This is a genomic window from Pelomonas sp. Root405, assembly GCF_001425165.1.
Lineage (GTDB): Bacteria > Pseudomonadota > Gammaproteobacteria > Burkholderiales > Burkholderiaceae_C > Pelomonas.
Window position 1 is genome coordinate 1,402,825 of sequence record NZ_LMDU01000001.1, and the last position, 53,959, is coordinate 1,456,783.

General features: G+C 69.3%; 55 protein-coding genes, 2 tRNA genes and 1 riboswitch (2 of these 58 running past the window's edge). Of the genes, 27 read left to right on the top strand and 30 right to left on the bottom strand.

Translation table 11 applies throughout. From position 1 onward, the window contains the following. From ASC81_RS06365 to ASC81_RS06410, 10 genes are all read left to right on the top strand, one after another. Window positions 1-1,053, top strand: the 3' portion of a protein-coding gene (locus tag ASC81_RS06365; protein WP_056263872.1) for a hypothetical protein. It extends 1,152 nt beyond the left edge of the window; the window shows 1,053 of its 2,205 coding nt (coding positions 1,153-2,205); the start codon falls outside the window, past its left edge; it ends in the stop codon at window positions 1,051-1,053. Between the two features lie 99 nt (window positions 1,054-1,152). Continuing rightward, entirely contained in the window at window positions 1,153-1,773 is a 621-nt protein-coding gene (locus ASC81_RS06370; protein ID WP_056263874.1) for an RNA polymerase sigma factor, read from the top strand. Further along, window positions 1,773-2,393 carry a zf-HC2 domain-containing protein gene (locus ASC81_RS06375; RefSeq protein ID WP_082536288.1) on the top strand — a complete coding sequence of 207 codons (621 nt, stop codon included), beginning with the start codon at window positions 1,773-1,775 and terminating at the stop codon, window positions 2,391-2,393. Before ASC81_RS06370 ends, ASC81_RS06375 begins: the two co-directional genes overlap by 1 nt. Next, the gene (locus tag ASC81_RS06380; RefSeq protein WP_056263879.1) at window positions 2,390-3,598 is read left to right on the top strand and encodes a S8 family serine peptidase; all 1,209 of its coding nucleotides are present in this window, start codon (window positions 2,390-2,392) and stop codon (window positions 3,596-3,598) included. The genes ASC81_RS06375 and ASC81_RS06380 overlap by 4 nt, the downstream gene beginning before the upstream one ends. A gap of 32 nt (window positions 3,599-3,630) precedes the next feature. Further along, window positions 3,631-4,317 carry a TorF family putative porin gene (locus ASC81_RS06385; RefSeq protein WP_162253754.1) on the top strand — a complete coding sequence of 229 codons (687 nt, stop codon included), beginning with the start codon at window positions 3,631-3,633 and terminating at the stop codon, window positions 4,315-4,317. 103 nt (window positions 4,318-4,420) lie between these two features. Further along, window positions 4,421-4,870 (top strand): hypothetical protein, encoded by a 450-nt coding sequence (locus tag ASC81_RS06390; protein ID WP_156391800.1) that lies wholly within the window; start codon window positions 4,421-4,423, stop codon window positions 4,868-4,870. Further along, window positions 4,867-5,949, top strand: a complete 1,083-nt coding sequence (locus ASC81_RS06395; protein ID WP_056263885.1) for a hypothetical protein — start codon at window positions 4,867-4,869, stop codon at window positions 5,947-5,949. The genes ASC81_RS06390 and ASC81_RS06395 overlap by 4 nt, the downstream gene beginning before the upstream one ends. Before the next feature lie 283 nt (window positions 5,950-6,232). Beyond that, window positions 6,233-6,544 (top strand): hypothetical protein, encoded by a 312-nt coding sequence (locus ASC81_RS06400; RefSeq protein ID WP_056263889.1) that lies wholly within the window; start codon window positions 6,233-6,235, stop codon window positions 6,542-6,544. A gap of 29 nt (window positions 6,545-6,573) precedes the next feature. Continuing rightward, window positions 6,574-7,080 carry a hypothetical protein gene (locus ASC81_RS06405; RefSeq protein WP_156391802.1) on the top strand — a complete coding sequence of 169 codons (507 nt, stop codon included), beginning with the start codon at window positions 6,574-6,576 and terminating at the stop codon, window positions 7,078-7,080. Between the two features lie 104 nt (window positions 7,081-7,184). Then, a complete protein-coding gene (locus ASC81_RS06410) occupies window positions 7,185-7,973 on the top strand; it encodes an ankyrin repeat domain-containing protein (protein WP_056263894.1) in 789 nt (262 codons plus the stop codon). A gap of 2 nt (window positions 7,974-7,975) precedes the next feature. Here ASC81_RS06410 and ASC81_RS06415 read toward each other — a convergent pair whose 3' ends face one another. Continuing rightward, window positions 7,976-8,989, bottom strand: coding sequence for a hypothetical protein (locus tag ASC81_RS06415; protein WP_056263896.1), 1,014 nt, complete (start codon window positions 8,987-8,989; stop codon window positions 7,976-7,978). A gap of 179 nt (window positions 8,990-9,168) precedes the next feature. Between ASC81_RS06415 and ASC81_RS06420 the strand changes: the two genes are divergently transcribed. Beyond that, window positions 9,169-10,305, top strand: a complete 1,137-nt coding sequence (locus ASC81_RS06420; protein ID WP_056263899.1) for a hypothetical protein — start codon at window positions 9,169-9,171, stop codon at window positions 10,303-10,305. Between the two features lie 16 nt (window positions 10,306-10,321). Here the strand turns inward: ASC81_RS06420 and ASC81_RS06425 are convergent, their stop codons facing one another. From ASC81_RS06425 to ASC81_RS06515, 19 genes are all read right to left on the bottom strand, one after another. Beyond that, window positions 10,322-11,041 (bottom strand): hypothetical protein, encoded by a 720-nt coding sequence (locus ASC81_RS06425; RefSeq protein ID WP_056263902.1) that lies wholly within the window; start codon window positions 11,039-11,041, stop codon window positions 10,322-10,324. A gap of 22 nt (window positions 11,042-11,063) precedes the next feature. After that, complete coding sequence (locus ASC81_RS06430) at window positions 11,064-12,248, bottom strand: WG repeat-containing protein (protein ID WP_056263905.1); 1,185 nt, start codon at window positions 12,246-12,248, stop codon at window positions 11,064-11,066. Beyond that, window positions 12,248-12,733, bottom strand: coding sequence for a hypothetical protein (locus ASC81_RS06435; protein WP_056263908.1), 486 nt, complete (start codon window positions 12,731-12,733; stop codon window positions 12,248-12,250). The genes ASC81_RS06430 and ASC81_RS06435 overlap by 1 nt, the downstream gene beginning before the upstream one ends. 97 nt (window positions 12,734-12,830) lie before the next feature. Continuing rightward, window positions 12,831-14,258: a hypothetical protein gene (locus ASC81_RS06440; protein ID WP_056263911.1), complete on the bottom strand. Its 1,428-nt coding sequence runs from the start codon at window positions 14,256-14,258 to the stop codon at window positions 12,831-12,833. 136 nt (window positions 14,259-14,394) lie between these two features. Further along, window positions 14,395-14,736: a zinc ribbon domain-containing protein YjdM gene (locus ASC81_RS06445; RefSeq protein ID WP_056263912.1), complete on the bottom strand. Its 342-nt coding sequence runs from the start codon at window positions 14,734-14,736 to the stop codon at window positions 14,395-14,397. A 68-nt stretch (window positions 14,737-14,804) separates the two neighbouring features. Next, window positions 14,805-14,880, bottom strand: a tRNA-Asn gene (locus tag ASC81_RS06450). 62 nt (window positions 14,881-14,942) lie between these two features. Further along, window positions 14,943-15,018: transfer RNA gene (locus tag ASC81_RS06455), tRNA-Asn, on the bottom strand. Window positions 15,019-15,054: 36 nt separating this feature from the next. After that, complete coding sequence (locus ASC81_RS06460) at window positions 15,055-17,187, bottom strand: TonB-dependent siderophore receptor (protein ID WP_056264382.1); 2,133 nt, start codon at window positions 17,185-17,187, stop codon at window positions 15,055-15,057. A 67-nt stretch (window positions 17,188-17,254) separates the two neighbouring features. After that, a riboswitch (TPP riboswitch) is annotated at window positions 17,255-17,356 on the bottom strand. Between the two features lie 85 nt (window positions 17,357-17,441). After that, entirely contained in the window at window positions 17,442-18,527 is a 1,086-nt protein-coding gene (locus ASC81_RS06465; RefSeq protein WP_056263914.1) for an NAD(P)/FAD-dependent oxidoreductase, read from the bottom strand. Between the two features lie 16 nt (window positions 18,528-18,543). After that, window positions 18,544-18,867: a ferredoxin FdxA gene (gene fdxA, locus ASC81_RS06470; protein ID WP_056194839.1), complete on the bottom strand. Its 324-nt coding sequence runs from the start codon at window positions 18,865-18,867 to the stop codon at window positions 18,544-18,546. After that, window positions 18,864-19,655: a uroporphyrinogen-III C-methyltransferase gene (gene cobA / locus ASC81_RS06475; RefSeq protein ID WP_082536290.1), complete on the bottom strand. Its 792-nt coding sequence runs from the start codon at window positions 19,653-19,655 to the stop codon at window positions 18,864-18,866. The genes fdxA and cobA overlap by 4 nt, the downstream gene beginning before the upstream one ends. Next, window positions 19,655-20,941, bottom strand: coding sequence for a sulfate adenylyltransferase subunit 1 (locus ASC81_RS06480; protein WP_056263917.1), 1,287 nt, complete (start codon window positions 20,939-20,941; stop codon window positions 19,655-19,657). Before ASC81_RS06480 ends, cobA begins: the two co-directional genes overlap by 1 nt. Beyond that, window positions 20,941-21,906 carry a sulfate adenylyltransferase subunit CysD gene (gene cysD / locus ASC81_RS06485; RefSeq protein ID WP_056263918.1) on the bottom strand — a complete coding sequence of 322 codons (966 nt, stop codon included), beginning with the start codon at window positions 21,904-21,906 and terminating at the stop codon, window positions 20,941-20,943. The genes ASC81_RS06480 and cysD overlap by 1 nt, the downstream gene beginning before the upstream one ends. Beyond that, on the bottom strand, window positions 21,903-22,658 hold the full coding sequence (locus ASC81_RS06490) for a phosphoadenylyl-sulfate reductase (protein WP_235533574.1): 756 nt from the start codon (window positions 22,656-22,658) through the stop codon (window positions 21,903-21,905). The genes cysD and ASC81_RS06490 overlap by 4 nt, the downstream gene beginning before the upstream one ends. Then, window positions 22,655-23,149: a DUF934 domain-containing protein gene (locus ASC81_RS06495; protein ID WP_056263920.1), complete on the bottom strand. Its 495-nt coding sequence runs from the start codon at window positions 23,147-23,149 to the stop codon at window positions 22,655-22,657. Before ASC81_RS06495 ends, ASC81_RS06490 begins: the two co-directional genes overlap by 4 nt. Next, the gene (locus ASC81_RS06500) at window positions 23,146-24,867 is read right to left on the bottom strand and encodes a nitrite/sulfite reductase (protein ID WP_056263922.1); all 1,722 of its coding nucleotides are present in this window, start codon (window positions 24,865-24,867) and stop codon (window positions 23,146-23,148) included. The genes ASC81_RS06495 and ASC81_RS06500 overlap by 4 nt, the downstream gene beginning before the upstream one ends. Window positions 24,868-24,877: 10 nt before the next feature. Further along, complete coding sequence (locus ASC81_RS06505) at window positions 24,878-25,645, bottom strand: sulfite exporter TauE/SafE family protein (protein ID WP_082536332.1); 768 nt, start codon at window positions 25,643-25,645, stop codon at window positions 24,878-24,880. A gap of 124 nt (window positions 25,646-25,769) precedes the next feature. Next, the gene (ybiB, locus tag ASC81_RS06510; RefSeq protein ID WP_056263924.1) at window positions 25,770-26,693 is read right to left on the bottom strand and encodes a DNA-binding protein YbiB; all 924 of its coding nucleotides are present in this window, start codon (window positions 26,691-26,693) and stop codon (window positions 25,770-25,772) included. Between the two features lie 61 nt (window positions 26,694-26,754). Beyond that, window positions 26,755-27,312, bottom strand: coding sequence for an outer membrane beta-barrel protein (locus ASC81_RS06515; RefSeq protein WP_056263926.1), 558 nt, complete (start codon window positions 27,310-27,312; stop codon window positions 26,755-26,757). A 236-nt stretch (window positions 27,313-27,548) separates the two neighbouring features. Here ASC81_RS06515 and ASC81_RS06520 point away from each other — a divergent pair, with 236 nt between their 5' ends. Continuing rightward, entirely contained in the window at window positions 27,549-30,479 is a 2,931-nt protein-coding gene (locus ASC81_RS06520) for an HD domain-containing phosphohydrolase (protein ID WP_056263928.1), read from the top strand. Between the two features lie 2 nt (window positions 30,480-30,481). Here ASC81_RS06520 and ASC81_RS06525 read toward each other — a convergent pair whose 3' ends face one another. Beyond that, window positions 30,482-31,519 (bottom strand): ornithine cyclodeaminase, encoded by a 1,038-nt coding sequence (locus ASC81_RS06525; RefSeq protein ID WP_056263930.1) that lies wholly within the window; start codon window positions 31,517-31,519, stop codon window positions 30,482-30,484. 125 nt (window positions 31,520-31,644) lie between these two features. On the opposite strand from ASC81_RS06525, the gene ASC81_RS06530 reads away from it, so the two are divergent. From ASC81_RS06530 to ASC81_RS06540, 3 genes are read left to right on the top strand one after another with little or no spacing between them, the layout of a single operon-like run. Next, a complete protein-coding gene (locus ASC81_RS06530; RefSeq protein ID WP_056263932.1) occupies window positions 31,645-32,070 on the top strand; it encodes an Lrp/AsnC family transcriptional regulator in 426 nt (141 codons plus the stop codon). 48 nt (window positions 32,071-32,118) lie between these two features. After that, window positions 32,119-33,045 carry a patatin-like phospholipase family protein gene (locus ASC81_RS06535; protein ID WP_082536292.1) on the top strand — a complete coding sequence of 309 codons (927 nt, stop codon included), beginning with the start codon at window positions 32,119-32,121 and terminating at the stop codon, window positions 33,043-33,045. Further along, the gene (locus tag ASC81_RS06540; protein ID WP_056263934.1) at window positions 33,045-33,665 is read left to right on the top strand and encodes an LON peptidase substrate-binding domain-containing protein; all 621 of its coding nucleotides are present in this window, start codon (window positions 33,045-33,047) and stop codon (window positions 33,663-33,665) included. The genes ASC81_RS06535 and ASC81_RS06540 overlap by 1 nt, the downstream gene beginning before the upstream one ends. A 154-nt stretch (window positions 33,666-33,819) precedes the next feature. Here the strand turns inward: ASC81_RS06540 and ASC81_RS06545 are convergent, their stop codons facing one another. Next, window positions 33,820-34,644 (bottom strand): alpha/beta hydrolase, encoded by an 825-nt coding sequence (locus tag ASC81_RS06545; protein ID WP_056263936.1) that lies wholly within the window; start codon window positions 34,642-34,644, stop codon window positions 33,820-33,822. After that, a complete protein-coding gene (locus tag ASC81_RS06550; protein ID WP_056263938.1) occupies window positions 34,641-35,564 on the bottom strand; it encodes a YihY/virulence factor BrkB family protein in 924 nt (307 codons plus the stop codon). The genes ASC81_RS06545 and ASC81_RS06550 overlap by 4 nt, the downstream gene beginning before the upstream one ends. 153 nt (window positions 35,565-35,717) lie before the next feature. Between ASC81_RS06550 and ASC81_RS06555 the strand changes: the two genes are divergently transcribed. Together ASC81_RS06555 and ASC81_RS06560 are read left to right on the top strand one after the other, a co-directional pair. After that, a complete protein-coding gene (locus ASC81_RS06555; RefSeq protein ID WP_056263940.1) occupies window positions 35,718-36,179 on the top strand; it encodes an Rrf2 family transcriptional regulator in 462 nt (153 codons plus the stop codon). Then, a complete protein-coding gene (locus tag ASC81_RS06560) occupies window positions 36,169-37,050 on the top strand; it encodes an NAD(P)/FAD-dependent oxidoreductase (RefSeq protein WP_056263943.1) in 882 nt (293 codons plus the stop codon). The genes ASC81_RS06555 and ASC81_RS06560 overlap by 11 nt, the downstream gene beginning before the upstream one ends. 63 nt (window positions 37,051-37,113) lie before the next feature. Here ASC81_RS06560 and ASC81_RS06565 read toward each other — a convergent pair whose 3' ends face one another. Further along, window positions 37,114-37,671 (bottom strand): phasin family protein, encoded by a 558-nt coding sequence (locus ASC81_RS06565; protein ID WP_056263944.1) that lies wholly within the window; start codon window positions 37,669-37,671, stop codon window positions 37,114-37,116. A 164-nt stretch (window positions 37,672-37,835) separates the two neighbouring features. Between ASC81_RS06565 and ASC81_RS06570 the strand changes: the two genes are divergently transcribed. Continuing rightward, entirely contained in the window at window positions 37,836-38,756 is a 921-nt protein-coding gene (locus tag ASC81_RS06570; RefSeq protein ID WP_056263948.1) for a histone deacetylase, read from the top strand. Here the strand turns inward: ASC81_RS06570 and ASC81_RS28155 are convergent. Together ASC81_RS28155 and ASC81_RS06580 are read right to left on the bottom strand one after the other, a co-directional pair. Continuing rightward, window positions 38,753-40,288: a methyl-accepting chemotaxis protein gene (locus ASC81_RS28155; RefSeq protein WP_056263949.1), complete on the bottom strand. Its 1,536-nt coding sequence runs from the start codon at window positions 40,286-40,288 to the stop codon at window positions 38,753-38,755. The two genes, ASC81_RS06570 and ASC81_RS28155, sit on opposite strands and share 4 nt — an antisense overlap. A gap of 64 nt (window positions 40,289-40,352) precedes the next feature. Then, the gene (locus tag ASC81_RS06580; protein ID WP_082536293.1) at window positions 40,353-40,823 is read right to left on the bottom strand and encodes a cache domain-containing protein; all 471 of its coding nucleotides are present in this window, start codon (window positions 40,821-40,823) and stop codon (window positions 40,353-40,355) included. Between the two features lie 136 nt (window positions 40,824-40,959). Between ASC81_RS06580 and ASC81_RS06585 the strand changes: the two genes are divergently transcribed. Genes ASC81_RS06585 through ASC81_RS06615 form a run of 7 tightly spaced genes read left to right on the top strand, consistent with a single transcriptional unit; the run spans window position 40,960 to window position 47,806 of the window. After that, window positions 40,960-41,400 (top strand): thioesterase family protein, encoded by a 441-nt coding sequence (locus ASC81_RS06585; protein ID WP_056263950.1) that lies wholly within the window; start codon window positions 40,960-40,962, stop codon window positions 41,398-41,400. Next, a complete protein-coding gene (locus tag ASC81_RS06590; RefSeq protein ID WP_056263951.1) occupies window positions 41,397-42,122 on the top strand; it encodes a nitroreductase in 726 nt (241 codons plus the stop codon). The genes ASC81_RS06585 and ASC81_RS06590 overlap by 4 nt, the downstream gene beginning before the upstream one ends. Beyond that, the gene (locus ASC81_RS06595; RefSeq protein WP_056263952.1) at window positions 42,122-43,447 is read left to right on the top strand and encodes a sodium:proton antiporter; all 1,326 of its coding nucleotides are present in this window, start codon (window positions 42,122-42,124) and stop codon (window positions 43,445-43,447) included. Before ASC81_RS06590 ends, ASC81_RS06595 begins: the two co-directional genes overlap by 1 nt. Then, window positions 43,435-44,424 carry a D-glycerate dehydrogenase gene (locus tag ASC81_RS06600; RefSeq protein WP_056263954.1) on the top strand — a complete coding sequence of 330 codons (990 nt, stop codon included), beginning with the start codon at window positions 43,435-43,437 and terminating at the stop codon, window positions 44,422-44,424. Before ASC81_RS06595 ends, ASC81_RS06600 begins: the two co-directional genes overlap by 13 nt. Beyond that, window positions 44,421-45,212 (top strand): hypothetical protein, encoded by a 792-nt coding sequence (locus ASC81_RS06605; RefSeq protein WP_056263957.1) that lies wholly within the window; start codon window positions 44,421-44,423, stop codon window positions 45,210-45,212. The genes ASC81_RS06600 and ASC81_RS06605 overlap by 4 nt, the downstream gene beginning before the upstream one ends. A gap of 36 nt (window positions 45,213-45,248) precedes the next feature. After that, the gene (locus ASC81_RS06610; protein WP_056263960.1) at window positions 45,249-46,628 is read left to right on the top strand and encodes a DNA recombination protein RmuC; all 1,380 of its coding nucleotides are present in this window, start codon (window positions 45,249-45,251) and stop codon (window positions 46,626-46,628) included. Beyond that, entirely contained in the window at window positions 46,625-47,806 is a 1,182-nt protein-coding gene (locus tag ASC81_RS06615) for an MFS transporter (RefSeq protein ID WP_082536294.1), read from the top strand. Before ASC81_RS06610 ends, ASC81_RS06615 begins: the two co-directional genes overlap by 4 nt. Before the next feature lie 6 nt (window positions 47,807-47,812). Here the strand turns inward: ASC81_RS06615 and ASC81_RS06620 are convergent, their stop codons facing one another. The 4 genes from ASC81_RS06620 to ASC81_RS06635 are packed head-to-tail and all read right to left on the bottom strand — an operon-like array spanning window position 47,813 to window position 51,026. Then, window positions 47,813-48,577 (bottom strand): LytTR family DNA-binding domain-containing protein, encoded by a 765-nt coding sequence (locus ASC81_RS06620; RefSeq protein WP_056263962.1) that lies wholly within the window; start codon window positions 48,575-48,577, stop codon window positions 47,813-47,815. Next, on the bottom strand, window positions 48,574-49,602 hold the full coding sequence (locus ASC81_RS06625) for a sensor histidine kinase (protein WP_056263964.1): 1,029 nt from the start codon (window positions 49,600-49,602) through the stop codon (window positions 48,574-48,576). Before ASC81_RS06625 ends, ASC81_RS06620 begins: the two co-directional genes overlap by 4 nt. A 16-nt stretch (window positions 49,603-49,618) precedes the next feature. Then, entirely contained in the window at window positions 49,619-50,308 is a 690-nt protein-coding gene (locus ASC81_RS06630; protein WP_056263965.1) for a hypothetical protein, read from the bottom strand. Between the two features lie 49 nt (window positions 50,309-50,357). Beyond that, window positions 50,358-51,026, bottom strand: coding sequence for a hypothetical protein (locus ASC81_RS06635; RefSeq protein WP_056263967.1), 669 nt, complete (start codon window positions 51,024-51,026; stop codon window positions 50,358-50,360). 303 nt (window positions 51,027-51,329) lie between these two features. Here ASC81_RS06635 and ASC81_RS06640 point away from each other — a divergent pair, with 303 nt between their 5' ends. Both ASC81_RS06640 and ASC81_RS06645 read left to right on the top strand, forming a co-directional pair. Then, on the top strand, window positions 51,330-51,941 hold the full coding sequence (locus ASC81_RS06640) for a FecR domain-containing protein (RefSeq protein WP_056263970.1): 612 nt from the start codon (window positions 51,330-51,332) through the stop codon (window positions 51,939-51,941). Next, a protein-coding gene (locus ASC81_RS06645) for an EAL domain-containing protein (protein ID WP_162245864.1) crosses the window boundary here: on the top strand, window positions 51,938-53,959 show its 5' portion. 927 nt of this gene lie beyond the right edge of the window; only the first 2,022 of its 2,949 coding nucleotides appear in the window; it begins with the start codon at window positions 51,938-51,940; its stop codon lies off the right edge, out of view. The genes ASC81_RS06640 and ASC81_RS06645 overlap by 4 nt, the downstream gene beginning before the upstream one ends.

The window sequence follows — 53,959 nt, forward strand, 5'->3', positions numbered from 1 at the left end:
GTCGGCCTGGTCGAGGACTGGCGCAGCGGCCAGAGCCGCTACTGGGGCAAGGTCGGGCACTACAACATCGGCTATGCGGCCTGCTTCGCGCTGCAGACCGACAAGGCCCGGGCGGTGTTCAAGGCCAACGCGACGGCCATCGGCGTGCGCGACGAGGACATCGTTGCCGGCCGCCTGCCGCTGGCCACGCAGACGTCGAAGTTCATCGCGTTGGCCGACGTGCCCGACCTGGTGTGGCGCCGCAGCCGCGGCAAAGACAAGGCCAACCATTTCGCCGACATGGATGAGACGGGCACCGGCGCCTTCCAGGGCAAGACGCTGATGCAGCTGTGGCGCCAGCGGCCGTCATCGCGCGACCCGCAGGTGTGGAACGCCTTCTACAGCAGCATCGACCCCGACCGCAAACCGGCGCACCGCGGGGCGCTGCCGTTCCGGGTGGCGCAGCTCTACCGCGTGATGGTGCAGGCCGTAGCGGACCGCGAGCTGGACGCCTATGTCTGCGCGGCCGGCGTGCTGGCCCACTACATCGGCGACGCCTGCCAGCCGCTGCATGTGTCTCACCTGCACCACGGCGAGGCCGACGACCCGGACGATGACGAGGTGCATGCCGTCTACGAGACCGACATGCTGGACCAGGCCGCCGACGAGGTGGTGGTGGGCGTCAAGCAGCGCGTGGCCGACCTGGCCGGCCGGCCGCTGGTCAACGGGCCGCTGGGCGCGGCGGATGCCGTCGTGCAGCTGATGCGCCGCACCATGAAGGCGCTGCCGCCCGCGGAGGTGCTGGAGGTCTTCAACCGCGTGCGCGGCCGGGGCCAGGCGGCGGCGTTGTGGGCCGAACTCGGCCCGCGCACGATGGACCGCATGGCCGATGGCGCCGTCACGCTGGCGACCGTCTGGCAGTCGGCCTGGTCGGCGGGCGGGGGTGACGAGCACATGACGCTGGCGGCCTGCAAGAAGCCCGTGCCCACCCGGCAGCTCAAGAAGCTCTATGACACCAAGAGCTTTGCCGAGTCGCGCTGGCTGCACGAAATGACGCTGGCGGACCTGAGCTGACGGCCGGCTGTCAGCTGACGGGCCACCTCGCTACGATCGCTTTGAACCTCCGGGCGTCGGGCCGGAACTCACCCCGCAAGAGAAACGGAAGTGGCGGGCATGTTGAATTGGCTCAAGGTCAGCAAGAAGCGCGATGAGCGCGCGCCGGCACCCGGGCGTGGGCCGGCCGCCGAGGCGCTGGAACTGGCGTTGCTGGACGGCATCCGGCGCGGCCGGCGGGCGGAGTTCGATGCCCTCTACCGCCTCTACCACCCGCGGCTGTCGCGTTTTCTGGCGCACATGATGCGGCAGTCCAACGCCCTCGACGAGGTGCTGAACGACACCATGCTGGTCGTCTGGCAGCGCGCCGACAGCTTCGACGGGCGCAGCAAGCTGTCGACGTGGATCTTCGGCATCGCCTACCGAAAGGCGCTGAAGGCGCTGAGCCGACAGGACCTGGCCGTGGACGCCGACGCGGTCGACGAGCCGGCAGACACCGGCCCCGGGCCGGAACAGCGGCTGGGCTTGGCTCAGCTGCGCGGGCGGCTGCGCGGCGCGATGGCCGAGCTGTCGCCGGAGCACCGGGCGGTCGTGGAACTCTGCTATTTCCATGACATGGCCTATGCCGAAATCGCCGAGGTCGTCGGCTGCCCGGCCGAGACCGTGAAGACTCGGATGTTTTATGCGCGGCGCCGCCTGCGCGTGTTGCTCGACGATCTCGCCGGGCACGGAGAACTGTGATGAGTGTGGTTGTACCGATGGAACATGACGAACACGCGGCCGTGCAGGCCTTGCTGCCCTGGTACGCGCGCGGGCAGCTGGGCGACGCCGAGATGGGCGAGGTGCAGCGCCATCTGCTGCAATGCGCCGCCTGCCGCAACGAGCTCGCGGCCGAGCAGCCCATGCAGACGCTGATGCAGGCGGCCGGCGGCCAGGCCCACGGCGGTGATGTGGAGGCCGGCCTGGCCAGGATGCATGCGCTGATGGAACCGGCCCGCCCGAGGGCTGCCGCAGCGCCGCGTTGGGTACCCTGGGCTTTGGGCCTGCAAGGCGCGGCGGTTGCGGTGCTGCTGGGGCTGCTGCTGATGCCCCGCCAGGACGAGCCGGACTACCAGGGCCTGTCTGCCGCAGCGGCAGCCGGCGCAACGCCGGTGGTGGCAGACGCCCTCGTCATGTTCAAGCCCGGCGCCAGCGAGCAGGCCGTTCGCGAGCTGCTGCAGGCCCACAGGGCAGGCGTCGTCGCCGGGCCGACCGAGACCGGCGCCTGGCTGCTGCGTGTCGATGCCCGGGGCTTGGCCGCGCTGCGCACCGCGTCCATCGTCGCCATGGCGGAGCCGTTGCAGCCGGGGCCGGCGCGATGAAGCTCTGGTTGCGCCTGCTGGCCTTGCTGCTCTGCTGCATGGCCAGCCCGGCCCAGGCGCAGGCCGAGGAAGCCCAGCGCCAGGTCCTCGTCATGCTGCAGCTGCCCAAGGCCCACTACCGGCCCGATGGCAGCTATGCCGGCACCTATGGCGAAGGCGTGGGCCGCCAGTCGCGCCAGCAGACCGCCCAGGCGCTGGCCCAGGCCTACAAGCTGGAGATGCGCAGCGAATGGGCCATGCCGCTGGCCGGCGTGGACTGCTTCGTCATGCGCCTGCCCGAGGGCGATGCGCGCACGTCGGCCGATGCGGCCCGCGCCGTGGCCGAGGACAGGCGCGTTGCCTGGGCCCAGCCGGTCGGCCTCTACCGGGCCGAGGCCAGCCAGCAGGAGCCGCTCTACCTGGCCCAGCCGGCGGCGCGCCAATGGCAGCTGGCTGAGCTGCACAAGCTGGCTACCGGCCGCGGCGTGCGCGTGGCCGTGGTCGACAGCGGCGTCGAGGCTCGGCATCCCGATCTGGCCGGACAGGTCGTCTTCAATGAGAACTTCGTCGACGACAAGCTGCCGCCGGCCGAAGGCCATGGCACGGCGATCGCCGGCGTCATCGCTGCACGGGCCGACAACGGCGCCGGCATTGCCGGCGTCGCCCCCGAGGCACGGCTGCTGGCGCTGCGCGCCTGCTGGCAGGCCCCGCAGGAGCAGACGCTGTGCACCGGCCTGAGCCTGGCCAAGGCGCTGTATGCCGCCATCCAGCAGGGTGCCCACATCATCAACATGAGCCTCGGCGGACCGGACGACCGCCTGCTGGCCCTGCTGCTGGACCAGGCGCAGGCACGCGGGGCGATGGTCGTCGCGGCGCTGCCGCGCAGCGGCGGGCCCGACCAGTTCCCGGCCAGCCACCCCGGCGTGCTCGTCGTCGGCAGCGCACTGCCGCTGCCCGTGGGGGCCGTGCTGGCGCCGGGGCGTGACGTGCCGAGCACGGCGGTGGGAGGCGGCTGGGCGGTCGTGTCGGGCTCGTCCTTCGCGGCTGCGCATGCCGCAGGGCTGCTGGCCCTGGTGCGCGAGCTGGACGGTCGGCGCGGCACGCTGGCAATGAAGACGGCCCTCGTCACCGCGGCGCAGGGCCGCATCGACAGCTGCGCCACGCTGGCCCGCCATGCCGGCACGCGCGGTGTGGCCTGCACCGGACTGGGGCAAACTGCCGATTGATGCCTCCCCCCGCGCGCCCGGCCGGATTGAAGATGCTGACCGCCGCCGCGCTGCTGGCGGGCGCGGGCGCGGCGTGTGCCGACGTGGGCGGCACGCTGTCCTTCCAGACGGATGCGCGGGCGCGCGGCGTGTCCTACGGCGGCAACCGCCCTGGTGTGCAGCTCGGCTTGGCCTGGGACGGCAGCGCCGGCTGGTATGCCGGCGCGCAGCTGGCACGCGCGCGCTTCGACGCTGAACGCAACGGCGGCTGGCTGCAGGCCTATGGAGGCCGTGTGGTGGAACTGACGCCTGGCCTGGACGGCGAGGCCGGCGTCATCGTGCAGGCCTTCGAGAACGTGTCGCGTTACGACTTCCAGGAGGTCTATGCCGGCCTGCTCGGCGACGGCTGGAACCTTCGCCTGTACCTGTCGCCCGACTACTACGGCAGCGGGCAGCGCAGCGCCTATGCCGAGATCGATCTGCGCTGGCCCATCGCGAAGGGCTGGGCCGCCACGGGCCACGTCGGGCTGCTGCGCGGCGAACGCAGGGGCCAGGTCTTGCCCTATGCGCAGCCGCACGGAAGCGCGCGCGTGGATCTGCGCGTCGGTGCGTCGTGGCAGCTCGGCGCGAGTACCGAGCTGCAATTCGCCTGGGTGGCCGCCGGCCGCGGCGGCCCCTACACATGGACCGATTCGACACGCCGTCGCGCTGTCGTCCTCGGCCTGACGACCGCGTTCTGAGCCGCTGCGGCCGCGGGCTGCATCCCTTGCTTCATCGTCCCTTGAACCTGCCGTGCGCGGGCTGGCACTCATGCCGCAATGACAGCAGCAAAGGTTGACGACGATGACACTCTCTAGAACGCTTTGGATCGCGCTGGCGTCCGCGGCCGTGCTGGCCGCCGGTTGCGGGGGCGGCAGCGGCGAGGGGCTGGACGCCAACGGCCGGCCGCTGGGCGAGGGCGACGACCCCAGTGGACCGATGACGGCGAGCTTTCGCTCCATCCAGTCGCATGTCTTCACGCCCGCCTGCACGGCCTGCCATGCCGGCGCCAGTGCGCCGCGCGGCCTGCGGTTGGACGCGAGCAACAGCTACGCGATGCTGGTGGGCGTCAACAGCGGCGGCGTGCCCTCGCTCAAGCGCGTGGCGCCGGGCGATGCGGCCAACAGCTATCTGATCCACAAGCTCGAAGGCCACCAGGCCGTCGGCGCACGCATGCCCCTGGGCGGCCCCTACCTGGATGCGCAAGCCATCAATCTGATCCGCCAATGGATCAACAACGGAGCACAGCCATGAAGGTCGCGCATCTGTTGTTCGGGCTGCTGTTCGCGCTGTTGTTCTCAGCGGCGCAAGCCGAGCCCTATCTCGCCATCCGCAGCGGCCTCAAATGCGTGGCCTGCCATGTCAACCCGACCGGCGGCGGCCTGCGCAATGCGGTCGGCAATGCCTTTGCGCAAGGTGCTATTCCCGCCAATGCGCTGCCCGATGCGCTGCAGGGCTGGAACGGCTCGCTGCTGGACGACCGCCTGCGCCTCGGCGGCGACTTGCGCACCTCGAAGACCCGCACGGCCGTGTCCGGCCAGCCCACGCGCAGCGTCGGCGGCACCGAGCAGTTCAGGCTGTATGCCGACGTCCAGCTGATCAAGGACTATCTGGGCGTGCACCTCGACCAGCAGGTCGCACCGGGCAAGTCGGAGCGGCAGGAGGCCTATGTGCGCGTCTCGACGCCGGGCCTGGGCTGGTATGCCAAGGCCGGCCAGTTCTACCTGCCCTTCGGCTGGCGTCTGCAGGACAGCCTGGCCTTCGTGCGGCAGCTCAGCGGCGTCAGCATGCCGGTGCCCGACAAGGGCCTGGAGCTGGGCCATGAAAGCGATGAATGGTCCATCCAGCTGGTGCGCAGCAACGGCCCCGGCAATGCCGGCGGCTCGGACGGCCACCAGACCACGGCCCAAGCCATCTGGCTGCAGCCCTGGGGCCGCATCGGCGCGGCGGCGGCCCGCGTCAAGGCGGCGGCGGGCAACCGCCAGGCTTACGGCCTCTTCGCTGGCACGACGACCGGACCGATCGCCTGGCTGGCCGAGATCGACATCGTCAGCGACACCGGCTACCCCGAGGGCAGCCGCCGCCAGTTCGCAACCTTGCTGGAGGCCAACTGGCTGGTGCAGCAGGGCCACAACCTCAAGCTGACCAGCGAATACCTCGACCCCGACCGCCGCGTGGCCCACGACAACAAGGTGCGCCACAGCCTCGTCTACGAGTACACGCCGATTGCCTTCGTGCAGTTGCGTGCGGGCTACCGCAAGTACGGCGGCATTCCGCAGAACGCCGTCGACAACCGGCGGCTGAGCTTCGTGGAGCTGCACGGCATGTTCTGACGGGCGCTGCACTTGGCTTGCGTTGACCAGAGCGACCGTGCCAATGGAACGCTCTTCTCCCGTCAACCCGCCCAGTGCCAGCGCGAGTTCACGGGCATTTGGCCGACGCTCGATGCTCGGCAGCTCGTCAAGCTCGTTGCCGGACAGGTCCAGCTCCTCCAGCGCCTAGACCTCCTCGGGCGTCTGGCACAACAAACGAAACAATATCGCAGCGCGCTTGAAGCGCGGCTGATGCAGGCGGCGCCCACAGTACCGGTCTTCTGTCACTGCCAGGGGCCAAGCCATGGACCACACACATCGTTCGAGCGTTCGCAAGATCCAGTCGTCGTTGACCACCCGCATCGCCGTCTGCTGCCTGGCAGCGGGGCTGTCCTTCTCGCCGGCCAGCCACGCGGCCGATGACTCGGGGCCGCTGAAGGCCCTGCTGGCCGAGAGCCTGGCCAAGGGCCGCGGCGTCACGGTGCATGCCGCGGGCGCGGCGATCTCGATGGTGGTGACGTCGGTCGAGGGCTGTTGTGTGGTGGGCCGCAACGCGCAGTCTTCGCGCATCGTGGTGCGCCTGGACCGTATCGATGCCGTTGTCGCCAGTTTTTGATAACGCTCAAGCTCGACGGCATCCGCGCCATGAACCCCATCTCGATGGCGATGCTCGCCAGCCTGTTCACTTGGGCAGGTGCGCTCGTTGGTGCGCCGTCGACCGTGGTGCTGGTGCTCTATGGCTTGTACAGGGCGGTGGGTGCTGGCGGCGACGCGAGTGAGCGTGCAACGGGCGCCGGCTTCGGCAGCAACCCCGACGCCATCCTGCTGATGCTCAAAGGCGTAAGCACGGTCATCGCCTCCATCGCCAGTGCGGTGGGCTCGGCCGCGCAGTTCGTGTTCAACGTGCTGGCCATGGCCGCCGTGGCGGGCCTGGTGGTCGCAGCCCTGTGCTGGTTCACCGGCCGTGGCCTGGCGGCACAGGCCGCCTGGGCGCGCGTCAGCGCCGGTGCGATGTTCACCCTGCTGCTGCCGTCGCTGCTGCTGGCCTTGTCGGCAGGGAGCGGCCTTCGCTTGCCCATGGTGGCGCTGGCGGTCTTCTGCCTTTTGGCGCTGCACACCTTGTGGGCCGGCTACGTGCCGCAGAGCGCTTGAAAACCCGGCCCGTAGCCGGGCTGCTGGCGGGCCTGCTGCTCGTGAGTGGCGCGCAGGCCCAAGGCAATGAGCAGGCATCCGCCAGCGCCGCACCAGGTGTACCCATGACCCGCCACATCGAATTCACCGCTGAATGGGACGATGCGCTCCAGGCCCGTGACGTGCCCCGCGTGACCGCCTTGATGCGCCGCGCCAAGGGCGACATGCCGCGCAACCGATTCGGCGACACACCGCTGCACAAGCTGCCCGCGTGGCATGAGTCTGACGATGTCGTGCCCGTGATGACGGCCCTGCTGGCCCACGGTGCCGACGTGCAAGCCGCGACACCGGGCGGTTTCACGCCGCTGCACATGGCGGCCTTTTCCACCTGCACACCCTGCGTGCAGCTGCTTCTGCGTGCCGGTGCCCGCGTGCAGGCGGCCAGCCACAAGCACGGCACGACACCCCTGCACATGTCCAGGCCCGAGACCCGCGCCGCGTTGCTGGCCGGCGGAGCGGACATTGCCGCGCGCGACAAGCTGGGCCGCGTGCCCTTGCACACGGTGGCGATGCCCAGCGCCCACTTGATGGGCCCGGGCGTGGGCCTGGCCGTGGTGGACGCGCAAGGCTTCACGCCCTTGCACTGGGCGGCCTTCGAGGGCGCGCATGAGGCTGCCGAGTGGCTGCTGGCCCATGGCGCCAACCCGCGCCTGCGCAGCACGGCGGCCTATGTCTACAGCGACCCCATCCTGGCTGCCGAATGGGCGTCCACCGTCACCTACCCGGCGGGCTTGCGCCCCTACGACCTGGCCAAGGCACGGCACGACGAGGTCAAGTGGTCCACGGGCAAGTTCCGTCGCGTCTGGGAACTGCTGGACAAGGCCACGCCGCGCGAGGGCTGGTTCTCTCGTTGAGGTCAGCGGCGGCTGTCGTCGGGGCGCAAGGCGTGTTCAAAGGCGGCCAGCGTCGGCGCGAAGTCCACGCCGCTGCCCTCGAACTTCGTGGCGAGGGTGGCGAAGGTCTTGCGGCCCCACTTCAGCAACTGCTTGCGGCGATCGGGCGGCATGTAATTGGGCGCGGGAATGCCGTCCGTGAACCGCTGCAGCGCGCCTTGGGTGGGCAGGGCCAGCAGCGCCTTCTCTTCGGGCGACAGCGTGGCGGCGAGCACGAATTCCAGTGCGTGTTCGTTCCTGCTGCCCGCCAGTTCCGCAGCCAGCCGCGCGGGGAAGTCGGCCACCGATCGCAGGCGCGCCGTGGCGGCCTCGCGCACGGCGCTAGCGTGGTAGCCATCCGCCAGTGTGAGCAGCGCCGCAAAGCCGATGTCAGTCTTTGGGTCGAGGCGGCCAATCTCGGCCAGCTGCGCAGGCGCGTTGTCATGGGCCTGCTGGAAGTGGTGGACGATGCCGGCCACGCTGCCAAACCCCGTGCGCGCGAGCTGAGAGCCGAAGAAGCCCACGCAGGCGACCAGGCTCAGCGCGGCAAAGGCGGTCCACGGCCAGCGCAGCCACTGCACCGAGGACCCGGGCGCCAGGCCGGGATTCAGGCTCAGGCAGATCAGCAGCGCCGTGGCGAGCGGCACCAACACGATCAGCGGCAGATAGATCACCCGGGGCGAGAAGCCCGGCTGGATGAACATGGCCACCAGCACGAAGCAGACGACGGCCAGCGAAGCCGCCGTGGCGACGGTCAGCACATACAGGGCAGGGCGCGCCAGGCGCAGCCCGTCGAAGCCACCGCTGGCGGTGACGCAGAGCAGCCCACCCAGCAACAGCAGCCACTGCGGGATCAGGATGAACAGCAGCTCCGGCTCCCAGCCATTGCGGAATGCCTTTTCGTGGGAGTAGGCCCACAGCAAATGTTGCAGCGGCCACAGCAGCAGGACGGTGGCGATGGCAGCGCAGACATTGCCGATGGTTTGATAGGGCAGCATGGCGGGCAGGGTCACCGTGGTTGGGGCGGCTGAATGTAGGGGCCGGCAGCCGCCCGTGCTTGCCGCTGAGACCAGTGAAACAAAGGAAACGCGCGGGGCCTTTCGGGAAGGCGGATTGAAACGCGGCGTGTCGACACTGCGGGCATTCCGGCAATAGCTGCATCGCAGGCGACACGACCATGAACACGAGCAACTCGCAGCGCCTGGCCATTGGCGGTGCGCTCCTGCTGGCGGCTGCCGCAGCGGTGGGCATGCAGGGCCTCTTCACCGTGAAGTCGGGCTCGGGCGTGCCGATGGGCGCCTCGGTGCGAACACCGCAACATGTGGCGACCTTGATCTCCACGCTGGAGCCGTATGTGCCGTCGCTCCACCACAGGCCCGAGAACGACCGCTACACGGTCAGCCTGCTGCTGGCGCCGGTGGACGGGCGCTCGGGCGAGCAACTCATCCCCATCGCCAAGGGCAAGCGCGCCGGCGAGCTGACGCTGGCGCGCCTGCTGGGCGGTGATGGCCGGATGGTGTGGTTCAACGTGGCGGGGCTGGGTGGCGTGGATGTGGCCTCACGCAAGCTCATCGGCCCCGCCGAGCTGGGGCGGGCCAATGCCGGGCTGGACGAGTCCTGGGACGACTACCGGCGCGTCGAGTTCGACCAGCGGCTGCGTGTGACCTCACCCGACCGCCAGCGCGTCCACGCCATCGACCCCGCCACGCTGCGCGCCGAGCCCGTGGCGCCGGCCAAGGCGAAGCCGCCGTTCACCCCCGACGTGCAGGACTTCCTGAGCGTGGGTGCGCACCCGGCGTCGCACCAGTGGCTGGCCCTGCTGTCGCCGCGACAGGCGGCGCGCGAGTTCAGGCCCGGCCAGCGGCTGTCGCCGGTGATTGCGGCAGAAAGCGCCAAGGTGATGCGGCGCCTGCACCGCGCCGAGCTGGGGCCGGTGACGGACCGCGGCATGCGCACTATCCAGTCGCTGACGCCGCTGTCGGCCGACGAGTACTTCAACGCGGCCTTCGTGCGCAGCGGCAACGCGGGCGAGCCCATCCGTGTCGCCTCGCCGGACAGCTTGCTGATGACCTACAACGCCTCGGCAAGCCTTGGCGCCACCGTGGTCGTGGCCCGCGTGGACAGCGCCGGCAAGTTGCTGTGGCGGGTAGACACGGGCATCGAGCGCTTCAAGCTGTCGCAGATCCTGCCGGGCTCGCCCTGGGTGGCCTTTATCGGCACGCGGCCGCCGGTGCCTAACAAGGTGTCCGAGCCGCTGCTGGTGCGGGTGAACAGCGAGACCGGCGCCATGGTCAGCACTTCCTTGTGGAAGTGAGCATCCTGCCGGTGCGTCAGGGTGGGCTCATCGAGCGCCAGATGACCCGCCAGGTGTCCAGCTCTGACAAGGGCTGGCCCTGCTCCGCGCGCCACAGCGCCAGGCGGCAGAACGAGCGCAGCAGGGGCCAGAGGTCGGCCTCCTCGCTGCAAGACGCCTCGGACGGGTAATCGCCCTCATCGGTGCGCACGAAGCGGCCGGTACGCCACATGAGGGTGCTGCTGCCTTCCTTGTCGGACCGGTTGAAGCGCGCCTCTCGTTTCAGCGCATGAACGATGGCTTGCTGAATGGCTTCGACGCTGTCCGGGCAGGTGAGCGCCGACGGATGCTGCGATGGCTGCGGGCCAAGGCGGGCTTGAGCGGGCAGGCGCTGCGTGGCGCCTTCAGCGCCCAGCGGCTGATCGAGCGGCGCGTGCGACCGGCGGATCGCGTCCATGCTGGGCAGCGCCGGCGCCGCAACCGGTGGCAGCAGCACGAAGAAGTGGCGCCCTGCGTCCGTGAACTCGCCGCTGGTGATGGCGCTGTTGCGGGCGCGGAAGTCCAGGCCCTGGCCGCTGGCGACCGGGCGCGTTGTCAAGGCACGGACCAGCAGCACGTACGCGCCCACGGGCGGCGCCGGGAAGCTGTGGCCGATGTCCTCGATGGCGTTGCCCGCTGCCAGCTCCGCGTGCACCAGGTCGCGCAGGGCGCAGGGAAAGCGCGCCAGATCTGCGTGCTGTTCAGCGGTCAGGTGCATGCCGATGCGGAGCTCAAGGTGCTCAGGGATTGGCGCTGCGCCACACGGCCAGCCCGTCGGCATTGATGTAGCTGGAGCTTCGCCCCGCACCCACGAATGCCAGGCCACGGCTGAAGGGCCGTGCAAAGCTGTATTGCGGCGCGATGACGGTCTTGCCGCGATTGTCGATATAGCCGTGCAGCTTTCCCAGCTTGACCACCGCCAGACCTTCCGAGAACGACCAGGCGCGGTCCACCGCCGGCTGCAGCTGCACCTGGCCCTGCGCGTCGATGAACAGGATGCGGTCGCCTTGTTTCACCAGGGCCAGGCCGTCGGCGAAGTCCTCTGCCGTGTCGTACTGGGCCGGCACGATCAACCGGCCCGCGCGGTCGATGTAGCCGTACTTGCCGTCCACCCACACGCGGGCGCGGCCCTCGCTGAACTCGCTGGCCTGCTCGAAGCGCGGCGGCACGAGCAGCTCGCCGGCCACGGTCATGTAGCCCTGCTTGCGACCCTCCCACACACGCACCATGCCCTCGGCCGGGATGCCGACGAAGTCGATCTTGGGCGGCGTGATGTCGCGCCCCGTCGCATCGAACACGCGGTGCGTGCGCTGCTTGCTTTCACTGCGCACCAGGCCGCTGGTGGCGGGCAGCAGCTTGTCGTGCTGGGCGGCCACCACCAGCTTGCCGGTGCGGTTGATGGTGCCGTACTTGGTGCTGCCCCAGGCGTCGTCCAGGCCCACCACCGCCACACCGCCCGAGAAAGGCCCGGCACTGTCGTAGGCGGGTTTGATCGCCCAGGCACCGGCAGCGTCCACATAGCCCCAGCGCGCACGGCCCTGTGCGTCCTTGCCCAGCGCCGGCATCAGGCCTTCGGTGTAGGGCAGCGTCCAGGCCGCCTGCGGTGCCACCACCATGCGGCCGGCTCCGTCCAGATAGGCGGTTCGCTGGCCCTTGCGCACCAGCGTCAAGGGCTGGCCCGGGATCACTTCCTGGAACTCCGGCGGCAGCACGACGCGGCCCTGGGCGTCGATCAGACCGAAGAGGTCGCCCTCCCGGATGGTGTGCAGCACCGCTTCGGCCGGCACGGGCGTCGCCGCCATCGGGGCTCGGGCCACCAGCAGGCCGCACATCGCCAGCAGGCATTGCACGGTCTTGCGCACCCATGGCACGAGGCCACGCTTCGGTGGCTGCTTGTCGGGGGTGGTCATGGCGGGTGTGGCCATCACTGTTGGTAGAAGTAGTAGCAGCCCAGCATCGTTCCCAGCTCGGGCTTGCTCAGCGGCGCGGTCAGCATGGCGGTGCGCTTCTCGGCAATCGGGCGATCGCACATCAGCGCGCCGTCGCTCTTCTCGCAGTTGCCCAGCGGCTGCCCGACGAGCTGTTCATAGGCAGGCTTCACGTCATTGGCCACCGCCTTGACCGTGACGGCAAAGCCCAGGCCCATGCCGATGCTCTGCGGCGTGATCTCGATGATGGGTTTGCCCAGCCAGCTCGTCGGCCGACGCGGCTTCCACGTCGGCGCACGGTCGTCCTGCACGAAGTGAGTCTTGATGACGTCGGCAAACTTCTGCGCGCGTGCCGGGTCGTCCTTCATGTCCAGCCAGGAATCCTGGCAGGAGGCCAGGCGCGACAAGGTGTCTTGCGGTTCGGCGGCCTGGGCCGCAGTGCCGATCACCAGCAGGGCAACGGCCGTGGAAAAGTGGTTCATCGATGGGCTCCGGTTGTGTATGCCGGCACGATGCCTTGCCCCGGTTTCAAGCGCGTTGCCTGAGGGGCGTGCGCTTGTTTCGTTGGTTGCAGCGTGGCTATTGGCCGCCCAGTTCGCGAATGAAATCGTCGCGCTCCATCGACAGCGCCGCACCTTCGCCGCCACTGGTGGCGCTGCCCGCGTAGCTGTAGGCCCACTCCACCGCCTTGCTGCGTGCATGGGCTGCACCGGCCGTGTCGCCGGCCTGGGCCAGGCGCAGCATGCGTCTGCGGTACATGTGGGCAATCGACATCAGCACGCCGATGTGGTCGCAGCCCCGGCGCATGGCCTGCTCGGCTTCTTCCAGCCGGTCCTGCGCCTCGAGCGCGTCTGCCTCTCGTGCCCATTCGGGCCGGTCGTCGTCGGGGGCCGGCGGCTCGAATTCCATCTGGAACTGGATGCCGTACAGCAGCACCTCGCCCAGGTCGCCGGCCATCTTGGCTTGCTCGCGCGTGGTCGTCACGCGCGCACGCAGCGCCGTCTCGGGCGCATTGCCGGCCACCAGCAGGTGCAACTGCGCGATCGGCTCGGCGCCGTCGTCGATGTCGAACACCGCCAGGCCCACGGTGGCGCCACTGGCGATGCGCTGGCACTGCGGCGCGGGGTAGTCGGCGCGCGCTTGCGCCTCGATGCGGCCGAGCAAGGCCTGCAGGTCGCCCTCGGGCGCGGGCAGTTGCTCCAGGCTGATCTGCACCGAGCTGTCGGGGTGCAGCAGCAGCAGGCGCCGGCTGTCGTCCAGCAGGTGCCAGCCCAGCGGCACGGCCAGCACGGCCTGCAGCGCCGGGCTGACCACCCAGGCCCGGCCGTTGTCTTCGTCCATCGCCTGGATGCGCGGCGCAAAGCCCTTGCCTTGTTCGAGCAGCGCCTGGTTGATGGGATGGGTCTGCTCCAGCGTGGCGCGGCCACCGGCCAAGGCGAAGCTGCTGATGTCGGGCAGCGTCATGTCGTCGCCCGGCGCCGCGGTCATCACCTCGGGCTGGGCGTGCAGCAACACCGTGGCGCCCTGCGGCGCGGCCAGCCGAAAGCTGGCCAGGACACGTTGCCAGACCTCGAACACGTGCGCGGCCAGCGCGTCCGGGCCGATGAGGCTGAGGTGCAGCAGCCGCCCGCCGTCTTCTGCAAAGGCAAAGAACATCGTCATCGGGCCGAAGTCGCCCTGCACGGCGCACTGGCCCAAGATGGCGGGCAGGTCGCCCAGGCTGGCCGGGCCCAGCGTGCTGGGCTGCACCTGGTGTTGCTGGATCAACCACAGTGCCCAGTCCTGCACCGTGCCTTCGTCGAAGGCCGGCCGGGCCGAGGCGACCAGGATGATGGCGGCATAGGGCGCCGCCACGGCGGCCAGACCGAACAGCCGGGTGGCGTCGTCGAAAGCGGGCTCTTCTTCCGGCAAGTCCTGCGCTTGCCAGCTGTCGGGCAGGTCGACGGAAAAGCCGAGGTTGGCGATGCGCGGGGCGAAGTCGCGCTGCACGAAAGTCGATGAGGTCATGGCGGTGTCCGCGAGGGTGGGCGATTCGCCATCGTGCGCGGGCGGCGTTTCAGTCGGATTTCGTCTGCGCGGGCGATGACACGCCGACGCTGAAACCATTGAAACAGTCGCCCGTGGGGGCACTGCACCCCGGCGCTCACGCCTTCTTGACGAACTCCGACTTCAGCCCCATCGCACCGACGCCGTCGACCTTGCAGTCGATGTCGTGATCGGCGTCGACCAGACGGATGCTCTTGACCTTGGTGCCAAGCTTCACCACCAGGGACGAGCCCTTGACCTTGAGGTCCTTGATCAGGATGACCGTGTCGCCGTCCTGCAGCACGTTGCCGACCGCGTCCTTGACGACGCGCACCTCTTCGGCGGCAGCCGCGGTGGGCGACGCCGACCACTCATGGCCGCACTCGGGGCAGATCAACTGAGCGCCGTCCTCGTAGGTGTACGCAGACTGGCATTTCGGGCAGGCGGGCAGGGTGGTCATGGGTTCTCTCTTGGCTCGGCTCGGCAAGAAAAAAGCCCCACAGGCTTGCGCATGTGAGGCTTCTGATTTGGCTCCCCGACCTGGGCTCGAACCAGGGACCTACGGATTAACAGTCCGGCGCTCTACCGACTGAGCTATCGAGGAATTGTCTGTGACGACCGCCCGCCGTTCGGTTGCAGCGGGCTCTTTTTGCGGTGATGTTCTGTTGGCTCCCCGACCTGGGCTCGAACCAGGGACCTACGGATTAACAGTCCGGCGCTCTACCGACTGAGCTATCGAGGAACAGAGCCCGCGATTATAGAGACTTTTTCGGGTGCTTCACAAGCGGACCTCAAGACTTGCACGCAAAGTCCGCGGCGCCAGGGGGTAGAGGTAGCTGTGCTCGAACTGCCAGGGCGACTCGCGCCAGGCGCGGCGGTTGGTGACGTTGTCGACGGCGGCGCGCCAGATCCATGTCTGGTTGCCAGCGCCCTGCGTGTAGCGAAGGCCGGCGTCGGCCACGGTCCAGGCAGGCACGGTGATGCTGTTGTCGGGCGTCGCGAAGCGCCGGCCTTCGTGCCGCAGGCCAGCTTGCACCTGCAGGCCGGGCAGCAGGTCGTGACGCAGTTGTGCCTTGATCGTGGTCTGCGGCACGTTGGGCGGCAGCAGGCCGTTGAGACTGCCGTCGGCACTGCCGCCGCGCCGCGCATGCAGGCGGGTGGCGCTGGCGAACAGCCCGCCGCCGTTCCACTTGAGGTCGGCGCTGGCTTCGATGCCGCGGTGGCGGGCGAAGCCGTCGGCGCGGCGCTCGCAGCTGTTGTCCTCGTCGCAGAAGCTGAAGCCGGGCAGGGCGACGTCACGCCATGCGGGTCGCCGGATGTCGAAGACGGTCAGCGAGCCCTCGACGCGCTGGGTGCCGGTCTTCACGCCGGCTTCGAGCTGGCGGCTCTTCAATGCTCGCAGGGCCTGGCCGGCGTTGACGTAGCGCGGTCGGTTTGGTGTGACCTCGCTTTCTACGCCCTGGCCCCAGCTGGCATAGACCAGCCAGTTGCTGGCGACCGCATGGCTAAGGGCGATCCACGGTGTCGTGACGCTCTGCGTGTAGTCGGTCGGCCGCGAGCCGTCGGTGCGCACGCTTTCGCGATGCAGGCGGGTGTGGCGCAGGCCCAGCCAGGCGGTGGTGTCGGCACCGAGCGCCACGCGGTCGCGCAGGTAGAGCTCGTTGCTGCGCTCGTCACGGTTGGTGTTCTCGTCGGTCAGGTCGGGCGACGGTGGCGTGACGGCGCTGCCGTCGATGTTGCCGGTGCCGGCGTAGTTGTAGGCCTGGCGTTGGAAGCGGCTCTTGAATTGGGTGCTCAGTCCACCGACGGTGACGTCATGGCGCATGCCGGCCAACTGCAGGGGGCCGCTGGCAGAGATGTCCAGCGAGGTGGTGTCGCGACGCTCGTTCTCGCTGCGGAAATCGTAGAGGTCAAAACTACCGTCCGCGCAGTAGCGGCTGTAGTCCTCGACGGCAAAGCAGCCGAAGGGGAAGGCCATGCGGTCATCGGTGCGCAGGCGCTGGATGCCGAGGGCGGCCTGCGCGCGCCAGTCGCCCGTCAGCTTGTGCTGTACGCGCAACGAGGCATGCGTGTTGTCGAAAACAACCGGCAGGCTCCAGGGCTGGTTGTTGAGGTTCAGACGGGGGTCGACGCCCTTGGCGTCGGGCAGGCGGTTGCCGAGCAGGCTGAAACCGGCCTGACTGGGTTGGCTCTGGCGGTTGAACTCGATCTCGGCTTCGACGAGTGTGCCGGCGCCAACGCGCCAGTCGGCTGCCAGTGCGGCGGTGTGCGCCCGGCCATCGCTGCTTCGCAACTGCGGCTCCAGGTGGGCCGCCGCGAGGTTCACGCGCAGGCCGAATTCGCGGCGTGCGCCCAAGCGCTGCGAGTGGTCGATGCTGGCTTCAACCGTGCCGCCCTGGATGGCGCCGAGCGTCAGCGTCGTCGCGTCCTCGGCAAGCGGGCGCTTGACGACGAGGTTGACAAGGCCGGCCGGCGCGCTGGTGCCCGCCTGCATGCCGGAGCTGCCTTTCAGCAGCTCGACGGCCGACTTGTTGGCCAGCGACAGCACGGTCTGGCCGGTCATGGGCAGGCCGTCGCGGCGCAGGTTGAAACGGCTGTCCACGTCGAAGCCGCGCACCTTGAGCTGCGACCAGTAGCCGACCGCGTTGTAGCTGTCGGAGACCGAGGCATCGAGCTTGGTCAGGCCCGAGAGGTCGCTGATGCCCAGGTCGGCCAGGCGCTCGGCGGACAGGCTGATGGCCTGCATGGGCAGCTTGGCCGGCGGGTCGCTGAAGCCGGTGAGGCCCGGCGCGGCCTCGGTGGCCCTGCCAGTCACGCTGACTTGAGGCAAGGTCTGTGCGTGGGCCAGGCCGGCCAGAAGCAGCGCCGTGGCGGCGCCGAGGGTGGAGCGGGTAAGAGTCAGAGTTGCCATCGGAATGCAAAGCGATGGCAGGTCGGCAAACGACAGAGCCCAGGAGCGGGAGACGAAAGATTCGGCCTGGGCTTTCAGCGTGCTTCCCTGCGCGAGGATTACCTCAATCAGGTTCAAAGGGACTGTCTCAGTCGATGGCGCCAGGCCATCAACACCCCTAGCGAAGAGCTGCCAGACACGTCTGGCAACAGGCGGCATTCTAAAAGCAAACGACCCGCAGAGCCGCGGGCCGTTGTCTAGACAAGCGGCAAGCTTCAGTCGAATACCGGGGACTCGACGCCGAGCACCTTGTGCAGCTTCGGGCTGGTTGTCGTGTACTGCAGGTGCACGCGCTTGTCCGGGAAGACATAGGGCGCCGCGCCGAATGCGGCCAGCGCGGTCTCGTGGAAGCCGCTCAGGATGAGCTTCTTCTTGCCCGGATAGGTGTTGACGTCGCCGACGGCAAAGATGCCCGGCACGCTGGTCTCGAACTTCTCGGTGTCGACGACGATCTGCTTGCGCTCCAGCGCCAGGCCCCATTCGGCGATGGGGCCGAGCTTGGGGGACAGGCCGAAGAAGGCCAGCACCTGGTCGCAGGGCACGACGCGCGTGATGCCGTCGTTGCCGGTGATCTTCAGGCCCGTGAGCACGCCGTCGCGCTCGTCGATGCCGGTGGCCTGGCCGACGATGAACTGCATCTCCTGGGCTTCGCAGAGTTCATGCATCCTGGCCACGCTTGCGGGTGCGGCCTTGAAGCCGTCCCTGCGGTGCACGAGGATGATGCTCTCGGCCTTGTGCGGGTTGCCATCCGCATGGCCAGCGCAGAAGTTCAGCGCCCAGTCGAGCGCGGAGTCGCCCCCGCCGATGATCAGCAGGTTCTTGCCGGCAAACTGGGCGGGGCTCTTGACGCGGTAGTGGACCTGCTCGCCTTCGTACTTCTCGATGCCCTCGACCTTCAAGGTGCGCGGCTGGAAGCTGCCGACGCCGCCGGCGATGAAGACGGTCTTGGTCAGGAGCTGCGTGCCCTTGTTGGTCTCGACAACAAAGCGCCCGTCCTCCAGTTTCTGCACGACGGTGACTTCCTGGCCGAGGTGGAAGGTCGCACCGAACGGCTCGATCTGCCTGAGCAGGTTGTCGGTCAGTTCCTTGCCGGTGCACACGGGCACGGCCGGGATGTCGTAGATGGGCTTGTCGGGATACAGCTCGATGCACTGGCCGCCGGGGTAGGCCAGGCTGTCGATGATGTGGGCATTGATCTCCAGCAGGCCCAGCTCGAAGACCTGGAACAGGCCGACCGGGCCGGCGCCGACGATGACGGCGTCCGTCTCGATGGCATCGGGCCTGGTCTGTACTGCCTGCATAGGGAGGAGGGAAAATTCAGCGGATCAGCTCGGGCAGCTTGCCCGTCTTGTCTTTCCACTCGTCGGCGTCCGGCAGGGCGGGCTTGCGCTTGGTGATGCTGGGCCAGCCCTTGGCCAGGTCCGCGTTGATCTTGATCATGTGGATCTGATCGCCCGGCACATCCTCTTCCGGCAGGATCGCGTTGACCGGGCACTCGGGGATGCAGACGGCGCAGTCAATGCACTCGTCCGGATCGATCGTCAGGAAGTTCGGGCCTTCGCGGAAGCAGTCGACAGGGCAGACGTCGACGCAGTCGGTGTATTTGCAGCGGATGCAGGCTTCGGTGACGACGTGGGTCATGAGCGGCTCTGGGAAGTAAGGGGCGCCTTCAGGGGCAATGTTTCGGGCGAAACGACGATTTTACCGGCGGGGCGGATTTGATCCTGGCCCGGCACGGGCAGGGCGCCTGTCCCGACGGTGACGACGGTGGGACGGCCGCGGTGCAGCAGTGCGGCGCGGGCCAGGTCGGCCAGCGCATGTTCGCTGACCAGCGCATCGGCGCAGCCGGCTCGGCTGACGACGAGGGTGGGTGTGCTTTCGGCCCAGCCGGCGGCGAGCAACTGGCGGCCCAGCGCGGCGAGCTGGCGGCCGGCCATGTAGAAGACTTCGGTGTCGGCGGACTGGGCGGCGCGCAGTTCGCCGGCTTCGGTCATCGCTGTGGTCAGCGACACGCTGCGGCCTCGGCCGCGGCGCGTCAGGGGGCGTCCGGCTTGTGCGGCGGCGGCAAGGGCTGCTGTCACGCCGGGAACCACGTCGCTGGCAATGCCGGCCTCGGCCAGCGCGATGAGTTCCTCTTCCAGGCGGCCGAAAATGCTGGCGTCGCCGCCCTTGAGCCGCACGACGAGGGCATGTTCCTGTGCTGCCTTGACGAGCAGCGCATTGATCTCGGTCTGCTTGGCCGAATGCTCGAAACCGCGCTTGCCGACCGAGATCCACTTGGCTTGCGGGGCCAGGTCGCGCAGGGCCGGGTCGGCCAGCGCGTCGGCCAGCACGACGTCGGCCTGCGCCAGCGCACGGGCGCCGCGCAGCGTGATCAGGTCGGCGGCGCCTGGGCCGGCGCTGACGAAGACCACACGGCCGCTGGACATCACCAGGCCTCTTCCGCCGGAGCGGCTTGCACATCCACGAGCAGCGCGCCGCTGGTGCGGTGGCTGGCGGGGTCGACGACGATCAGAGCGCCGCCGACGCGGTTGTCCGCGAAGGGCTCGACGGGCAGCTCGTGCTGCACTTCCATCTGCACGCGGCCAATCGTGTTGACGGGCAGCTCGTGCGCGTCCTGCGGCGTCAGCGTGTTGATGTCCAGCACCGAGTCGATGGCCGAGATGCGTGCCTGCACCCAGCGGTTGCCGTGGCGCACCCAGTACTTGCGGCCGGGCTTGGCGGCTTCGGTGTCCAGCCAAGCCAGCGTCGCGGAAAAGTTCTTGGTGACCGCGGCGCTGCCGGGCGTGACGATCCAGTCGCCGCGGCTGACGTCGAGCTGGCGGTCCAGCACCAGGCCGGCCGAGTCGCCGGCTTCGGCGCTGGGCACGGCTTCGCCGGCCAGCCGGACTTCGGAGACCACGGCGGTCTGCTTGGACGGCAACACCTCGATGGTGTCCCCGGCCTTCACAGCGCCGTGGGCGATGCGGCCCCACAAGACACGCGGCTGGAAGCCAGTGCCGGCCGATTGGTAGGCGTCCTTCTGCACGTACTGCACGGGCAGCGACAGCGGCGCGTCGGCGCGCTCGCTCAGCGTGGGCAGGCGCTCCAGCACCTGCAGCAGGCTTTCGCCGTTCCACCACGGCGCGTCCAGCGGCTGGGTGACGTTGTCGCCACGCAGCGCGCTGACCGGCACGGTGGCGGCGACGTTCAGGCCGGCGGCGGCGGCGAACTTGTCCAGCGCCGTCTTGACCTTCTCGAAGCCCGCGCCCGCGTCGTCCAGCGCGTCGATCTTGTTGATGGCGAACACGATGCTCGGCACGCGCAGCAACTGGGCCAGCAGCGAGTGGCGGCGCGTCTGCGGCAGCAGCGTGACTTCGGCTTCGGTCAGGTCCAGCTTGGTTATGTCCACCAGCACCACGGCGGCATCGCTGCCGGCGGCGGCCGTGACCATGTTGCGCGTGTACTGCTCATGGCCGGGCGCGTCGGCAATGATGAACTTGCGCGTCTTGGTGGCGAAGTAGCGGTAGGCCACGTCGATGGTGATGCCTTGCTCGCGCTCGGCTTCTAACCCGTCTGTCAGCAGGCTCAGGTCGATGGGCCGGCCCGCGGCGCGGCGCTCCAGCGTGTCGAGCTGGTCGGCCAGGATGGCCTGACCGTCGAACAGCAGTCGACCGATCAGCGTGGACTTGCCGTCGTCAACGGAACCGGCCGTTAGGAATCGCAGCGCCTTCATCAGAAATACCCTTCCTTCTTGCGCTTCTCCATCGAAGCTTCACTGGTGCGGTCGTCCATGCGCGTGGCGCCGCGTTCGCTCACCGTCACAGTCAGCGTCTCGGCCACGACCTCGCTCGCATTGGCGGCGGGGCTCTCGACCGGGCAGGTGCAGGTCATGTCGCCGACGGTGCGGAAGCGCACCAATGCTGTTTCGACGGTCTCGCCTTCTTCCGGCGGCGTCACGTCGGTTAGCGGCACCAAGAGGCCCTTGCGGCGGATGACCTGGCGCTGGTGCGCGAAGTACATCTGCGGCAGCGGGATGTTCTCGCGGGCGAGGTAGAGCCACACGTCCAGCTCGGTCCAGTTGCTGATCGGGAAGCAGCGGAAATGCTCGCCCGGGCGGATGCGCGTGTTGAACAGCGTCCACAGCTCGGGGCGCTGCTCCTTGGGCTGCCATTGGCCGAAGCTGTCGCGGTGGCTGAAGATGCGCTCCTTGGCGCGCGCCTTCTCCTCGTCGCGGCGGGCGCCGCCAATCAGGCAGTCAAACTTGTGCTCCTCGATGGTCTCCAGCAGCGTCACCGTCTGGTGGCCGTTGCGGCTTTCCAGCGGGTGGGCCAGGCGGATGGTGCCGCGGGCCATGGAGTCTTCCAGGTGTCCGACGATCAGGCGCTCGCCCATGTCCGCCACGCGCTGGTCACGGAAGGTGATGACCTCGGGGAAGTTGTGGCCCGTGTCGATGTGCACCAGCGGGAAGGGCAGCGTGCCCGAGTAGCCACTCGGATGCGCCGCGTTCTTCATCTTGAAGGCCTTCTCGGCCAGGCGCAGCACGACGCAGGAATCCTTGCCGCCGGAGAACAGCAGGGCGGGGCGCTCGAAGCTGGCCGCCACCTCGCGCAGGATGAAGATGGCTTCCTCTTCCAGCGCATCGAGGTGCGCGTGGTCTACGTCAGCAATGAGTTGTTCGGGTTTCACAGCAGCATTCATGATTTGGCGTGCAGTCCGCATTCCTTGGTCGAGTCTTCCCACCACCAGCGGCCGGCGCGGAAGTCCTCGCCGACCGCGATGGCGCGGGTGCAGGGCGCGCAGCCGATCGAGGGCATGAACTGGTCATGCAGCGGGTTGTAGGGCACGTCGTATTTCTCGACATAGGCCCAGACCTCGGCCCAGGTCCAGTCGGCGATGGGGCTGATCTTGCGGCGGCCGTTGCCGTCGTCTTCATCAAACGCCACATCGCCACGCGCGCCGCTCTGTTCGCGGCGCAGGCCGGTGATCCAGGCGCTGCGACCTTTGAGCATGCGGCCTAGCGGCTCCATCTTGCGGATGCCGCAGCAGGCCTTGCGCAGCTCGATGCTCTTGTACATCGGCTCGTCGCCCTCGCGGGTGACGAACTGGATGACGGCATCGGCCACGGGCTTGAAGACTTCGACCTCGCGGCCGTAGCGCTCATGGATGCGCGGCAGCAGCGCCAGCGTCTCGGGATGCAGCTTGCCGGTGTCCAGCGTCGAGATGGCGATGGGCAACTGGGTGCGGGCGATCAGGTCGGTGATGACCATGTCTTCCACGCCCAGGCTGCTGCTCTGCACCAGGCCGTCACCGTGCTCGATGCTGGCGTCGCGCAGGCGCTGCAGGGCCGCATCGATCTTGGCGTCCAGCGCTGGCGTCCACTTGGCGTAGAGGTCGATGGCATTGCCAGCCGCAGGCGCGGCGGCCCAAGGCAGGCTGCTCACTTCACTCACGCCGCGCTCCGCATGAACCACGGCCGCGTCTCGCCGACGTCGCCCTGGTAGAAGCCGACCGGCGCGAACAGGTCCAGCGCCTTCTGCGCCGCGGCCTGCGACTGGTCGCCGCGCAGCACCACCTCGTCGAAGCCGGTGCGGGCCAGCAACTGCATCATGTCGACCAGTACTTCGCCGCGCGCGCGGATGGCGCCGGTGAATTTGAAGCGGCTGCGCAGAATGTGAGCCTGGCTGTAGGCGCGGCCATCGGTCCACTTCGGGAAGTTCAGCACGACCAGCGCGATGCGGCCCAGGTCGGGCAACAGCTGGTTGATATCGGCGTCGTTCGGAAACTCGATGGCGACCGGCACGGTCTGCGGCCAATGGGCGCGCACGGCATGCCATTGCTCCAGGCTCAGCAGGCGGTTCGGCGCCGGATCGGGATCGGGCTTGGGGCCGTCTTCGCCGACGGCGTGCTTCCATTGGCAGGTGGTGGCGTTGATGAACTTCATGCCGATGCCTTTGCGGTGGACACGCGCACCGCGTTCGCGGCGGTCTTGAAGGGGTCGAGGCCAAGGCGCTTGACGGCGTCGATGAAATGCTCGCCCGCCAGGCGCTCGCGCTTGAAGGTCTCGATGACGGCGTCGATGGCGTCGGCGATCTCGTCGGCCGCAAAGCTCGGGCCGATGACCTTGCCGGCCACGGTCCCGCCCGCCAGCGTCGTGCCGTCGCCGCCGCCCAGCGTCAGCTGATACCACTCGGTGCCGTCCTTGTCGACGCCGAGGATGCCGATGTGGCCGCTGTGGTGGTGGCCGCAGCTGTTGATGCAACCGCTGATGTGCAGGTCGATCTCGCCCAGGTCTTCCAGCTCATCCAGGTCCTGGTAGCGCTCAGCGATCTCGGCGGCCAGCGGCAGCGAGCGGGCGTTGGCCAGCGCGCAGTAGTCACCGCCGGGGCAGGCGATCTGGTCGGTCAGCAGGCCGGCGTTGGGCGTGGCAAAGCCGGCGGCGCGGGCGGCCTCGAACAGCGCGGGCAGGTCGGCCGCCTTGACCCAGGGCAGCACCAGGTTCTGGCGGTGGGTGACGCGCAGCTCGCCGTGGCTGAACTGGTCGGACAGCGCGGCGGCGGTGTCCATCACGTCGGCGCTGGTGTCGCCCGGCGGGATGCCGATGCGCTTGAGGCTGAGCGTGACAGCGCGGTAGCCGGCGACCCGGTGGCCGTGCACATTGCGTTGCAGCCAGCGCGCGAACGCCGGGTCGCTGGTGTCGAGCACGGGCTCGGCGGTGGGCGTGACGCCGGCCGGGCCGACGAAGCAGGCCGCCACGCGGTCCAGCTCGGTCTGGGGAATGAGGTGCTCGTGGCCGCCGGCGTCATCCGCCAGGATGCGCTGGAACTCCGTGTTGACCGCGTCGAAGAACTTCTGCCCCTCGGCCTTGACGAGGATCTTGATGCGGGCCTTGTAGAGGTTGTCGCGACGGCCGGCCAGGTTGTAGCAGCGCACGATGGCCTCGATGTAGACGAGGATCTGCTGCCAGGGCACGAAGGCGTTGATCTCGGCGCCGGGGATGGGCGTGCGGCCCATGCCGCCGCCCACGAAGACCTGGAAGCCGACCTCGCCGGCCGCGTTCTTCTTCAGCTGCAGGCCGATGTCATGCCAGCCGATGGCCGCGCGGTCTTCCGCCGCGCCGCTGACGGCGATCTTGAACTTGCGCGGCAGGTGGGCGAACTCGGGGTGCAGCGTGCTCCACTGGCGCAGGATCTCGCAGTAGGGGCGCGCGTCGACGATCTCGTCGGGCGCGATGCCCACGAAGGCGTCGCTGGTGATGTTGCGGATGCAATTGCCGCTGGTCTGGATGCCGTGCATGTCGACCTCCGCCAGCAACTCCATCACCTCGGCGCTGCGGTTCAGCGGGATCCAGTTGTATTGCAAGTTCTGGCGCGTCGTGAAGTGGCCATAACCGCCCTGGCCGGCAAACGGGCCCTCGGTCACGACGTCGTAGTCGCGGGCGATGCGTGCCAGCTGGCGCAGCTGTCGGCTGGCCAGCTCGCCGTAGGGCACGGCCACGCGCAGCATGGGCGCGTGGCGCTGGATGTACCAGCCGTTCTGCAGGCGCAGGGCGCGGAACTCGTCGTCACCCAGCGTGCCGGCGAGATTGCGCTCCAGCTGGTCGCGGTATTGCGCGGCGCGGGCGCGGACGAAGCGGCGGTCGAAGTCGGTGTACTGGTACATCGAAATATCTTTAGTGGATTACTTTCCAGCCTGCCATCAGCAGCGACACGCACAGCAAGCTGCGCACGACGCCATCCGGCAGGCGGCGGGTCAATTGGGCGCCCAGCCAGATGCCGGGCAGGGAGCCGATCAGCAGCGGCACGAGCAGTGGCCAGTTCACATTGCCGAGCGTGGCGTGGCCAATGCCGGCCACCAGGGTCAGCGGCACGGCGTGGGCGATGTCGGTGCCGACGATGTCGCGGGCCTGCATGCGTGGGTAGATCAGCAGGATGAGTGTCGCTCCGATCGCACCGGCGCCGATGGACGATAGCGACACCAGCACGCCCAGAACCGCGCCGCTGATGACGGTCAGCGCCGGCTTGCGGGCTTCGGGAATCCAGCGCTCCAACCGGAGGCCGAGGGCCTGCCAGCTCTTCTTGAAGGCGACGACGACGGCCGTCAGCAGCAGGGCAATGCCGAGCGAGAACGTCAGTGCGGCGGCCCAGCCCTTGGTGACGCCGGTCAAGTGCATCAGCGCAACGGTGGCCATGGAGGCCGGGATGGAGCCCGCCAGCAGGCGGCGGGTGATGGACCAGTTCACATGGCCGTGGCGGGCGTGGGCCACGGAGCCGCTCATCTTGGTGAGGGCGGCAAACCACAGGTCGGTGCCGATGGCGACCGCCGGGCTGAGCTTGAAGACGGACAGCAGCAGCGGCGTCATCAGCGAGCCGCCGCCCACGCCGGTGATCCCGACGATGATGCCGACCCCCAATCCGCTCGCAATCGCAATCCAGTCCAGCACGCAGGCTCCAAAACTTGGTCTGGGCGGCCCATGCCACCCGAGGGCGCGACTCTAAGTAATGTTGCAGTGCGGCAGAACTACAGAATTCTTGGGCCTATATGCCCATGCTGAATAAGCAACTTCAGTTTGTGGCGAGAAGCCGCAGTGCGGTGACCTGCTCGGCGATGCGCGGGGGCACCGCTTCCGCCCCGTCCAGCATCGCGCGGATGAGCGCGGCGTTCTCGGCCGGTGCGCATGCGGGTGACAGCGCCCAGTCCAGATCCGCTGTGTCGGCCGGGTGCAATGGCACCGTGTTGCCGTCCTGAAAGCCGATCAGATGGGCCTTGCGGCGCAGGTGGGCATAGGCCTCGCCCTCGCTGGCACGCATCAACATGGCGCGGCCGCCGTCACCGGTCAGGCCGGGTAGGGCGGCTGCCATGCTGTCGAGGTACTCGGGATGCGTCACCGCGACGACGCGCACGCCACGGCCGGCGGGAAAGGGGTCGAGCAGCTTGGCCAGGCTGTGCGAGCTGTTGCGCACGCCCAGGCGGGGGCGCAGGGCCATCAGCGCGTTCAAGCCTGGGTTGAGCATTTGCAAAGGCAGGACGGCGAGTTTGTCGCGCGCCAGCCGCTGTTCGGCATCGGCCGGCGTCGCGCTGGCGGGCAGGCCGAGGGCGTCCAGCAGCTCAAAAGGGCTGTGGCGACTGTCAAAGTCATGCCGGCCGAAGATCAGCACCGGCACGCCCTCGCGGGCTAGCAAATGGGCCACCAGCGGCATCAGGTTGGCCTGCTTGCGCGCGCCGTTGAAGCTGGGCAGCAGCACGGTGCGCGGGCCTGCCGGCGCCGCCATTGGCACGGTACGCGCCTGCATGGCTGCGAGGAAGCCGGCCACTTCATCGGCGCTTTCGCCTTTCACGCGCAGCGCGATCAGCATGGCACCCAGCTCCATGTCGGGCACGCGGCCGTCGAGCATCTCGCCGAACAGCTCTTCGGCCTGGGCGCGCGTCAGGTCGCGTGCGCCACGGGCACCGCGGCCCATTTCCTTGATCAGCGGGGCGTAGTTCATGGCGCCCAGTGTAGGAATGACAAGGGCCGCACGCGGCGGCCCCTTGGTCAGAGCCGCCGGCTTAGAACGCGAAGCTTGCGGCGAGTGACATCAGGCGCAGCGTGCCCTTTTCGCCAGCGAAGTGGGCTTCGGTCGTATCGACGCCCAGTTCCAGCTTGACGGTCTGGGTGATGGCATAGGTAACGCCAAGTCCAGCGTAGACCTTGGCCTTGCTTTCGGCTTTGGAGCCGCTCAGCGCGCCGACGTTGGCGCTGGCCTGGGTCTTCACCCGAGCGACGCCCAGGCGGAAGTTGAGGCCCCAGTCGGTGCTCAGTGGCAGCGCGAAGGCAGTGCCCAACGCGATGGCGGTCGGCTTGATGGCGGCGGACATCGTGCCGTCCGCACCCTTGAATTTGCCGAAGGCCATGTAGCTGGCTTCCAGGCTGAAGCCATTGCCGAAGTTGTAGCCGCCAAACAGCTTGGCGCCGGTGTCCCGCGTGTCGCAGCTGGTCGTGCCCGTGCAGTCGAGATTGATGTGCGTGGCACCGCCGGCGGTGCCGATGTAGCCATGGGCCTGCGGGTCGGCGTGGGCGGCCGTGGCGGCGAACAGTGCGGCCAGGACGATGGCTTGCTTCTTCATGAAAATCTTCCCTGTGGTTCTTGATGGATGGGCCGAGCTGGGTGGCCGGCCCGCCTTGCCTCGTTTGAAGCGGGCCCGCATGCTAGGGGTTCCGCGCGAGGCGACCGGCGAGCGCTGTCGTGGAGAAGCGACGCAGGTGAATAAGCCCGTGCGACCGCCTTGTTAGCGTGATCTGCGCTGACCGGCTGGCGGCTGACGCGGGGATACTGGCTTGAACTCGGTCCGACCCGGTCGCCATGCCACGCATCAAGCCCAAGACGCTCTACATCACGCTCAGCGCCTTGATGATCGGTCTGGTCGCGCTGGTTTACGGGGCGCTGGTCCTGCACGAAATGTCGCGCAGCGATGCGCTGATGCTGCAGCAGGCCGGCGCGGCGGCGCGGCGCATCGGGCGCGAGGCCGCAGCCACGGTCGAAGCCGAGCTGAGGCCGGCGCGGGTCAGCGTCGCCTTGCTGGCCTCGGGCGCATTGGGGCGCGCGGGCAGCGAGACCGAACGCCTTGCCGCGTTGCCGCAACTGGCGGCGGCGCTGCGCAGCAATGCCTCGGTATCGGCCGTCTACATCGGCACGGCACGCGGTTCCTTCGTGCTGCTGCGCCGCCTGGACGACGTGGCCACGCGTGGCCGCATGGGCGCGCCCGAGGGCGCCGCCTATGGCCTGCAGAGCGTCGACCGCGATGCCGGCGCGGTGCGGGGCAGCTACCGCTTCTTCGACGCCGGCCTGCGGGAGCTGCAGCGCGTGGCGCGGGCGGACTACGAGTTCGACCCCCGTACCCGGCCCTGGTACGAACTGGCCCGCCAGGCCGGTGAAGGCCGGGCCGTGCAGTCCGCGCCCTACATCTTCTTCACGACCGGCGAACCGGGTGTGACGCTGGCCGAGGCGCGCGGCGAGGCGGTAGTGGGCGCCGACGTCAGCCTGCGCGCCCTGGGCGACATGCTGGCGCGGCCACGCATCAGCGCGTCGGCCGCGCTGCTCATTGCCACGGCGGGCGGCGAGTTGCTGGCGCAAGCGGGCCGCGAGTCATCTCACGCGGGCGCGGCTCGCACCTTGCCGCAGCTGGCAGAAGCGGCGTCGCCGCTGATGCGCACGCTGTGGGCGCGCCGGGACCGGCAAGGTCGGCTCGACCCCGTGCAGAGCGTCGACGGCCGCGAATGGGTGGCGCATGCCCTGCCGCTGGCCGCCAACGAGGAGGCCGGTGCAGCGCTGACGCTGCTGATGGCGGCGCCGCGCGACGAACTGCAGGCCTTCCAGATCGAGAGCCGCCGCCATGGCTTCTACATCTCGTTGGGGCTGATGCTGTTGCTGCTGCCGCTGGTGCACTTGCTGGCCGACCGCGTGTCGCGGCCGCTGCGCGAGCTGGCGCGCCAGGCCGAGGCCATCCGGCATTTCGAGTTTGGCGGGCCCGATCCCAAACGCAGCCTGATCCGCGAGGTGGACCGGCTGGCCGTGGCGATGACGGCGATGAAGCATTCGCTGCGGCGCTTTCTCGACATCAGTGCGGCGCTCAGCGGCGAGCGCGATTTCGACACCCTGCTGGACTGCATCCTGCGCGAGACCATGGCGGTTGCCGGTGCCACCGGCGGCGCGGTGCACCTGCTGTCGACCGACGGCGGCGAACTGCAGCCGGCCGCCACGCGCCTGCTGGGCGAGACCGCGCCGCGCGCCGGCCTGACCTGGGACCTGAAGGTGCCCGACGCGATTGCCGCCCCCGTGCTGGCCCTGCGCGCCAATGCGCCCGTCGAGGTGGACCTGAGCTGGGACAACCCCGCCCACCTCAAGGCCTATGAACCGCTGTTCACCGGCTTGAACGCGTCACGGTTGCGGCTGTTGGCGCTGCCGCTGAAAAACCGCCAGGAAGAGACCATCGGCACGCTGACCCTGAGCTTTGCGATGCCCGCCGCCGGCCCGGCCGAACCGCTGGGTGCGGCGCGAGTGGCCTTTGTGCGCGCGCTGTCGGGCACCTCGGCCCTAGCCATCGACAACCAGCTGCTGCTGCGCGACCGCAAGGCGTTGCTGGACAGCTTCATCCAGCTTGTCGCTGGCGCCATCGACGCCAAGAGCCCCTACACCGGCGGCCACTGCCAGCGTGTGCCCGAGCTGACCCGGCTGCTGGCCCAGGCCGCCTGCGATGCAACCCAAGGGCCCTATGCCGGCTTCGCGATGACGGCGGACGAATGGGAGGCGTTGCACATCGCTGCCTGGCTGCATGACTGCGGCAAGGTCACGACGCCCGAGTACGTCGTCGACAAGGCGACCAAGCTGGAGACCCTTTACAACCGCATCCACGAGATCCGCACGCGCTTCGAGGTGCTCAAGCGCGATGCGCTGATCGAGCGGCTGGAGCATCGGCTGGGTGCCGATGCCGCCGCCCAGTCGCGGGCCGACGCCGCCGAGGCGCTGGCGGCGCTGGACGCCGAGTTTGCCTTCGTTGCCGAATGCAACCGGGGCGGCGAGTTCCTTGATGCCGCGTCCAAGGCAAGGCTGCGGGAGATCGGCGCGCGCCGCTGGCAGCGCACGCTGGACGACGGCCTGGGCCTGTCTGCCGATGAGGCGCGCCGCCTGCCGCGGCCGAGGCCCACGCTGCCAGCGCCCGAGCGCCTGCTGGCCGACAGGCCCGAGCAGGTGCAGCCGCGCCCGGAGGGCGAGAAGTTGAACGATGCCAACCGCTGGGGCTTCCGCATGCCCCAGCCCGAGCATCTTTACAACCGCGGCGAACTGCACAACCTGACCGTGTCGCGCGGCACGCTGACGGACGAGGAGCGCTACAAGATCAACGAGCACATCGTGCAGACGCTGAAGATGCTCGACGAGCTGCCCTTCCCCAAGCACCTGCGCGCCGTGCCCGAGATCGCCGGCGGCCACCACGAGCGCATGGACGGCAAGGGCTATCCGCGCGGCCTGACGCGCGAGCAGATGAGCCCGCAGGCCCGCATGATGGCGATTGCCGATGTCTTCGAGGCCCTGACCGCGGATGACCGACCCTACAAGCCGGGCAAGCCGCTGTCGGAGGCACTGGCCATCCTGCAACGCATGGCCAGCGAGGGTCATCTGGACGCCGAGCTGCTGGACCTGTTCCTGCGCTCGGGCGCCTGCATGGACTATGCGCGCCGCTTCATGCGGGCCGCGCTGCTTGACGTCGAGGACGTCGCGCCCTATCTGCCGGCTTAGGTTCAGGCTGCCTGGAGCTGGGCGCTGAGCTGCAGCTCGCCGAACAGGTCCTTGGGATCGGCCATCTGCGGGATCAGGTCCAGCGGTGAACCCAGGCCCAGCTGCTGGCTCATGTCGCGCAGCAGGCGCAGGGCGGAGAAGTCCTCCAGCGCGAAGCCGACCGAGTCGAAGACGGTGACCTGGCTTGACGACTCGCGGCCGGCGGCCTGGCCGGCCAGCACGCGCCAGAACTCGGTGACGGGGAAGTCGGCCGGCATCTGCTGCATGTCGCCCTCGATGCGGCTCTGCGGTTCGAACTCGCAGATCACGCGGGCCATCTCCATCACGCCGCGGTGCAGCTCGGTCTTGCCGGGGCAGTCGCCGCCGACGCCGTTGATGTGCATGCCCGGCTCGATCATGTCCGGCGTGATGATGGTGGCATTGGTCTTGTCGGCCGTGACCGTGGTGACGATGTCCGCGCCTTTGACGGCCTCGGCGGTGGAGGCGCAGACGGTCAGCGTCAGGCCGGGCGTGCTGCCGAGATGACGCGCCAGCTTGGCCGTCGCGGCGGCGTCGATGTCGTACAGGCGCAGCTCGCGGATGCCGAGCAGGTGATGGAAGGCCAGGGCCTGGAACTCGCTCTGGGCGCCGTTGCCGATCAGGGCCATGACGCGGCTGTCCGGGCGGGCCAGGCGCTTGGCGACCATGACCGAGGTGGCGGCGGTGCGCATCGCGGTGGTCAGGGTCAGTTCGGACAGCAGCACGGGTGCGCCGGTGTCCACATCGGCCAGCACGCCGAAGGCCATGACGGTGGGCAGGCCAAAGCGGTAGTTCCTGGGGTGGCCGTTGACGTACTTGAAGCTGTACAGGCTGGCATCGGCGATGGGCATCAGCTCGATGACGCCGTCGGGCGAATGGGCCGCCACACGTGGCGTCTTGTCAAACTCGGCCCAGCGCAGATAGTCCGCCTCCAGGTAGTCGACGAGGCGGCGCAGTAAATCTGGAAGTCCCACGCGCTGCACGAGTCGGGCGACGTCTTGGGTGGTGAGGACGGTGGTCATGGCGGGTCTCCGGAATACGTTGAGGCCATTCTTCCCAGGCCGCCCGCCAAACAGAAGCGCAAGACTTGCTCAGTAATGCTGCGGTGTTTGGCAAAATGTCAGGTGAAATTGACTAATTGATCAATATGGACGCCCTGGACCAGCAACTTCTCGCGCTGCTGCGCACCGACGCCCGCGCCAGCGTCGCGACGCTGGCGGCCAAGCTCAAGGTGTCGCGTGGCACCGTCACCAATCGCATTGCGCGGCTGGAAGACAGCGGCGTCATCACCGGCTACACGGTGCGGCTGCGGCCCGATTCGGTGCCCGACCAGATCACCGCCTGGATGAGCATCACCGTGGAAGGCAACCGCACCCGCGAGGTGGTGGCGATGCTGCTCGGCGAGCCGGGCGTCACGGGCCTCTTCGACACCAATGGCCGCTGGGACCTGCTGGCCGAGATCCGCAGCTCCAGCCTGCAGGAACTGGCCGACGTGCTGGAACGGGTGCGCCTCATCAAGGGAATTGCCGGCACCGAGACGTCCATCCACCTGCAGAGCTACAAACTGAGCTGAACTGATTGCCTCGCTCGGTTATCGTGCGCCGCGATTCCATTTCCTGACATGACCTCTGCCTTGCTTCGCCGCGCCCTGATTGCGGCTTTCCTCACCGCGCTGGCCGGCTGCTCCGTGCTGCCCAGCCAGCCACCGCAGCCGCCGGTCATCGTCGTCCCGACCCCTTCGGACCCGCCGCCCGTCGTCAGGCCGACCCCCAAGCCGCCGCGCCTGGGCCTGGCCCTGGGCGGCGGCGCCGCGCGCGGCTTTGCGCATATCGGCGTCATCCAGGTGCTGGAGGAGAACGGCATCAAGGTCGACCTGGTGGCCGGCACCTCGGCTGGCAGCCTGGTCGCCTCGCTCTACGCCTCGGGCCAGACCGGCCGGCAGATGCAGAGCCTGGCCGACACCATGGACGAGGGCGCCATCACCGACTGGTCGTTCCCGCTGCGCGGCCTGATCCGCGGCGAGGCGCTGGCGCGCTTCATCCGCGACAAGACCGGCGGCCGCAACATCGAGCAGATGCCGCTGCCGTTGGGCATCGTCGCCACGGACCTGTCCGACGGCTCGGCCATCCTGTTCCGCAGCGGCGATACCGGCACGGCGGTGCGCGCGTCCAGCGCCGTGCCGGCCGTGTTCCAGCCGGTGCGTATCGGCCAGCGCGAGTTCGTCGACGGCGGCCTGGTGTCGCCGGTGCCGGTGCGCTTTGCGCGCGAGATGGGTGCGCAGTTCATCGTCGCGGTTGACATCACCTCGCCGCCCGAGAAGGACCCGCCCGGCGATGCCTTCCGCATGCTGCTGCAGACCTTCGCCATCATGGGCCGCAGCATCAACATGTTCGAACTGCGCGAGGCCGATGTCGTCATCCGTCCCAGGCTGGACGGCTTCGGCAGCGCCGACTTCACGACGCGCCGCCGCGCCGTTCAAGCCGGGCGCGAGGCGGCCCAGGCCATGCTGCCCCTCCTGCGCCAGCGCCTTGCGGAGAAAACCCGCTGATGGACGAAACCCCGCTTTTCCCGCTGCGCTCGGTGCTCTTCCCCGGCGGCCACCTGCCGCTGCGCATCTTCGAGCCGCGCTACCTGGACATGGTGCAGCGCTGCCAGGCCCGCGGCGAGCCCTTCGGCGTCGTGGCGCTGACGGCCGGCGACGAGGTCAGGCGGCGCGAAGGCGAGGGCTTTCAGCGCGAGGCCTTCCACGACTTCGGCACGCTGGCGCACATTGCCCACTTCGAGCATGAGCAGCCGGGGCTGATCGAGATTCGCGCCGTCGGCACGCAGCGCTTTCGCGTGCTGGACCGGCGCTGCCTCAGCCACGGCCTGTGGGTCGCCCGGCTGGAACCGTTGGCCGACGACGCGGCGGTGGCCGTGCCCGACGACCTGCGCAAGGCCGGCCGCCAATTGCAGGAGCTGCTGGCCGGCTGGGCCGAGCGTGCGGCGGCCGAAGCGCTGCCGGTGCAGCCGCCCTACCAGTGGGACGACGCGGGCTGGCTGGCCAACCGCTGGGCCGAGCTGCTGCCCATGCCCGTCGGCGAACGCCAGCGGCTGATGGCGCTGGACAACCCGCTGCTGCGGCTGGAGCTGGTGGTGGACCGCCTGGACGCGATTAGGGCCTGTTAACGCTACGGCAATGGGCCTTCCCTTCGGGTTCTGGCCAGAAAGGCCGCGCGCGGCGTTGCAAATCCTCGCCGGGTGTCCAACCCGGCTGCGGTTTGCGCCTTGCTCGCTGCCTTTCTGGCCACAACGCGACCCGTTGTCGTAGCGTTAACAGGCCCTAGCGGTTCAGCCAGTCGGTGAGGACGGCGATCACCTCGGCCTTCTCCGGCTCGTTGAGGATCTCGTGGAATAGCCCGGGCCAGGGCCGGGTGGCGACGACGTTGGCCGGCGCGGCCGAGGCGAAGGCCTCGCTGCCCCGCGGCGCGACGCAGCGGTCGGCCGCCGCCCACATCAGCAGCGTCGTCAACCGCCAGCGGGGCGCGTCGCCGATGACGCGCTCGCCTGCATCGACGATGAAGCGGGTCAGCCGCGCGGTGATGCGGTCGTGCACCAGCGGATCGCTGGCGTAGGCGCGCACGACGGCCGGGTCACGGCAGATCCATTCGGGCTTCAGGCCGTTGCCCACGGCAAGACCCGGTGCCAGCTTCTCCGCCGCGGCCAGGGCCAGCTTCTGGGCGCCGCTCAGGCCCGGGTCCAGCGCGGGAGATGACAGCACCAGGCCGTCCAGTGGCCGGCTCCAGGCGGCCGGCCGGGCGGCCAGCGCCTCGGCCGCGAAGCGCGCGGCAATGACGCCGCCCAGGCTGTGACCCAGCAGCACGAAGCGGCTATCGGGCCGGCGCACTGCATCGATGACGCGGGCGGTGTCCCGCAGCAGCGCGTCGTGGCTGGAGATGTCGCCGCGTTTGCCCTCGCTGCGGCCATGGCCCCGGTGGTCCCAGCCGTGCACCTCCCAGCCCGCCGCATTCAACGCGCCGGCGACATGGGCATAGCGCTCGATGTGCTCGCCCAGGCCGTGGACGATGAGCAGCTGGCCCCGTGCGGGCGCGGTAGTGGGCCAATGCCGCGTGTGGAGCTTGAGGCCATCGTCGGTGGTGGTCGTCATCGCGTCGGGAGGGAGGAGGGGGGGTGCCAGTTTGCACGAGCTTCCCGCTCCGCTTCCCCAGCACCCCGCCGCGAGCCCAGCACGCGCGCATAGGCCGCCGTGAACTCGGCACCGATCAGCAGGATTTGGGCCGAAAAATACACCCAGGCCAGCAGCGCCACCACCGACGCCGCTGCACCGAAGCCTGAGGCCAGGCCGCTGCGCTGCAGGTACAGGCCGATGCCGTAACGGCCGAGGGCGAACAGGCCGGCCGTGACGATGGCGCCGAGCAGCACGTCACGCCAGGCGATGCGGGCGCGCGGCATCAGCTTGAAGATCAGCGCGAACACGGCGATGACCAAGCCCTGGCTGACCAGCGTGTTGACCAGCGCGGCGACGCGCAGCCAGTCGCCGAACCACGGCTGCCACCAGGTCTGGGCCGCCGCCATCGTCGCGTCCAGCAGCAGCGACACCAGCAGCAGGAAGCTCAGGCCCAGGATGAGGCCGAAGCTCAGCAGCCGCGCATGCACCCAGTTCAGCCAGCCCTGCACCGGCCGGGCCGGCACGCGCCAGATGGTGTCGAGCGCGTCCTGCAGCTCGGCAAGCATCGTCGTCGCGCCGACCAGCATCAGGGCGAGGCCGAGCAGGGTGTTGACCCAGCCGCCGGCCGGCCACGAGACCGACTTCAGCATGCTCTCTATCGTCAGCGCCGCCGTCGGGCCCAGCAGCGTGGCGAGCTGGCCGAAGAGCTGGCCGCGCACGGCGTCGCCGCCCCACACCAGGCCGGCCACCGACACGACGATGAGCAGCAGCGGCGCCAGCGAGAACAAGGTGTAGTAGGCCAGGGCCGCACCCATGCGCGGACCCCGGTGGTCCAGAAAGCCGTCGAAGGTCAGCTGCAGCAAGCGGCCGACGGGGCGTATCGATTCAAGCCAACGCATGGCGGCAGTCTGTCTGCAGGCGCCTGCGCTGCTTGTAGGACGGCAGGCAGGGTGCGGGATGTTGAAGGTGTCAGCGATGCCAAGCCCCTGCGTGGCCAAGGTCAAACCGTCAGGCTCTTGTGTCGATCCTGTTCATGAAACTAATATAGTTACATGAAACGAGATGGCAAGCTGTCCGGCGTGCTGCACCTGCTGCTGCACATGGCCGAGACGCAGGAGCCCGCCACGTCGGAGACGCTGGCGCGGGCGATGAACACCAACCCGGTCGTTGTGCGGCGGCTGATGGCGGGCCTGCGCAAGGCGGGCTTCGTGGCCTCGGCCAAGGGCCACGGTGGCGGCTGGGTGCTGGGCTGCCCGCTGTCGGCCATGACGCTGGGCGACGTGCATGCGGCCCTCGGCGCGCCGCCCTTCCTGGCCGCCGGGCTGCGAGACGAGCAGTCGAGTTGCCTGGTGGAGCAGGCCGTCAACAGCGCCCTGGGCTCGGCCTACGCGGGGGCCGAGGCCCTGCTTGTCGCGCGCCTTCACGGCGTCAAGCTTTCCGCGCTGGCCCAGGACTTCCAACAACGCATGCAGGCCCGCGGCCTGTCGATCAAGGACATGCACCATGATGTTTGATGCCCTCGTCGTCGGCGGCAGCTTTGCCGGCCTCTCCGCTGCCTTGCAGCTCGCGCGGGCGCGGCGGCGCATCGCCGTCATCGATGCCGGCCAGCGGCGCAACCGCTTTGTCGACGCCTCGCACGGCTTTCTCGGCCAGGACGGCCGCGCACCGGGCGACATCGTCAGCGACGCACGCGCCCAGTTGCTGGCCTATCCCAACGTCAGCTGGCGCGACGGCCTGGCGACGCAGGCCCACGCGGCGGACGGCGGTTTTGAGGTGCAGGTCGGCGGCGAGGCGGTGCAGGCGCGCCGCCTGGTGCTGGCCACCGGCGTCGTCGACGAGTTGCCGCCCGTCGAAGGCCTGGCCGCGCGCTGGGGCAGGACGGTTTTCCACTGCCCCTATTGCCACGGCTATGAATTGAACGAAGGCGCCATCGGCGTGCTGGCCAGCAGCGCCATGGCCATGCACCACGCGCTGATGCTGCCGGACTGGGGGCGGGTGACCTTGTTCCTGAACGGCGCGTTCGAGCCCGATGCCGAGCAGGCCGGCGCCCTGGCCGCCCGCGGCGTTGCGGTGGAGGCCGTGCCGGTCGCGCGCCTCGTCGATGCCGCGACGGTGGAGCTGGCCGATGGCCGTCGCATCCCGCTGGCAGGGCTGTTCACCGCCACACGCACGCGCATGGCCAGCCCGCTGGCCGAGCAACTGGGCTGCGACTTCGAGGAGGGCGCGGCCGGGCCCTATCTGCGCCGCACGACGATGGAAACCTCGGTGCGCGGCGTGTTTGCCTGCGGCGATGCGGCCCAGCCCTTCGGCAATGTGGCGACCGCCGTGGGCGACGGCACGATGACCGGCGTGGCCGCGCACCGCTCGCTGATCCCGGAACTCTGAGCCCGGACGAAAAAAAGCCCGGTGCGTGTGCACCGGGCTCTTGTGAAGCTTGGCTTCTGAAGCTTAAGCGGCAGCGCGCTTGGAGCTGCGGGTCGCCGTTTGCGTGGCCTTGACGGCTTGCGTGGTGGCGGCCTGGAAGTTGGCTTCGGCCACTTCGACGGCTTGCTTGGTGGCCTTCTGGACCGACTCGAATGCGTTGTTGGCGGCAGCGACGGCCGACTTCACCAGGGCGACGGCGTTCTCGGTGCCGGCCGGTGCGTTCTTGGCGGCGTTGTCGACGACGGCGGCGAACTTCTGCTGCACGTCGGCCAGTTGGGCTTCAGCGGCCTTGGCGACTTCGGCACCGGTGGTGGAGGCGATGTCGTAGATGTGGCGGCTGTAGGAAGCGGCCTTCTCGGCAGTCGGCTGCAGCAGCGAGGCTTGCAGGGCCAGCAGTTCCTGGGCGTCCTTGACGGACAGCGCAGCGGTCGTGGTGTCGGCGGCTTCGCTCAGCGCCGTCTTGGCGACTTGCAGGTTCAGCTCGACGAGCTTCTCGACACCTTCGAAAGCCTTGTTCGTCAGGCCGAAGAGGGTTTCGATGTTGGCCTTGTGGGCGGCAATGACTTGTTCAGCGGTCAGCATGGGGTAACTCCGATTTCAGTGGTTGAACCGTTTGCTGTGCTTTTGCTGCACTGCAACATGGACTGAATGATAGGGCGCCGACCAGGAATTGCAAGAACTATTTTGTGCAGTGCAGCAAACTAGGGGTGTCGGGATGTTTCGGGCCGGCCGGCTATCGTGACGCCATGCTGGCTTTCCATTCCGACGCCCACAGCCTGTTGCTGCCACCCGGGCACCGCTTCCCGCAGTCCAAGTACCGCCTGCTGCGCGAGCATTTCGAACGCGAACCCGGCAGGATCAGGATGGAGGCAGCGCCCGCGGCAACCGAGGGCGAGCTGGCGCTGGCGCACACGCCGGACTATGTCGAGGCGGTGCTGCTGGGCCGGCTGAGTGCGGCCCAGCAGCGCGAGATCGGTTTTCCCTGGTCACCATCGATGGCCGCGCGCTCGCGGCATTCCGTCGGCGCCAGCATCGCCGCCGCACGCGCCGCGCTGCGGGAGGGCGTGGCGGCCAACATGGCCGGCGGCACCCACCATGCCTATGCGGACAAGGGCTCGGGCTATTGCGTCTTCAACGACGTGGCGGTGGCCGCACGGCTGATGCAGGCCGAGTGGGCCAGGACCCACCGCAGCCTGCTGCGCGTCCTTGTCATCGACCTGGACGTTCACCAGGGCAACGGCACCGCGTCCATCTTCCGCGACGACGAGACGGTGTTCACCTTCTCCATGCACGGCGCGCGCAATTTCCCCTTTCGCAAGGAGGCCAGCGATCTCGACGTCGACCTGCCCGATGGCTGCGGCGACGCGGACTACCTGTCAGCGCTGGACGCCGCGCTGGACGAGGTCTGGCAGCGCGTCGACCCCGGCCTGGCCTTTTATCTCGCCGGCGCCGACCCACACGAGGCGGACCGGCTCGGTCGGCTCAAGCTGAGCTACGACGGCCTGGCCGAGCGCGACCGCCGCGTGCTTGCTGCGCTGCGTGAGCGCCGCATCCCGGTGGCGCTGAGCATGGCGGGTGGCTACGGTCGCGACCTGGCGACGACGGTGGCCGTGCAGGTCGGCACGTTGAACCTGGCCGCCGACAGCTGGGCGGCCTGGAACCGCTAGCGCACCCTGAACTGGCTGACCACCTGGGCCAACCGCTGGGCCTGCTCGCGCAGCGACTCTGCCGCTGCGGCGCTTTCCTCGACCAGGGCGGCGTTCTGCTGGGTCATGTCGTCGACCTGGTTGACGGCCTGCGTCACGTCGTCGATGCCGCGGCTCTGGGCGGCAGCGCTGGTGCTGATCTCGCCCATGATGTCGGTCACGCGCTGCACGGCGCCGACGATGTCCGTCATGGTCGAGCCGGCGTCCTGCACAAGGCGGGCGCCCGACTCGACGCGCTCCACGCTGGCGCCGATCAAGGTCTTGATCTCCTTGGCCGCCGCGGCGCTGCGGCCCGCCAGGCTGCGCACCTCGCCGGCCACGACGGCGAAGCCGCGGCCCTGCTCGCCGGCCCGGGCGGCTTCCACTGCGGCGTTGAGCGCCAGGATGTTGGTCTGGAAGGCGATGTCGTCGATGACGCCAATGATGTCGGCGATGCGCTTGGAGGACGACGCGATGTCGGTCATCGTGTTGACCACCTGCTGCACGACGCTGCCGCCGCGGTGGGCCACCGTGGCCGCACTTGTGGCCAGCTGGTTGGCCGTCTGCGCGTTGTCGGCGCTCTGGCGCACGGTGCCGGTCAGCTGGGCCATGGAAGAACTGGTCGTCTCCAGGCTGGAAGCCGTCTGCTCGGTGCGCTCGCTCAGGTCCTGGTTGCCCGAGGCGATCTCGGCCGATGCGGTGCGGATGGAGTCAGCCACCGTCATGACCTCGCCCACCGTCTGCCCGAGCCGCTCGCACATCTGGTTGAGGGCGCGCATCAGGCCGGCCAGCTCGTCATGCCCGAGCGGCGTGGCGCGCTGGGTCAGGTCCCCGGCGGCGACGGACTCGGCCAGCGACAGCGAGGCGTTGACGTCGGCCGCGATCTTGCGCTGGTTGACCAGCAGCAGCCCCATGCCGGCGCCGGCCGCCAGCAGCGAGATCAACGCAAAGATCCAGGCGCGCTGGCGGGCGGTGGCCTGCTGACTTTCGCCGGCGGCTTGCTGGTCGGCGCTCATGTTCTGCACGACCTTGGCGATCAGCGTGGCCAGTTCCTTGTAGCGGGCCTCGGCGTCCTGCATGGCGGCGACGCCCGTGTTGGGGTCGACCGAGGCGAGGTCGATGGCGCCGTCGGCCTTGTTCAGATAGGCCTGCAGCAGGGGCTGGGCCGACTTGACGATGGCCTCGGTCTCGGCCGGCGTGCCGGGCATGTCGGCCAGCGTCGTCAGCGTGCGCGACAGGCCGTCGACCTGACCCTTCAACTGGGCGCGCAGGGCCTTGACCTTCGCCTCGTCGAGCGACGCGATCAGCGCGATGGTGCGGAACACGCCGCCATGCATCTCGCCCACCTGCGTCTGCACCGCGACCATGGTCATGAAGACCTCGTTGCGCTGCTGGCCCGCCTCGTTGGCAGCGACGACCTCGCGCAGGGACAGCAGCGTGCTGCCCAAGGCGATGGCCAGCACCACGGCCAATGCCGCCATCGGCGGCAACAACATCTTGACAGCCAGCTTCATGGCAACCTTCTAGAGTCGCCGTCGGCATGGGGCCGACGGCCGGGACGGCCAGCCAGCCGCTGACTTACTTGTAGATGCCGCCGCAGACGATGGTCTCGTCCAGCCGCTCGCAGTACATCTGCTTGGGCTCGATCTTCTTGCTGGCCGGGTTGGTGAACTTGTAGTCCTGCCAGAAGCCCTTGGGGCTGGACTTGCCGAGCTCCACGCGCTCGCGAACGAAGGCCTTGCCGTCGATGTCCTTGAGGTCGATCAGGTCGCGGCCGACCTGCTTCTCGTTGGCGCCATGGGCCAGGCATTTGCCGTCCATGCCGTAGACGACGAGGTAGAGGTCGCTCTTGACGAACTGCGGGTCCTTGGCCGTGATGGCGGCATAGGACTTGTCCTTGCCATTGGCTTTGATGTAGGCCACGCCCTTCTTGACCATCGCGACCGCGTCGTCCTTGGTCGCGTTCTGGGCGAGCGCGGGCTGGGTGCCGATGACGGCCGCCAGTGCGAATGCAAAACCTGCGAGACCTGTCGTGCGGATGCGGTTCATGCGAGCTCCTTGCCAGCCGTGGGGGGAAACGTTCCTTGCGGCCCAGTGTCGCTCTCGCAAATCAGCCCGTGCAAGTGCATATGCCCGCATTCGCCCACAAACCTTGGCCTTGCAGGGTGCGTGGAAGAATGCGCGCATGACGACCCGCCCCCAGCCCGATGGCCGCGAGGCCTACCCTTGCTTCGTGCCGCTGACGACACGGTGGATGGACAACGACGTCTATGGCCACCTGAACAACGTCGTCTACTACAGCCTCTTCGACACCGCGGTGAACAGCCTGCTGATCCAGGCGGGTGCGCTGGACATCCACGGCGGCGAGGTCATCGGCCTGGTCGTCGAGACGCATTGCAATTTCTTCGAGTCGCTGGCCTTCCCGCAGCGTATCGAGGCCGGCGTGCGCGTGGCCAACCAGGGCCGCTCCAGCGTGCGTTACGAAATCGGCCTGTTCGCCGAAGGCGCACCCAGCTGCGCCGCGCGGGGTCATTTCGTGCATGTTTACGTCGACAGCAAAAGCCGCCGGCCGGTCGCCGAGCTGCCTGCTCCCTATCTTCAAGCGCTGAAAGCCCTGACCCCATGAGTCGCCTGGATTCCCGTTTCAGCACGCCGACGCCCGAGCAGACCGCGGCGGTCGACGCGGCCATCAAGACCCGTCACTCGCTGCGCGCCTTCCTGCCCACGCCGGTGCCGCGCCAGACCATCGAGGACATCCTGGAAGTGGCGTCCTGGGCGCCATCTGGCACGAACACCCAGCCCTGGCAAGTGCACGTGCTGACGGGCGCGGCGCTCAAGCGCACGGCCAGCCGCATCCAGGCCGCCTACCTCGACCCGGCGCAGAACGCCGCGAGCAAGGAGGAGTACGCCTACTACCCGACCGAGTGGCGCAGCCCCTACATCGACCGCCGCCGCAAGGTGGGCTGGGATCTGTACGGCCTGCTCGGCATCGCCAAGACCGACAAGGCGCGCATGCAGCACCAGCACGGCCGCAACTTCATCTTCTTCGACGCGCCGGTGGGCCTGTTCTTCACCATCGACCGCGTCATGCAGCAGGGCTCGTGGCTGGACTACGGCATGTTCCTGCAGAACGTCATGGTCGCGGCCCGCGCCCGCGGCCTGCACACCTGCCCGCAGGCGGCGTTCACGCAGTTCCACCGCGTCATCGCCGAGGAACTGCAGCTGGGTGAAGAGCAGATGCTGGTCTGCGGCATGTCGCTCGGCCATGCCGACCCGGAGGCCGTCGAGAACGGCCTGGTCACCGAGCGCGCGCCGGTGGCCGAGTTCGCGCGCTTCCTGGAAGACTGATGGCCCTGTCGGGCGCCGAGCTGGGTCTGGCCTGGGCTGCGCCGTTTACCGGCCTGCTGCTGTCCATCGCCGTCATGCCGCTGGCGGCGCCGTCCGTCTGGCACCACCACTTCGGCAAGATCGCTGCGTCCTGGACGCTGGCCTTGCTCATCCCCTTCTGGCTGAGCTTCGGCGCGGCGCAGACGGGCGACGTGCTCGTGCACACGCTGCTGGCGGAGTACCTGCCGTTCACCGTGCTGCTGTGCGCCCTGTACACGGCCTCCGGTGGCATCTACATCCGCGGCAACCTGCATGGCAGCCCGCGCTTGAATGTCGCCCTCATGCTGGTTGGCGCCCTGCTGGCCAGCATCATGGGCACGACGGGTGCCGCCATGCTGTTGATTCGCCCGCTGATCCGCGCCAACGACAACCGGCGCCACAACGCCCATGTCGTCATCTTCTTCATCTTCATCGTCGGCAACATCGGCGGCGCGCTGACACCGCTGGGCGACCCACCGCTGTTCCTGGGCTTCCTGCAAGGCGTCGGCTTCTTCTGGACGGCTGGCCAGCTCTGGTCCCCAACCCTGTTCCTGGTTGCCGGTTTGCTGGCGGTGTTCTGGATCATCGACAGCTGGCTTTATCGCAAGGAAGGCATCACCCGCGACGACCCGACGCCCGACAGCCCCGGGCTGGGTGTCGACGGCGCGATCAACCTGCTGCCGCTGGCCGCCGTGGTCGGCCTCGTGCTGATGAGCGGCACCTGGAAGCCGGGCGTCGTCTTCGATGTGCGGGGCACGCCGCTGGCGCTGCAGGCGCTCGTGCGAGACCTGGGCCTCGTCGCCGTGACGGCCGTGTCGCTGCTGATCACGCCGGCCGGCGTGCGCGCCAGCAACCAGTTCAGCTGGGCGCCGATGCAGGAGGTGGCCAAGCTCTTCATCGCCATCTTCCTGACCATGGTGCCCGTGCTGGCCATGCTCAGGGCAGGCGAGGCCGGTGTGTTCGCGCCGCTGGCCCGGCAGCTTGATTCACCGTGGGCGTATTTCTGGTTGGCCGGCAGCCTGTCCTCGGTGCTGGACAACGCGCCGACCTACCTTGCCTTCTTCAACCTCGCGGGCGGCGATGCCCAGCGCCTGATGACGGACGGCGCCGCGGTGCTGGCGGCCATCTCGGCCGGTTCGGTCTTCATGGGCGCCATGACCTATATCGGCAACGCGCCCAATTTCATGGTCAAGGCCATCGCCGAGGACCGTGGTGTCAAGATGCCGAGCTTCGGTGGCTATCTGCTCTGGTCCGGCGCGGTGCTGCTGCCCCTACTTTTCGTGATGGCGCTCATATGGATGCACTGAAACCCAAGGTTCTCGTCTCCCGCCGCGCTCCCGCAGCGGTCATCGACAAGCTCGCGGCTCATTTCGACGTGGATGCCGTGCAGGGAGACGGCGTGCTGCCGCCCGACGAGCTGCGGGCGCGGCTGCAAGGCAAGGCGGGCGCATGGATCACCGGCACCGAGCGCGTCTCGGCCGAGCTGCTCGACGCCTGCCCCGACCTGAAGGCCGTCTGCACGATGAGCGTCGGCTACAACCACATCGACCTGGCCGCCTGCACGGCGCGCAAGGTGCTCGTCACCAACACGCCTGATGTGCTGACCGAGTCGACCGCCGACTTCGGCTTCGCGCTGCTGATGGCCACGGCGCGGCGCATGAGCGAGGGCGAGCGCCTGCTGCGCGACGGCCTGTGGAAGAGCTGGTCGTGGGACTTCCTGGCCGGCTCGGACGTGCATGGCGCCACGCTCGGCATCCTCGGCATGGGCCGCATCGGCCAGGCCATTGCGCGTCGCGGCCGCTTCGGCTTTGGCATGAACGTGATCTATCACAACCGCTCGCGGCTGCCGGCCGAAACCGAAGCCCAACTCGGCGCGCGTTATCTCAGCAAGGACGAGTTGCTGCGCCAGGCCGACCACCTCATCCTCGTGCTGCCCTACTCGGCGGAGTCCCACCACTGCATCGGCGCGGCCGAGATCGCGCTGATGAAGCCCTCGGCCACGCTGGTCAACCTCGCCCGCGGCGGCATCGTCGACGAGGACGCGCTGGCCGCCGCGCTGCGCGAGCAGCGCATCGCCGCGGCCGGCCTGGACGTCTTCGAAGGCGAACCCAAGGTGAATCCGGCGCTGCTGACGCTGGCCAACGTCGTCCTCACACCCCATATCGCCAGCGCCACCATGCCGACCCGGCTCGCCATGGCTCATCTGGCGGCCGACAACCTCGTCGCCGTGCTGAACGGTGCCCAACCCCTCACGCCACTGAATCCCGAAGTCCTTTCCGCATGAACCGCCGCCTGATCTGCCTGCTCGCTCTCTTGCCGCTTCTGCCCGCGCTCGCCTTCGCCCAGAAGAGCAAAGCCGCAGCGCCACCGCCCGAGGCCGCCGCCGAAGACAAGACGCCGCGCGACCCCAACAAGTTCGCGGCCCTGTCCCTGCTTGGCGACAACGTGCAGCTCATCTCCTTGAGCCCCGCGCGCGGCGACACCGTGCAGTCCGGCGAGTGGACGGCCTCACCCGCCGGCGGGCTGGACAACGCCGTGCTGCAGTCGCTCAACGAGGCCGTCAAGGCAGCGGGCAAGGACCGCGAGGTCAAGCTCTACACCTCGACCACGCGCAGCCTCTTCGGTGACCCGGCCAACCTTTTCGTCGACGGCAAGCTGAGCCTGCCCGGCAAGCTGGGCGACGCGGTTCGCCTGAGCGGCGCGGCCAAGCTGTTGCTGGTCACACGCAGCCGCCAGGAGCCAGCGCTGGCCGCGGCTCTGCCGGCGCGCATCCTCGCCACGCTGGAAGGCCCCGGCTTCGTGCTCGACCAGCGCCCCAGCGCCAACATCGGTTTCGACGGCCAGCCTGGCCGCGCCGTGCTGGCGCCTTATGTGTCCATCCGCGTGGCGCTGGTCGACCTCAGCGACCTCAAGCTCAGGCGCGAGCAGTCCCTGGCCGTCGCCAGCCGCCTGCCCGTGGCGGGCGATGCCAACCCCTGGGCCGCAACGACGGCCGAGCAGCGCGTGAAGGCGCTGGAGGCCCTTATCGAAGCCGAGCTGCCGAAGGCGGTGGCAGGTCTTGTCGCGCCCTGAAGTTAGCCTTCGGCGGGCGCGGCGACAATCGCCCGCATGAGCCTGTTCGATGTCTTGCTGCTGGGTCTGCTGGCCCTGATCCTGGTCCTGCTGATACTGATCTGGGTCCGCCAAAAGACACCGCACGAGGTGCCACCGGAACTGCTGCAGAGCAACGAGCGCATGGAGCGCGAACTGCGTGACGAGCTGGGCCGCAGCGGCAGTTCCACCCGCCAGGAGTTGATGCAGGGCCTGGCCCAGTTCCAGCAGCTGCTGACGCAGGGACTGCAGGGCAGCAACCAGTCCCTGGCCCAGCAGGCGCTGGCTGCCCGCGAGGCCCAGGACGCCGCCGCGCTGCGCAATATGCAGGCCCAGGCCGAATCCATGCAGCGCCTGGCCGACGGCATGCGCGAGCAGCTGCAGGCGATGTCCCTGCTCAACGAGCAACGCATGGCCGAGTTGCGCCACACCGTCGAGCAGCGGCTGACCAGCATCCAGCAGGACAACGAGAAGAAGCTGGAGCAGATGCGCGCCACCGTCGACGAGAAGCTGCACGCGACGCTGGAGCAGCGCCTGGGCGAGAGCTTCAAGCAGGTGGCCGAGCGACTGGAGCAGGTGCACAAGGGCCTGGGCGAGATGCAGAACCTGGCGCGCGACGTCGGCTCGCTCAACCGCGTGCTGACCAATGTGAAGACCCGCGGCGTGTTCGGCGAGGTGCAACTGGCCGGCCTGCTGGAGCAGGTGTTCACGCCCGAGCAATACGCCGCCAACGTGGCGACGCTGCCGGGCTCGAACGCGCGGGTCGAGTTTGCGATCAAGCTGCCGGGCCAGCGCGACGATGGCCTGCCACTGTGGCTGCCCATCGACGCCAAGTTCCCGCGGGAAGACTACGAGCGCCTGCTCGACGCGCACGAGCGCGCCGATGCGCCGGCGGCCGAGGCCGCGGGCAAGGCCATCGAAGGGCGCCTGCGACTGGAGGCCCGCACCATCCGCGAGAAATACATCGGCCCGCCGCACACGACCGACTTCGCCATCCTCTTCGTCCCCACCGAGGGCCTCTACGCCGAGGCGCTGCGCCGCCCGGGGCTGATGGAGAGCCTGCAGCGCGAACACAAGGTCATGCTCTGCGGCCCCACCACGTTGTTGGCCACGCTGACCAGCCTGCAGATGGGCTTTCGCACGCTGGCCCTGCAGCAGCGCAGCGCCGAGGTCTGGGATGTGCTGGGCGCCGTCAAGACCGAGTTCGGCAAGTTCGGCGACGTGCTGGCCAAGGCCAAGCAGAAGCTCAAGGAAGCCGGCAACACGCTCGACGCCGCCGAGGTGCGTACGCGCGCGATGACGCGCACGCTCAAGGGTGTGGAGGCCATGCCCGATGACGCGGCCCAGCGCATGCTCCAGCTCGGCAAGATGGGTGACGACGCCGAGGACGCCGAGTGAGCCAGGCGACGCCTGGCCAGGGCCAGAGCCTGCGCCATGCCTTCGTGTGGCTGATCGCCACCATGATCTGCGTGCATGCCTGCATGGCGGTCACGCGTGTCACCGCCAGCCTGTGGGTGCTGCACCGCGGCTATGGCGAGGCCTCGGTCGGCCTGCTGCTCAGCCTGTTCGCCATCGCCCCCATCGCGCTGTCGCTCTGGGCCGGCCGCCTGGCCGACCGGCATGGCTTCCACCGCCCGGTCGGCGTGGGCGTGCTGCTGGCCGGCGTCGGCACGCTGCTGGCACTGGGTGTGCAGCAGCTCTGGGCGATTGCCATCGGTTGCCTGCTGTGTGGCGGCGCGGTGGCGGTGGCGGCCGTGGCGCTGCAGCGCGAGGCCGGGCTGATGGCCGACCAGCCGGGCGAGCTCAAGCGCATCTTCAGCTGGATGGCCCTCGGGCCGGCGCTGTCCAACGCGGTCGCGCCCATCCTCGCCGGCCTGCTGATCGACTACATCAGCATGACGGCGGCCTTCGCCTTCGCTGCCGTGCTGCCCCTCCTGGCCTGGGCACTGGCGCACAAGGTGCCGCGGCATCCGCCGGCCGTCTTCACCAAGAGCTTCCGGGAGCCCGCGGCCTGGCATCTGTTCCGGCTGCCGGCGTTCCGGCGCCTCATCCTCGTCAACCTGGTGCTGTCGGCCGGCTGGGACGCGCACAGCTTCGTCGTGCCCGTGGTCGGGCATTCGCGCGGGCTGTCGGCAGCCAGCATCGGCCTGGTGCTGGGCTGCTTTGCGGCGGCCGCGATGGTGGTGCGCCTGGCCATCGTGCGCTTTGCCGACGACATCGACGAGGTCAAGGCGCTGCGCGGCGCCATGCTGCTGGCGATGCTCACCTTCATCGCCTACGCCTGGTTGCCCGGCACGGCGGGCCTGATGTGCGGCTCGGCCCTGCTGGGCATCGCGCTGGGCTCGGTGCAGCCCATGATCATGGCCATGCTGCACCGCGTGACGCCGCCTGAGCGCCACGGCCAGGCCCTGGGCCTGCGCATGCTGACCGTCAACGGCGTGACCGTCGGCATGCCCGCCGGCTTCGGCATGCTGGCCGCGGCCACGGCACTGGCCGCGCCGATGTGGCTGATGGCCTCGCTGTTGCTGGTGGCGCAGTGGCCGGCGCGCAAGCTGCGCGGCGACGAGCCGGCCTGATCCCCATCACATCGGCCTGAAACGCGGCTGGAAGCTCTGGCTCACCGGCAGCCGTGTGTGGCCGTCCTTGAGCAGCACGTCCATGCCGCCCAGGCGCCGCTCCACGCGGGCCACCTGCGCCAGGTTGACGACAACGGCGCGGTGGATCTGCCAGAACTGCTCGGCGTCGAGCTGGGCAAGCAGCTCGCGCAGCGACAGCCGCAGCAGGAACTCGCCCTCGGCCGTGACGGCGCAGGTGTACTTGTTGTCGCTGCGGAAATGGCTCACGTCCGCCACCATCACCAGGTGCAGGCGCTCGCCCTGCGAGGCCTGCAGCCAGCGCAGCGGCGCGGCCGGCGTGGCGGGCGCGGGCGACAGCTTGGGCGGCGCCCACTGCTGCAGCCAGCGCGCCAGCTCGGCCGGCGGCAACTGCAGGCGTTGCTGCAGGCGCTGCACCGTCTCGCGCAGGCGTTCGGTGGCGAGGGGCTTGAGCAGATAGTCGACCGCGCCCTGGTCGAAGGCGGTCAGTGCGTGCGCGTCGTAGGCGGTGACGAAGACCACGTGGCACAGGCCCTTGATGCGCCGCGCCATCTGCAGCCCGTCCAGCCCGGGCAGGCGGATGTCGACGAAGACGATGTCGGGCCGCAGCTCCAGCACCAGGGCCAGGCCGTGGTCGCCGTCCTCGGCTTCGCCGATCACCAGCAACTGCGGCCACAGTTCGGCCAGGCCTTCGCGCAGGCGCTGGCGCGGCAGGGCTTCGTCTTCGATCAGCAGGGCGGTGGGGTTCTTCATGGGTTCCGGGCCGCCTCCCAAGGCAGGTCGATGCGCGCGCAGACGCCGCCGGTGGGGCGCTGCTGGATGCTCAGGCGGGCCGAGCCGCCGTACAGGCCGGCCAGCCGGTCGCGCAGGTTGGCCAGGCCCAGGCCCTGGTCCTGCGTGGGCGGCGCCGCAGCGGCTTGCAGGCCGACGCCGTCGTCACGCACTTCGAGCACGAGGCGGTCGCCCTCGCGCCGTGCGGCCAGGTCGATGCGCCCGCCCTGCGGCTTGGGTTCGATGCCGTGGCGCACCGCGTTCTCCACCAGGGTCAGCAGCATCAGTGGCGGCAGCGCGCAGTCCCGGCATTCCGGCTGCGGCTGCAGCCCGAAGTGCAGGCGCTCACCCAGCCGCGTGGCCATGACCGTGAGGTAGGCGCGCGCCAGCTCGAACTCGCGTTCCAGCGTGCTGGTGGGTTCGCGCAGCGAGGGCAGGGCCAGCCGCAGATAGTCATGCAGCTCGCCGAGAAAGCGCTCGGCGGTGGCCGGCTGGCTGCGGATCAGCTGCTGCAGGCTGGCCAGCGAATTGAACAGGAAGTGCGGCTCGACCTGGGCCTGCAGTGCCTTCAGCTCGGTCAGGCTGACCTGTCGCGACAGCTCGGCCATGGCCGCCGTCTGCTCGGCGCGGGCCAGCCGCAGCGCGATGGCCTGCTCCTCGCGCCAGCGCCACCAGCGGGTGGGCAGGTGCATCAGCAGCGCGAAGGCGAAGCCTGGCAGCCAGGGCCGCCATTGCGACAGCGGGTTCTGCCAATTCGGCAGGTCGATGGCGGGCAGCAGCAGCGTGCCCGCCGCCGAGCCCAGGGCTGCGGCCAGCGGTACCGCCAGCGGCCACCAGCGCCAGTTGAGCGTGAACCACGCGGCGCTGTAGGCCAGCCAGAGCTGGGCGGCCGGGGCCAGCCAGCGAGCGTGGGGCCAGATCCAGTGCAACAGGGCCAACGTCGCCCAGAACAGCAAGGCGGGGATAACGGCAGGAAGCAGGGCGCGGCGCAGCGGCGGGCGTGGCATGGACTGGCTCACCTGCTCAATCCAGCGCCGCGTTCAGCAGCGGCGCGGGCGGTTCCTTCGCCATCTCCGCCTTGCGCTCTGCATCGGCGCGCCGCGCCGACTGCAGGTCGACGCCGATCTTCGTCGTGGTCGTCGGCACCTCTTTGCTGACAACCTGGAATTGCAGGTTGCGCGCCCAGACCTGGCCCTTACCGACCAGGGCGAGGCCGAGGACGACCTGCGCCGCGTCGGCTGGCACGTCGAACACGACACTGACGTCATGCCAGTTCCCGTCGGCTGCGAAGGCAGCGCCAGCGGGCAGCAGCGGTTCGACACCGGGCCGGGGCGTCACGATCGAGTTCAGCCCGCCCCAGCTGCCGCGGCCGAGAAAGAGCCCGGCCCAACCCTTCACGGTGTCGGCCCGCAGCTGGCCGCTGAAGCGCAGCCGTTGGCCCCCGTAGCCGGACAGGACCTGGTGCGCCGCACCCATGTCGACGCCCCAGGGCTTCGTGGACGCCACGAAGCGGACGGTCAGGCTGGGGCTGCCGGCCGCGTCGCTGGCGGGATCGATGCCGACTTCGTAGCCCTTCGAGTGCGACAGCGTGGCCTCGGAGAAGATGAAAGTGTTGTGCTCGAGCCAGCCTGAGGGTATGCGCAGCGGGGTGGCAGCGCCGACGCTGAGCACGATGGCGGCCAGCGGGGCGAGAAGGAGAGTGCGGTAGTCCATGTGGGCTTGCCTTGGAGAGGGTTCTGATGCAAGGGCGGCTGGGCCGCAGCTACTGCAGCGATAGGTTTTGCGGGGGCGTGGGGTTGCGGTTGCGCATCTGCCACTCGCTCCACTCGCTGTCGGCCTTGATAAGCGCAGCGGCCTCGGCGCCGAAGCGGTGCGCGGTGACCGGTACTTCGGGCCCGACGATCTCCAGCTTGAAGCCACGTGCCCAAACCTGGCCGTTGCCGATCAGGGCTAGGCCGACAGTGGCCATGCCGTCGCCTGCTGCGGGGACGTCAGCCACGACGCTCACCTCGCACCACTCGGTGCAGCCAGCAGCGCCGCGCGGCGCGGTGGCGTCGGCCCCGGCCTCCGGGGAATTTGGCGCGACAAAGAGCGGCACGCCGCCCGAGGCGACGGCGAGCCCGGCCCAGCCGTCCACGCCGGTTGCCTTCACCTGCGCGGAAAAGCGTATGCGCCGAGCGGCATAGCCCCAAAGCGGTTGACTGATGCTGCCGATCTCATAGGCCTTGCGCTCGCCCAGCGCCTTGATGGTGAGGGCGCGCTGGCCGCCGTTCTCCGTCTCGGCGGCGACGCCCATCTCATGCGTGGTGCCCGGTGGCCAGGGGTGGCTGGCGCCGGAGAGCCAGCCGGCCGGCTGCCGCAGCGTCTCGGCACTGCTCGCGCTCAGCGCGAGCGCCGCCAGCGGGATGCTCAAAAGGGCTCGGTAGTCCATGCGTTCGTCCTGTCGGGTTGGTGGGGATGGCCCGCAATGTGACCGGCGTTTGACGAGCCGGCCCGCGCGATGCGACCAGCCAGCTTCGGCAGCGACGACGCAGCCGATGGCGCGACGAATGACCGCCTATCGGCCGTTCGCTTGAGCGGCGCAATTGGTCAGACCAATATACCGGCATCCTCAGCATCCTTATCTCGCCCGGCCGGCGGACGAGGGAACACTCGGTGGCAGGCGCTCGGTGCATCCGTTCTACTGCGCCGGCTGCGCCCTCTTCGGTGCCCCCGTCGCGATTGGAGTCTGGTGATGCGTTCGTTGCTACTCTGCCTGGCCCTGTGGGGTTCGGCCGCTTTCGCCCAGCCCGTCTGCGAGGTGATGGCCGTCAGCGGCGAGGCGCAGCGCGTGGACGGCAAGGCGTTGGCGGTGGGCGACAAGCTCGATGTCGGCACCACGCTGCGCACCGGCGGCAACGGCCGCGTGCGCCTGCGGTTCATCGACGGCTCCGTTCTCGTGCTGGCCGACCGGAGCCAGCTGCGCATCGAGGCCTTCAGCGCCTCCGCCAGCCAGCCGCGTGCAGCCGAATTGCTGCTGGAGCTGGGCCTGATCGGCCAGCGTGTCACGCCGTCGGCGAGCGGCAGCTGGCAGGTGCGAACCCCCACCGCCGTGACGGCCGTGCGCGGCACCGAGTTCAGCGTCGAGGTCGGTGACGACCTCGCGACGGCGGTGCATGTGAAGGCCGGCGAGGTCGATGTCGAAGCCACCGGCGCGCAGGCCCGCGCTGCCAAGCCGCGCCGGCCGGTGCGCCTGGCCAAGGCACTCAACGGCACCCGCTGCGATGCCAGCGAATGTGGCGCCGCCGTCGCCTGGGCCGCCGAGCGGGTGGCGCGCGTCGACCAGCGCCTGGGGTCGCTCGATTGAGACAGCGCTTGGGCTATGTGCTGATCGCGCTGGCGGCCGCGCTGCTGGGCCTGGCCATGCACGCCTGGCGGGCCGATGTGCCCGTGCTGGAGCGGCCTGACCAATGGGCGCTCGACTGGCAGACGCAGTGGCGCGGTCCCCTGGCGCCCGGCACCGAGTTGCCGCTGCTGCTGGTGCGCGTGGACGACGCCGCATTCGAGGCGCTGGGCGGCCGGGTGCCGGACCGTGGCGAGATGGCGCGCGCCGTGCGGGCGCTGCAATCCGGCGGGGCGCGCGCCGTCGCGCTGGACATCCTGCTGCTGCCGGGCGGCGGCACACCCGAAGGCAGCGCCGCGCTGGCCGCCGCGATGAAAGCCTGTGCCTGCGCCGTCATTCCCTTCTCGCTGCCCGATGACGGTCATCCCGCCGCCGCTGCGCCGGCAGCCGTACTCGCCCAGGCCCTGCTGCGCCATGACGACGAGGCGGCCCTTGCACGCAGCGAGAGCCACTATCGGCCGCACCGCCTGGTCGCGCCCGAGCCCGTGCTGGCCGAGGCGGCTGCGGCGCTGGGCCACATCAGCGTGCGCCCCGAGGCCGACGGCAGCATGCGCCGCGACCTGCCGCTGCTGCGGCTTGACGGCGAGGTCTACCCGTCGATGCCGCTGCGCCTGGCCGCCTTCGCGCTGCAGGCAGATTGGCGCCAGGCCCACGCCCGCTTCGGCGCGGAGTTCAGTGTCGGCAGCGCGCTGCGCGTTCAACTGGATGAGCTGTCCCGCCTGGGCGTCAACTACTACGGCCCGGGTGGGCCGCTCAGCAGCTTCGACAGCGTCGGCTTTGCCGAGCTGCTGGCGGGCGGCGTCGACCCGGCGCGGCTGCGGGGCCGCATCGCGGTGATCGGCGTGTCGGCGCTGGCTGCCGGCGACCAGGTGCCCACGCCTTTCGACGCCCGCCTGCCCGGCATGGAGCGCATTGCCACCGTCACCGACAACCTGCTGACCGGCCGCAGCCTGGTGCGCCCGGCCTGGGGTGGCGCGACCGAGCTGGCCGCCGTCCTGCTGCTGCCGCTGATTGCCGTGGCCTTGCTCGCGCGCCGGCCGCTGGGCATTGCGTTGGGCGCCATCGGGCTGGGTGTGGTGGCCCTGCTCGTGGGCGTGCAATGGGCCTTCGAGACCCACTACCTGGTCTTCTCGCTGGCGCCGCCGCTGCTGGCCCTGGCCGCCGCTACGCTGGGCGCGAGCGCGCTGCGCGCGGGCATCGAGCAGGCCCAGCGCCGCGAGGCTGCGCGCCGCCTGGCCGACAGTGAGCAGCGCTATGCGTTGGCGGCCCAGGGCGCCAACGACGGCCTGTGGGACTGGGACCTGCTGACGGGCGAGGTCTATTACTCGCCGCGCTGGCTGGCGCTGATGGGCCTGTCGGCCACCGAGACCGGCCACGCCATCCAGGCCTGGACGCAGCCTTTGGAGCCCGCCGCTCGCGACGCCTTCGATGTCGAACTGCAGGCCCATCTTGACGGCAAGAGCCTGCAGTTCCATCACGTGCTGCATTTCAACCAGGGCGGGCAGGAGCGCTGGCTGCTGGCGCGCGGCCTGGCGGTGCGTGAAGGCGGCAGGCCGGTGCGCATGGCCGGATCGCTCACCGACATCTCGGAGAGCCAGCGCCTGCAGCGCCAGATCAGCTTCGACGCGCTGCATGACCGCCTCACCGGCGTGGCGAATCGCGTGCTGTTCCGCGAGCAGCTGACGCAGCTGTTGAGCGGCGTGCCGGCGCCCGAGACCGGCCTGCTGCTGCTGGGCCTGGACGGCTTTCGAGCGCTCAACGAGACGCATGGTCCCGTCGTCGGGGACACGGTGCTGGCCGAGCTGGGCGCCCGCTTGAGGTCGGCCTTTGGCGCGCGTCATCTCGTGGCCCGCATGGGGCCGGATCAGTTCGCCTTGCTGCTGGCCGGCGGTGACAACGCCGCCGAGCTGGCCCGCCGTGTGCGGGCGCTGCTGCAGTCGCCCTTCAATGTGGCCACGCCGATGCTGCAGCTCACGGCCGGC

Bases quoted from the DNA above. Each gene is read 5' to 3' on its own strand.
- ASC81_RS06370 (WP_056263874.1), top strand. From the start codon at position 1,153: ATGTTGAATTGGCTCAAGGTCAGCAAGAAGCGCGATGAGCGCGCGCCG.
- ASC81_RS06375 (WP_082536288.1), top strand. From the start codon at position 1,773: ATGAGTGTGGTTGTACCGATGGAACATGACGAACACGCGGCCGTGCAG.
- ASC81_RS06380 (WP_056263879.1), top strand. From the start codon at position 2,390: ATGAAGCTCTGGTTGCGCCTGCTGGCCTTGCTGCTCTGCTGCATGGCC.
- ASC81_RS06385 (WP_162253754.1), top strand. From the start codon at position 3,631: ATGCTGACCGCCGCCGCGCTGCTGGCGGGCGCGGGCGCGGCGTGTGCC.
- ASC81_RS06390 (WP_156391800.1), top strand. From the start codon at position 4,421: ATGACACTCTCTAGAACGCTTTGGATCGCGCTGGCGTCCGCGGCCGTG.
- ASC81_RS06395 (WP_056263885.1), top strand. From the start codon at position 4,867: ATGAAGGTCGCGCATCTGTTGTTCGGGCTGCTGTTCGCGCTGTTGTTC.
- ASC81_RS06400 (WP_056263889.1), top strand. From the start codon at position 6,233: ATGGACCACACACATCGTTCGAGCGTTCGCAAGATCCAGTCGTCGTTG.
- ASC81_RS06405 (WP_156391802.1), top strand. From the start codon at position 6,574: ATGAACCCCATCTCGATGGCGATGCTCGCCAGCCTGTTCACTTGGGCA.
- ASC81_RS06410 (WP_056263894.1), top strand. From the start codon at position 7,185: ATGACCCGCCACATCGAATTCACCGCTGAATGGGACGATGCGCTCCAG.
- ASC81_RS06415 (WP_056263896.1), bottom strand. From the start codon at position 8,989: ATGCTGCCCTATCAAACCATCGGCAATGTCTGCGCTGCCATCGCCACC.
- ASC81_RS06420 (WP_056263899.1), top strand. From the start codon at position 9,169: ATGAACACGAGCAACTCGCAGCGCCTGGCCATTGGCGGTGCGCTCCTG.
- ASC81_RS06425 (WP_056263902.1), bottom strand. From the start codon at position 11,041: ATGCACCTGACCGCTGAACAGCACGCAGATCTGGCGCGCTTTCCCTGC.
- ASC81_RS06430 (WP_056263905.1), bottom strand. From the start codon at position 12,248: ATGGCCACACCCGCCATGACCACCCCCGACAAGCAGCCACCGAAGCGT.
- ASC81_RS06435 (WP_056263908.1), bottom strand. From the start codon at position 12,733: ATGAACCACTTTTCCACGGCCGTTGCCCTGCTGGTGATCGGCACTGCG.
- ASC81_RS06440 (WP_056263911.1), bottom strand. From the start codon at position 14,258: ATGACCTCATCGACTTTCGTGCAGCGCGACTTCGCCCCGCGCATCGCC.
- ASC81_RS06445 (WP_056263912.1), bottom strand. From the start codon at position 14,736: ATGACCACCCTGCCCGCCTGCCCGAAATGCCAGTCTGCGTACACCTAC.
- ASC81_RS06460 (WP_056264382.1), bottom strand. From the start codon at position 17,187: ATGGCAACTCTGACTCTTACCCGCTCCACCCTCGGCGCCGCCACGGCG.
- ASC81_RS06465 (WP_056263914.1), bottom strand. From the start codon at position 18,527: ATGCAGGCAGTACAGACCAGGCCCGATGCCATCGAGACGGACGCCGTC.
- fdxA (WP_056194839.1), bottom strand. From the start codon at position 18,867: ATGACCCACGTCGTCACCGAAGCCTGCATCCGCTGCAAATACACCGAC.
- cobA (WP_082536290.1), bottom strand. From the start codon at position 19,655: ATGTCCAGCGGCCGTGTGGTCTTCGTCAGCGCCGGCCCAGGCGCCGCC.
- ASC81_RS06480 (WP_056263917.1), bottom strand. From the start codon at position 20,941: ATGAAGGCGCTGCGATTCCTAACGGCCGGTTCCGTTGACGACGGCAAG.
- cysD (WP_056263918.1), bottom strand. From the start codon at position 21,906: ATGAATGCTGCTGTGAAACCCGAACAACTCATTGCTGACGTAGACCAC.
- ASC81_RS06495 (WP_056263920.1), bottom strand. From the start codon at position 23,149: ATGAAGTTCATCAACGCCACCACCTGCCAATGGAAGCACGCCGTCGGC.
- ASC81_RS06500 (WP_056263922.1), bottom strand. From the start codon at position 24,867: ATGTACCAGTACACCGACTTCGACCGCCGCTTCGTCCGCGCCCGCGCC.
- ybiB (WP_056263924.1), bottom strand. From the start codon at position 26,693: ATGAACTACGCCCCGCTGATCAAGGAAATGGGCCGCGGTGCCCGTGGC.
- ASC81_RS06515 (WP_056263926.1), bottom strand. From the start codon at position 27,312: ATGAAGAAGCAAGCCATCGTCCTGGCCGCACTGTTCGCCGCCACGGCC.
- ASC81_RS06520 (WP_056263928.1), top strand. From the start codon at position 27,549: ATGCCACGCATCAAGCCCAAGACGCTCTACATCACGCTCAGCGCCTTG.
- ASC81_RS06525 (WP_056263930.1), bottom strand. From the start codon at position 31,519: ATGACCACCGTCCTCACCACCCAAGACGTCGCCCGACTCGTGCAGCGC.
- ASC81_RS06530 (WP_056263932.1), top strand. From the start codon at position 31,645: ATGGACGCCCTGGACCAGCAACTTCTCGCGCTGCTGCGCACCGACGCC.
- ASC81_RS06535 (WP_082536292.1), top strand. From the start codon at position 32,119: ATGACCTCTGCCTTGCTTCGCCGCGCCCTGATTGCGGCTTTCCTCACC.
- ASC81_RS06540 (WP_056263934.1), top strand. From the start codon at position 33,045: ATGGACGAAACCCCGCTTTTCCCGCTGCGCTCGGTGCTCTTCCCCGGC.
- ASC81_RS06545 (WP_056263936.1), bottom strand. From the start codon at position 34,644: ATGACGACCACCACCGACGATGGCCTCAAGCTCCACACGCGGCATTGG.
- ASC81_RS06550 (WP_056263938.1), bottom strand. From the start codon at position 35,564: ATGCGTTGGCTTGAATCGATACGCCCCGTCGGCCGCTTGCTGCAGCTG.
- ASC81_RS06555 (WP_056263940.1), top strand. From the start codon at position 35,718: ATGAAACGAGATGGCAAGCTGTCCGGCGTGCTGCACCTGCTGCTGCAC.
- ASC81_RS06560 (WP_056263943.1), top strand. From the start codon at position 36,169: ATGATGTTTGATGCCCTCGTCGTCGGCGGCAGCTTTGCCGGCCTCTCC.
- ASC81_RS06565 (WP_056263944.1), bottom strand. From the start codon at position 37,671: ATGCTGACCGCTGAACAAGTCATTGCCGCCCACAAGGCCAACATCGAA.
- ASC81_RS06570 (WP_056263948.1), top strand. From the start codon at position 37,836: ATGCTGGCTTTCCATTCCGACGCCCACAGCCTGTTGCTGCCACCCGGG.
- ASC81_RS28155 (WP_056263949.1), bottom strand. From the start codon at position 40,288: ATGAAGCTGGCTGTCAAGATGTTGTTGCCGCCGATGGCGGCATTGGCC.
- ASC81_RS06580 (WP_082536293.1), bottom strand. From the start codon at position 40,823: ATGAACCGCATCCGCACGACAGGTCTCGCAGGTTTTGCATTCGCACTG.
- ASC81_RS06585 (WP_056263950.1), top strand. From the start codon at position 40,960: ATGACGACCCGCCCCCAGCCCGATGGCCGCGAGGCCTACCCTTGCTTC.
- ASC81_RS06590 (WP_056263951.1), top strand. From the start codon at position 41,397: ATGAGTCGCCTGGATTCCCGTTTCAGCACGCCGACGCCCGAGCAGACC.
- ASC81_RS06595 (WP_056263952.1), top strand. From the start codon at position 42,122: ATGGCCCTGTCGGGCGCCGAGCTGGGTCTGGCCTGGGCTGCGCCGTTT.
- ASC81_RS06600 (WP_056263954.1), top strand. From the start codon at position 43,435: ATGGATGCACTGAAACCCAAGGTTCTCGTCTCCCGCCGCGCTCCCGCA.
- ASC81_RS06605 (WP_056263957.1), top strand. From the start codon at position 44,421: ATGAACCGCCGCCTGATCTGCCTGCTCGCTCTCTTGCCGCTTCTGCCC.
- ASC81_RS06610 (WP_056263960.1), top strand. From the start codon at position 45,249: ATGAGCCTGTTCGATGTCTTGCTGCTGGGTCTGCTGGCCCTGATCCTG.
- ASC81_RS06620 (WP_056263962.1), bottom strand. From the start codon at position 48,577: ATGAAGAACCCCACCGCCCTGCTGATCGAAGACGAAGCCCTGCCGCGC.
- ASC81_RS06625 (WP_056263964.1), bottom strand. From the start codon at position 49,602: ATGCCACGCCCGCCGCTGCGCCGCGCCCTGCTTCCTGCCGTTATCCCC.
- ASC81_RS06630 (WP_056263965.1), bottom strand. From the start codon at position 50,308: ATGGACTACCGCACTCTCCTTCTCGCCCCGCTGGCCGCCATCGTGCTC.
- ASC81_RS06635 (WP_056263967.1), bottom strand. From the start codon at position 51,026: ATGGACTACCGAGCCCTTTTGAGCATCCCGCTGGCGGCGCTCGCGCTG.
- ASC81_RS06640 (WP_056263970.1), top strand. From the start codon at position 51,330: ATGCGTTCGTTGCTACTCTGCCTGGCCCTGTGGGGTTCGGCCGCTTTC.